The 57,671-nt window shown below is 63.2% G+C and carries 44 protein-coding genes and 1 pseudogene (2 of these 45 cut by a window edge); 19 read left to right on the forward strand and 26 right to left on the reverse strand.

What is annotated here, in order from left to right; translation table 11 throughout:
- Both N536_RS39665 and N536_RS39670 read left to right on the forward strand, forming a co-directional pair.
- Window positions 1–550: the 3' portion of a glycosyltransferase family 2 protein gene (locus tag N536_RS39665; protein WP_051574811.1), read on the forward strand. Its footprint begins 320 nt before the window's first position; the window shows 550 of its 870 coding nt (coding positions 321–870); its start codon lies off the left edge, out of view; the stop codon is at window positions 548–550.
- The gene (locus tag N536_RS39670) at window positions 544–1,083 is read left to right on the forward strand and encodes a DapH/DapD/GlmU-related protein (protein WP_036437805.1); all 540 of its coding nucleotides are present in this window, start codon (window positions 544–546) and stop codon (window positions 1,081–1,083) included. The genes N536_RS39665 and N536_RS39670 overlap by 7 nt, the downstream gene beginning before the upstream one ends.
- 191 nt (window positions 1,084–1,274) lie before the next feature.
- On the opposite strand, the gene N536_RS0127690 is transcribed toward N536_RS39670, so the two are convergent.
- From N536_RS0127690 to N536_RS39675, 4 genes are all read right to left on the reverse strand, one after another.
- A complete protein-coding gene (locus N536_RS0127690) occupies window positions 1,275–2,021 on the reverse strand; it encodes a glycoside hydrolase family 16 protein (protein ID WP_051574812.1) in 747 nt (248 codons plus the stop codon).
- An 11-nt stretch (window positions 2,022–2,032) separates the two neighbouring features.
- Window positions 2,033–3,364 (reverse strand): cytochrome P450, encoded by a 1,332-nt coding sequence (locus tag N536_RS0127695; RefSeq protein ID WP_029116583.1) that lies wholly within the window; start codon window positions 3,362–3,364, stop codon window positions 2,033–2,035.
- Between the two features lie 101 nt (window positions 3,365–3,465).
- Entirely contained in the window at window positions 3,466–4,245 is a 780-nt protein-coding gene (locus N536_RS0127700) for an alpha/beta hydrolase (protein ID WP_029116584.1), read from the reverse strand.
- Between the two features lie 11 nt (window positions 4,246–4,256).
- Complete coding sequence (locus N536_RS39675; RefSeq protein ID WP_051574813.1) at window positions 4,257–5,465, reverse strand: glycosyltransferase family 4 protein; 1,209 nt, start codon at window positions 5,463–5,465, stop codon at window positions 4,257–4,259.
- A 146-nt stretch (window positions 5,466–5,611) separates the two neighbouring features.
- Here N536_RS39675 and N536_RS0127710 point away from each other — a divergent pair, with 146 nt between their 5' ends.
- Window positions 5,612–6,583 carry an endonuclease/exonuclease/phosphatase family protein gene (locus tag N536_RS0127710; RefSeq protein ID WP_231514655.1) on the forward strand — a complete coding sequence of 324 codons (972 nt, stop codon included), beginning with the start codon at window positions 5,612–5,614 and terminating at the stop codon, window positions 6,581–6,583.
- Between the two features lie 197 nt (window positions 6,584–6,780).
- On the opposite strand, the gene N536_RS0127715 is transcribed toward N536_RS0127710, so the two are convergent.
- Genes N536_RS0127715 through N536_RS0127765 form a run of 11 tightly spaced genes read right to left on the reverse strand, consistent with a single transcriptional unit; the run spans window position 6,781 to window position 21,467 of the window.
- The gene (locus tag N536_RS0127715; protein WP_029116586.1) at window positions 6,781–8,163 is read right to left on the reverse strand and encodes a flippase; all 1,383 of its coding nucleotides are present in this window, start codon (window positions 8,161–8,163) and stop codon (window positions 6,781–6,783) included.
- Entirely contained in the window at window positions 8,163–9,248 is a 1,086-nt protein-coding gene (locus tag N536_RS0127720) for a polysaccharide pyruvyl transferase family protein (protein ID WP_155948752.1), read from the reverse strand. The genes N536_RS0127715 and N536_RS0127720 overlap by 1 nt, the downstream gene beginning before the upstream one ends.
- A gap of 2 nt (window positions 9,249–9,250) precedes the next feature.
- Window positions 9,251–10,282, reverse strand: a complete 1,032-nt coding sequence (locus tag N536_RS0127725) for a nitroreductase family protein (RefSeq protein ID WP_051574814.1) — start codon at window positions 10,280–10,282, stop codon at window positions 9,251–9,253.
- Window positions 10,283–10,298: 16 nt separating this feature from the next.
- Window positions 10,299–11,618, reverse strand: a complete 1,320-nt coding sequence (locus N536_RS0127730; protein ID WP_029116589.1) for a UDP-glucose/GDP-mannose dehydrogenase family protein — start codon at window positions 11,616–11,618, stop codon at window positions 10,299–10,301.
- Between the two features lie 37 nt (window positions 11,619–11,655).
- The gene (locus tag N536_RS0127735; RefSeq protein WP_231514656.1) at window positions 11,656–12,462 is read right to left on the reverse strand and encodes an alpha/beta hydrolase; all 807 of its coding nucleotides are present in this window, start codon (window positions 12,460–12,462) and stop codon (window positions 11,656–11,658) included.
- Window positions 12,459–13,727 (reverse strand): hypothetical protein, encoded by a 1,269-nt coding sequence (locus tag N536_RS0127740; RefSeq protein WP_155948753.1) that lies wholly within the window; start codon window positions 13,725–13,727, stop codon window positions 12,459–12,461. Before N536_RS0127740 ends, N536_RS0127735 begins: the two co-directional genes overlap by 4 nt.
- Window positions 13,717–15,441, reverse strand: coding sequence for a hypothetical protein (locus tag N536_RS0127745; protein ID WP_029116592.1), 1,725 nt, complete (start codon window positions 15,439–15,441; stop codon window positions 13,717–13,719). The genes N536_RS0127740 and N536_RS0127745 overlap by 11 nt, the downstream gene beginning before the upstream one ends.
- Window positions 15,438–17,141, reverse strand: a complete 1,704-nt coding sequence (locus N536_RS39680; protein WP_081809414.1) for a glycosyltransferase family 2 protein — start codon at window positions 17,139–17,141, stop codon at window positions 15,438–15,440. The genes N536_RS0127745 and N536_RS39680 overlap by 4 nt, the downstream gene beginning before the upstream one ends.
- 3 nt (window positions 17,142–17,144) lie before the next feature.
- Window positions 17,145–18,440, reverse strand: a complete 1,296-nt coding sequence (locus N536_RS0127755; RefSeq protein ID WP_029116593.1) for a lipopolysaccharide biosynthesis protein — start codon at window positions 18,438–18,440, stop codon at window positions 17,145–17,147.
- Window positions 18,437–20,608: a glycosyltransferase family 2 protein gene (locus tag N536_RS40935; protein ID WP_051574815.1), complete on the reverse strand. Its 2,172-nt coding sequence runs from the start codon at window positions 20,606–20,608 to the stop codon at window positions 18,437–18,439. The genes N536_RS0127755 and N536_RS40935 overlap by 4 nt, the downstream gene beginning before the upstream one ends.
- Before the next feature lie 16 nt (window positions 20,609–20,624).
- Entirely contained in the window at window positions 20,625–21,467 is an 843-nt protein-coding gene (locus tag N536_RS0127765; RefSeq protein WP_036437808.1) for a glycosyltransferase family 2 protein, read from the reverse strand.
- Between the two features lie 778 nt (window positions 21,468–22,245).
- On the opposite strand from N536_RS0127765, the gene N536_RS0127770 reads away from it, so the two are divergent.
- The gene (locus N536_RS0127770; protein ID WP_029116595.1) at window positions 22,246–23,019 is read left to right on the forward strand and encodes a glycoside hydrolase family 16 protein; all 774 of its coding nucleotides are present in this window, start codon (window positions 22,246–22,248) and stop codon (window positions 23,017–23,019) included.
- 1 nt (window position 23,020) lies between these two features.
- Here N536_RS0127770 and N536_RS0127775 read toward each other — a convergent pair whose 3' ends face one another.
- Window positions 23,021–24,268 (reverse strand): DUF1501 domain-containing protein, encoded by a 1,248-nt coding sequence (locus N536_RS0127775; protein ID WP_029116596.1) that lies wholly within the window; start codon window positions 24,266–24,268, stop codon window positions 23,021–23,023.
- A 13-nt stretch (window positions 24,269–24,281) separates the two neighbouring features.
- Window positions 24,282–25,595, reverse strand: coding sequence for a DUF1800 family protein (locus N536_RS0127780; RefSeq protein WP_029116597.1), 1,314 nt, complete (start codon window positions 25,593–25,595; stop codon window positions 24,282–24,284).
- A gap of 954 nt (window positions 25,596–26,549) precedes the next feature.
- On the opposite strand from N536_RS0127780, the gene N536_RS39690 reads away from it, so the two are divergent.
- From N536_RS39690 to N536_RS0127805, 5 genes are all read left to right on the forward strand, one after another.
- Window positions 26,550–29,357 (forward strand): AAA family ATPase, encoded by a 2,808-nt coding sequence (locus N536_RS39690; protein WP_051574816.1) that lies wholly within the window; start codon window positions 26,550–26,552, stop codon window positions 29,355–29,357.
- A gap of 196 nt (window positions 29,358–29,553) precedes the next feature.
- A complete protein-coding gene (locus N536_RS0127790; RefSeq protein WP_029116598.1) occupies window positions 29,554–30,006 on the forward strand; it encodes a hypothetical protein in 453 nt (150 codons plus the stop codon).
- Between the two features lie 104 nt (window positions 30,007–30,110).
- Complete coding sequence (locus N536_RS0127795; protein ID WP_369798478.1) at window positions 30,111–31,973, forward strand: DUF4012 domain-containing protein; 1,863 nt, start codon at window positions 30,111–30,113, stop codon at window positions 31,971–31,973.
- Window positions 31,974–32,139: 166 nt separating this feature from the next.
- Entirely contained in the window at window positions 32,140–33,594 is a 1,455-nt protein-coding gene (locus tag N536_RS39695; RefSeq protein ID WP_081809416.1) for a polysaccharide biosynthesis tyrosine autokinase, read from the forward strand.
- An 11-nt stretch (window positions 33,595–33,605) separates the two neighbouring features.
- A complete protein-coding gene (locus N536_RS0127805; protein WP_155948754.1) occupies window positions 33,606–34,532 on the forward strand; it encodes a hypothetical protein in 927 nt (308 codons plus the stop codon).
- Window positions 34,533–34,546: 14 nt separating this feature from the next.
- Here the strand turns inward: N536_RS0127805 and N536_RS0127810 are convergent, their stop codons facing one another.
- Window positions 34,547–35,386, reverse strand: coding sequence for a class I SAM-dependent methyltransferase (locus tag N536_RS0127810; RefSeq protein ID WP_197040252.1), 840 nt, complete (start codon window positions 35,384–35,386; stop codon window positions 34,547–34,549).
- A gap of 315 nt (window positions 35,387–35,701) precedes the next feature.
- Between N536_RS0127810 and N536_RS43635 the strand changes: the two are divergent.
- The 6 genes and pseudogenes from N536_RS43635 to N536_RS0127840 form a co-directional block, all read left to right on the forward strand.
- Window positions 35,702–35,993: pseudogene (locus N536_RS43635) on the forward strand (sugar phosphate nucleotidyltransferase); the annotation flags it as partial.
- 187 nt (window positions 35,994–36,180) lie between these two features.
- Window positions 36,181–36,936 (forward strand): FkbM family methyltransferase, encoded by a 756-nt coding sequence (locus N536_RS39700; protein ID WP_197040253.1) that lies wholly within the window; start codon window positions 36,181–36,183, stop codon window positions 36,934–36,936.
- Between the two features lie 279 nt (window positions 36,937–37,215).
- The gene (locus N536_RS0127820) at window positions 37,216–38,088 is read left to right on the forward strand and encodes a glycosyltransferase family 2 protein (protein WP_155948755.1); all 873 of its coding nucleotides are present in this window, start codon (window positions 37,216–37,218) and stop codon (window positions 38,086–38,088) included.
- 273 nt (window positions 38,089–38,361) lie between these two features.
- On the forward strand, window positions 38,362–39,582 hold the full coding sequence (locus N536_RS0127825; RefSeq protein WP_155948756.1) for an oligosaccharide flippase family protein: 1,221 nt from the start codon (window positions 38,362–38,364) through the stop codon (window positions 39,580–39,582).
- 202 nt (window positions 39,583–39,784) lie between these two features.
- Window positions 39,785–41,173, forward strand: a complete 1,389-nt coding sequence (locus N536_RS0127835; RefSeq protein WP_029116604.1) for an O-antigen ligase family protein — start codon at window positions 39,785–39,787, stop codon at window positions 41,171–41,173.
- 297 nt (window positions 41,174–41,470) lie between these two features.
- Window positions 41,471–42,310, forward strand: coding sequence for a class I SAM-dependent methyltransferase (locus N536_RS0127840; RefSeq protein WP_231514657.1), 840 nt, complete (start codon window positions 41,471–41,473; stop codon window positions 42,308–42,310).
- A gap of 328 nt (window positions 42,311–42,638) precedes the next feature.
- On the opposite strand, the gene N536_RS40940 is transcribed toward N536_RS0127840, so the two are convergent.
- From N536_RS40940 to N536_RS42370, 8 genes are all read right to left on the reverse strand, one after another.
- Entirely contained in the window at window positions 42,639–43,436 is a 798-nt protein-coding gene (locus tag N536_RS40940; protein ID WP_081809418.1) for a class I SAM-dependent methyltransferase, read from the reverse strand.
- A 47-nt stretch (window positions 43,437–43,483) separates the two neighbouring features.
- The gene (locus tag N536_RS42680; RefSeq protein WP_231514661.1) at window positions 43,484–44,017 is read right to left on the reverse strand and encodes a glycosyltransferase; all 534 of its coding nucleotides are present in this window, start codon (window positions 44,015–44,017) and stop codon (window positions 43,484–43,486) included.
- Between the two features lie 479 nt (window positions 44,018–44,496).
- The gene (locus tag N536_RS43140) at window positions 44,497–45,429 is read right to left on the reverse strand and encodes a glycosyltransferase (RefSeq protein ID WP_369798479.1); all 933 of its coding nucleotides are present in this window, start codon (window positions 45,427–45,429) and stop codon (window positions 44,497–44,499) included.
- 268 nt (window positions 45,430–45,697) lie between these two features.
- Window positions 45,698–46,648: an NAD-dependent epimerase/dehydratase family protein gene (locus N536_RS0127860; RefSeq protein ID WP_029116609.1), complete on the reverse strand. Its 951-nt coding sequence runs from the start codon at window positions 46,646–46,648 to the stop codon at window positions 45,698–45,700.
- On the reverse strand, window positions 46,645–47,409 hold the full coding sequence (locus N536_RS39715) for a bifunctional 2-polyprenyl-6-hydroxyphenol methylase/3-demethylubiquinol 3-O-methyltransferase UbiG (protein WP_155948759.1): 765 nt from the start codon (window positions 47,407–47,409) through the stop codon (window positions 46,645–46,647). Before N536_RS39715 ends, N536_RS0127860 begins: the two co-directional genes overlap by 4 nt.
- Window positions 47,410–47,434: 25 nt before the next feature.
- Window positions 47,435–48,898, reverse strand: a complete 1,464-nt coding sequence (locus N536_RS0127870) for a sugar transferase (RefSeq protein ID WP_231514658.1) — start codon at window positions 48,896–48,898, stop codon at window positions 47,435–47,437.
- Window positions 48,899–49,362: 464 nt separating this feature from the next.
- The gene (locus N536_RS0127875; protein WP_029116611.1) at window positions 49,363–50,694 is read right to left on the reverse strand and encodes a UDP-glucose/GDP-mannose dehydrogenase family protein; all 1,332 of its coding nucleotides are present in this window, start codon (window positions 50,692–50,694) and stop codon (window positions 49,363–49,365) included.
- 169 nt (window positions 50,695–50,863) lie between these two features.
- Entirely contained in the window at window positions 50,864–51,304 is a 441-nt protein-coding gene (locus N536_RS42370; RefSeq protein ID WP_155948760.1) for a hypothetical protein, read from the reverse strand.
- Between the two features lie 315 nt (window positions 51,305–51,619).
- Here N536_RS42370 and N536_RS0127880 point away from each other — a divergent pair, with 315 nt between their 5' ends.
- The 4 genes from N536_RS0127880 to N536_RS39720 all read left to right on the forward strand — a co-directional run.
- Window positions 51,620–54,403, forward strand: a complete 2,784-nt coding sequence (locus N536_RS0127880) for an AAA family ATPase (RefSeq protein ID WP_036437811.1) — start codon at window positions 51,620–51,622, stop codon at window positions 54,401–54,403.
- Window positions 54,404–54,820: 417 nt separating this feature from the next.
- Window positions 54,821–55,219 (forward strand): hypothetical protein, encoded by a 399-nt coding sequence (locus N536_RS0127885; protein ID WP_155948761.1) that lies wholly within the window; start codon window positions 54,821–54,823, stop codon window positions 55,217–55,219.
- 40 nt (window positions 55,220–55,259) lie between these two features.
- Window positions 55,260–57,089 (forward strand): DUF4012 domain-containing protein, encoded by a 1,830-nt coding sequence (locus N536_RS0127890; protein WP_029116614.1) that lies wholly within the window; start codon window positions 55,260–55,262, stop codon window positions 57,087–57,089.
- A 167-nt stretch (window positions 57,090–57,256) separates the two neighbouring features.
- Window positions 57,257–57,671, forward strand: the start of a protein-coding gene (locus N536_RS39720; protein WP_081809419.1) for a polysaccharide biosynthesis tyrosine autokinase. 1,007 nt of this gene lie beyond the right edge of the window; only the first 415 of its 1,422 coding nucleotides appear in the window; it begins with the start codon at window positions 57,257–57,259; its stop codon lies off the right edge, out of view.

Raw genomic sequence — 57,671 nt, forward strand, 5'->3', positions numbered from 1 at the left:
TGTCGTGTTGTCCTGCACCGAGGTAGCCACCCTTTCGGGGCCAACATTGGCTGCGCGCATCGCGCACAAACAGCAACCGTTCAGTCTCGCAGGCAAGGTCGGTGTCGACGGTCGCCTCGACTTCTTCCCGACCGCCAACCTCGGTGTGCGCCGCTCGGCGTTCGCCGAAGTGGGTGGGTTCCGCGAGATGCGCAGCGGCGCCGACGCGGACCTCTGCTGGCGAATCCAAATGGCGGGACTGGGAGCCATGCAGGCCGACCCGACGGTGTCGATGGAGTGGGCGCCCCGCTCGTCGATTCGGGATCTGATCGAGCAGTGGAACCGCTACGGCAAGAGCACCGCCTATCTGGAATGGGTGTATCCCGACCAGTCACCGACGTCCTCCGGCCAGAAGTTGAGCATCAAGGACGATCTCGCCCAACGGCTTCGGCGTGACAAGCACACCGACGTCATGTCACTGCTGCCCTCGCTCGCGTACCAGTTCGGCGTGTATCAGGGTCGCCGTTCACCCAAGAACCCGCCAACCGTCTATGGCGACGTGTCGTGTTGAGGGTATGGCGCGGCCTCAAGGTCGTGTTCTCGCTGCGCGCATGGCGACAGATCGCGGCGGTGATCGCGTTCTTCGGTTACGACACGTTGGAGCAGAACGACATTCGGATGGACCGCACGGTGCGCATGTCGCCCACGGTGTCGGTGCGCAACGGCTCCCGCATCAGCATCGGCCCCGGCTCCGAAATCGGGCAAGGCTGCCAACTATGGGCAGGCAGCACCTCCGGACGCATCGACATCGGTGACCATGCCCTGTTGGCGCCCAACGTATTCGTGACGGCGTCGAACTACGACTTCGACAAGACCGACGGTCCCGTGATGCATGCCGGCGCGAACGAGCGCGACGTATTCATCGGCGACAACACGTGGATCGGCACCGGTGTCGTCGTGGTTGCCGGTGCGCACATCGGCCATGGCGCCATCGTCGCCGCGGGCGCAGTCGTCTCGGGAACCATCCCGGACATGGCCGTCGCTGCCGGCATCCCCGCCCGCGTCGTCAGGATGCGCGGCAGGCAAGAAGCGGCACTGCCGTAGCTCGGACTAGCGGCGGCCGCGGGGCAGCATGGACCGCCACCACGGCGACCGGGGTCCCTTGTATCGCAGGCATTCTCCGGCGGGGCACAGCGCGCACTCGGTCCCGGAGCGATGGTGTTCGTGCGCGGCCCGCTCGTGGCCACACTGACATTTCTGGGCGGGCACGCCTCGACTCTACTCGAGCAGCGGGTCTAGATCGGGTACTCGCGCACCCAATCGACCGACTGCCGGCCGCCCTGGCTGATGTCCCCGCCGAAGTTGTCCAGCTGAATGCACAGATGCATGGGCCCTGGCGGAAGTTGCGCCGGGTCAGCCGATTCGAACCATGGCCTGCCGTCGAAATATCCCACGATGCGCTCCGGCGTCCACTCAACCGCCCAGCTGTGCCACTGGGTGGCGTCGACGTCGACCTTGGTCCGCTCCTGACGGTTCTGCGGCCCGTAGTGCAGGTTGAACTCGACCGTCTGCCGGGTGGGGTCGACGATCTCCATGAAGTCGACCTCGCCGTCGTCGGGCCACACCTCTGAATCGGGCCACAGCAGGAGCACGGGGTGATAGTTGGGCGATCCGACCGGCGTCGCCATGCAGACTTCCCACCGGCCGAGGGTCTGGCCCGGCAGCAAGGACATCCCTGCCGAGTCACCGTTCGGGTCACCCGTGATGGTCAATTGTCCGTCCTCGACGGTCGCTGCGGCCGGAACCCGCCTTCCGTTGCCAGCGTGCCCTGGCCCTCCGTACAACTTCCAGCCCGCCAACGAGTCTGGGTTGTCGAAGTCGTCGACGCGACTCGGGGCACCCCAGTTCAACGTATCGGCGGCGGTCACGGGGCAGTTCCCTGCCGCTGCGGCGCGCGGCATCACTTCGGAGGCGGCAGGCGAGGCGATGACGGCGGCCGACAGGGTCAATGCCGCCGCCGCGTACCGCCATGCCTTGGACATACGTGAGGACGTCAGTTCGGCACTCTCTCGGTCCGCCGCCGATGGACTGCCACGCGGCCGCCGAGAGCCGGTGCGAAGACGACGCCCCGGCTCTTTCGCGCTTCGTCGGGCGCATCGGTTGGCAGCAAGGTGAATTCGCGCAGGATGGTCCGCAGCACCACCGTCATCTCCATGTTGGCGAAGGCCGCGCCCGGGCACCGCCGCGTTCCGCCGCCGAAGGGCAGCCACGAGTACCTGTCCGGGTTCTTCCCAAGGTACCGATCGGGATTGAACCGCGCCGCGTCTTCGTGAACGGTGGCGTTCTGGTGCACCAGCCCGATGTTGACCGTCACGATGTGGCCGCGCGGAATCACCCACGGCCCCAGACTGATCGACGGCGCAACGACCTCGCGCGACACGGCGTCGATGATCGGCCGGGTACGCAGCACCTCGTGCACCGTGGCCTGCAACAGCGCGGATTCTCCCGCGTCGACTTCGGCGGCCAGACGCGTCGATACCTCGGGATGGCGCCGCAGCCGTTCCACCGCCCACGACAACGACGTCGCGGTGGTCTCATGACCCGCGACCAGAAGTGTGAACAACTCATCACCGATATCGCTGTGGGACATCGGCGTTCCGTCGTCGTAGCGCGCCTGCAGCAGCAATGCCAAGATGTCGCTGCGCTGCTCCAGCTGGGGGTCGGACTCGGCTCGCCTGATCAAGCTGGCGAAGATGGCGTCGAGTTCGGTGCGCATGGCCGCCAACCGGCCCCATGGGCTCCATCTGCCCAGATCGCGGTGCAGTGCCGGTACCAGGACCAGCTTCGAGCCCAGTTTGATCATCTTGGGCATCAACGTCCGCAGCCCATCGAACTCGGCCCCCTCCGCGCCGAAGACACCGCGAAGGATGGTGTTGAGGGTGATCCGCATCATCGATTCACGTACCGGAAATTCCTGCCCGTCAGGCCAATCCGATACTTCGTCGAGCGTCTCGGCTTCGATCAGACCTTCGTAGGCGCGCATCCGGTCGCCGTGGAAGGGCGGGAGCAGCAGGCGGCGGTGCCGCAGATGTTTGGCACCCTGAAGTCCGAACGACGAGCCAGGTCCGAGGACGAGGCCGAGGTTGGGTTCCGCAGCGCGCACCGCGTCGGTCGGCTGCTTGAACAGTTCCTTCGCCAAGGCAGGGTCGGTGATCACCACGCCGGGCCCGAAGAAGGGCAACCGCACGGAGAACGCGGTGCCGAACCGCTCGTTGAGGGCCTGCATCAACTGCTGGCCGCGGGTCAGGTAGGCGATGTTCTGGGCGACCTGCGGCCAGCGCGGGGCGGGTGGCAGGCGGGTGTCCGCTGGAGTTGTCTGTGTCATGTGCAGCGCCGCCCCCTACGGCGGATGCTCTTCCGAGATGTCTCGTACAAGTCCTTCGAGCGTAACGACGAACGCGCGTGCGCGCGCGTCGGAGAAGCGGGTCAGCCGCGCGCTGCGATCCACTTCTCGACGTCGTCACCCTGATAGCAAACAGACGCGACGTGGCCACCCTGACACTCGACGATCTCCACTCCCGCAACGGATCCGAAGCGCGCCGCGAAGTCCTTCCCGGTACCGCCGGAGGGGACCACGGTGTCGCCCGTGGGGAGATACAGGCGGAAGGCCCGGTTGGCGAATGCGCTGGGAGGCCAGGTCATCGGGTCGGCCGACGGAGGCACCGTTCCACCCCACGGCCCGGCGATGTACTTGACCTCGCGGGCCTGAGGGGGAAGGCCCATCAGCGGCGACACGGCCACCATCGCCTTGACCTGCCGGTCGGCGTCCTCACTGATCAACGTCAACGCCGCCAACGTGCCCATCGACTCCGTGACGAAGAACAGCGGTCCTGCGCCGTACTTCTGCCGGGCCGCAGCGATGAGCCGACGATATGACCCGACCGACCGCGGGTTGCCGAAGGCGTTGCCTCCGGCGTCGGCAGCAACGACGGCGTAGCCGGCACGCAACATCGGATCGAAGAGATTCCTGTGCTTCTCGTCGTCCCGGATGACGCGTGCCGTCTGATCCAAGCCGTGGAAGTAGACGACCAACCCCTTCACTGGTTGGCCGGACATCGAAAGCCCAACGGTCCCGGGGCCGTTCACAGGCACGTCTTCGACGGAGAAGCCGTAGTCCACGTTGCCTGCGTCGATGCGGTCGTCGGAGCACGACACCAGCGCACAGAGCGCGACCAGTGCGAGCGCGATCCGCGCCACGAATTGCATTGGCGTGTGCACTATCCGTCGCCCTTCGCCACGACGGCACTGGCTGAACTGACGGGTTGTGGGCGACCGCACAGGTTGGCGAGGACGGCTGCGTTGCGCTCTGCTTGGGTCTCGATGCAGTGCTGGGTCAACACGTGAGCCCGTGCCGCCTCCCCGAACGCGGCTCTCAGCGCCGCACTGTCTGCCAGCCGCCGCAAGGAATCCCGAAGCCCGGCCACGTCACAGGGTGGCACCAGGAGGCCCGTGGTGCCGTGCACCACGGCTTCCGCGACGCCCGCGACGTCGTAGGCGACGACGGGCGTTCCGCACGCTTGCGCCTCGATCAGGGTCAACGGCATGCCCTCCACGATGCCAGCGTGAACCACTACGTCGCTGGCCCCGAACAGCGCCGCCATGTCGTCACGATTGCCGCAGAACCGGACTGCCTCCCCCAGTGCCGCGCCCTGCTCGCGCACCCGCCTCTCGTAGTCCGGGTACCCACTGGTCGAACCGGCGATGACGAGCCGGATCCGGCGGTCTTTCAGGCCCGCTACACAAGAGACGAGGTCTTCGATCCGCTTACTCGGATCCAGCCTGGTGGCGGCCAGCACCAACAGTTCGTCTGCGGCAACCCCGAGGTCATCGCGGATCCGGCGTGCGTACGCCTCCGATGTCGGTGACATCGCTTGGGTGTCAATGCCGTTCGGGATGACGTCCACGCGATGGGCAGCGAACGAGGGCAGCCCTACCGCCACCGCCCTACTCACCGCGACCGTCCTGCTCGCGGCCAGCACCGCCGCGGATCGCAGTCCTCGCCCGAGGCCGGGCATCGCCTCCTCGTGCAGGTGCAGGACGACGGGCGTGCGACTCAATCTGCCTGCGACGGCGGTGTCCAGATGCGTCCAATGGCCATTGGCCCACAGCACGTCGTAACCGCCGTCTTGAGCGAGTCGTGCGATGCGGCGTGCCGCCTGCAGTCCGTTTCGGGCCTCGCGGGCGATGCCGGCAACACCGGGTCTGCCGGAGTCGCGGATGCTGCGCTCGATCGGCGCGTCGAGGTGCACCGCGTCGAAGCCGGCGTCCAACCACGCCTGATGCAGTTCGAGCGACCGTGGACCGGCCAGCGTCAGTTCGATGCCGCGCTCGCGAAGGAGCGGAGCAAGGCGGAGCAGATACCGTTGCGCCCCCCACACTCCGCGGGCCTGATCCAGCACCAGGACCTGCACCGGGCGCGTCGTCACGGAGCTACACTCCACTGCGATTGACGCATGGGCAGAGGGTATCCGACCGTCGCGGCCGCGGCCGGGCAAGCGACTACCCGGTCCCGTATAGTTCGGGGTTCGAGAGTTCCCCCGCCAGTGATGGAAATCACTGTGCAATAGCCACTTTGGAGAAGACGATTCGGATCGCCGCCACTATCGGCGCCGTGCTGGCGCTCGTCGTGGCCGTCGTCGGGCTGGCGATCCGTTACGCGCCGATCACCAGTCATGCTGCGCTGATCATCGCCGTCGCTTCGCCATATCTGATGCTGGGTGCTCCCATCGGCGTGCTGGTGTCCCTGCTCGCCAGGCGATGGGTGCTCGCCGGTTTGGCGGTGGTGCTGACGACGGCACTCGTGGCGGTGCAAGGCCCGCTGTTCGTCGGCGAAGGCACCGGCGATGACGGGGTCGCGCTTCGTGTCATGTCCGCCAATCTCTTCTACGGCCAGGCCGACGCCGCGGCGCTGGTGCGGGCCGCAAGTGCAGGAGCGGACGTGCTGGCGGTGCAGGAGCTCACGCACGAAGAGGTCGCGCGACTCAGTGCCGCTGGGCTTGACGAGGTGTTCCCCCATCGCGCTTTGGATGCACGCGATGTGGCCTCGGGCGTCGGACTGTGGAGCCGCTACCCCATCACCAGCTCGACCCGGATCGCTGACTTCGAGCTGCCGATGCTGAGTGCCCGCATCCGCGTCGAGGGAGTGGCGACCGACCCGACGATCGTGGTGGTGCACATGTCCGGGCCGTGGCCGCAACCCATCGATGATTGGGTGCGCGACATGGACGCGATGCCCGAGACCATGCGGCAGATGTCGAATTCGGCGGGCGCCGGTTGCGTGCTGATCGCGGGAGACTTCAACAGCACGTTCGACATGCGCCCGTTCCGCCGGTTGCTGAGCGACGGGTATCGCGACGCGACCGAGCAATCGGGCGCGGGGCTGCAACTGACGTATCAGGCCAATACCAAGGTGCCGCCGTACATGGGAATCGATCACGTGCTGACGAATCGCTGCACGGCGACGTCGGCCGAGACCGTCGCACTGCCCGCATCCGATCACAAGGGTTTCGTTGCGGCAGTGGTTGTTCCGCGATCGACGGGATAGGGGGCCCGAACGTCGCACTGCCCAGCCCGCTGCCGGGAACATCTGGCGTCCCAGGCCGGGACGATGATGTAAGTGCCCACCTCCGAGCGACTTTGGCATTGCACGCATCCTCGGGCCGACCGCACATCCGACGAAGTCGCTCGGAGGCGGGCAGAAGGTAGTGCCTTGCCGTCCGGGGACTCTCGTGGCTGGGGTGATCAAGCGCGCCCGACCCGCCGGAAGCCGTGCCGGGCGACGTCGACCGCTGCCGTGACCGGGCTGGCGAACGCTCGGGTCATGGCGTATCCCTGCCTACGCGACTGCCCACCGAGGAAACACGCGAAGTAGTTGGAAATCGCGTAGGACACCACCGTCGCGAGCGCGGCGCCGTAGAGGCCCAAGTGCGGGATCAGCGTGAAGTTGAGCGTGATGTTGGCGACGGCGCCGACGCCGTGCCGGAGCAGCGATGACCACAGGTATCCCTCCGCGATGATCCACTTCGAGTACACGGCACCCATGAAGACGAACGGTGACGCCCAGATGTGGATCGCGAGGATGCCGAACACCGGCTGCAGCTCCGCACTGACGAAGTGCTTGGCGGGGCTGAGGCAGACCGCGGTGACGACGATCGCGACGCCGAGGCCGAACTGAAATGTCCTGTCGTAGGCCACCTGCAGCATACGGCGGTAGCGCAGATCCGAACCCGTCTGCCGCGAGTCCTCGAGGGCGCGGAGCAGCACCGGCAAGGTGGCGTTCATGACCACGATGGGCAGGAAGTACGCCAGCTCGCTGACGCGCGCGGCCAACGAGTAGACACCGACGGCAACCGAACCCAGCAGCGGCTGGATGATGACGATGGCGGCCCGCTGGTTGATCTGGTCGGCGATCGCCGACAACGCGAGCGGGCTGGAATCGTTCAGCATCGACCGGATTTCAGTGCGGGCCGGGCGGGCCATCGCGGGCGCGTCGGTCTCGAAGCAGAATCGCCACAGGATCCAGAGACTGGCCAGCGCGGTTTCGGCCACGAAGATGCCGATGAACAGCCAGACGTTGGGCAGCACCAGGATGGCAACGATGCGCACCACCACCATGACGCTGACGGTGATGACCCGGATCATGGCGGTGCGCCGGCTGCGCATGTGCGCCATGTACCAGAGCTCCGGCGCGTCGAGCGCGCGGACGAACAGGGAACTGAGCGCCACCAGCGTGGCAATCGTCGTCAGCCGGTCGTGGCTGGTGAAGCTGATGGCGCCGAGTACGAGATAGGTCGCCATGCAGAACAATTCGCGGATGAGCAGTATCGCGGCCACCGACCGGGTGCCGCGCATGCCTTCGGCCACGATGTACTTGATCCCCAGCCCGTTCAACCCCGCAGTGGTGACCGCGAACCCGACGGTGCACAGCGCGAGCGCGTACGAGTAGACGCCGTAGTCACGAAGGGGCAACACCCAGGCCAGCACGATCGCGAATACCGACCCACTCGCCAGGTTCGAGACCTGCTGCAGGGCATTCCAAATGGAATTCTGCCGGATGCTGCGACTGTCGTCCGGGTCGAGCCGGTCCGCTCCGGCCGCAGCGGCGATGGTGGTGTCGGGCGTCATCAGCCGTTCAGCGTGTCAATCGTGCGTTCCCACATCAGGTCGACTTTGTCGACGAGCTCCTGCAGGCGTTCCTTCTGTCGGGTGCCGCCCGCGCTGTCGGACAGGAGGGCGGCGACGGCCGCGTGTGGATCGGTGCTCGGCGTGACCACCCGATCGGCGACGCCGAAGTCGTCGAGCAGTTCGCGGTACTTGTGCGACCATCCGAACGCCAGGGTGGGCACCGATTGCGACAGGCATCCGACCACTGCATGGAAGCGGCTCGCCACCGCCGCCGATGCCTGTCCGAGAGCCGCTTTGAGCACCAGCGGGTCGGCATCGCTGAACAACGGCGCACCGATCCGGTCGGCGAGTTCCCGTGCGACGTCGTAGTCGTTCTCCTCGTGCACGACGACGACCGACGTCAGCCCGTTGGCCTTGGCAGCGGCACTGAAGCCGGCGAGCAGCTCGAGATACCCGACACGGTCCAGGTCCCCGTGCGTGAAGAGCTTGGTGTTCGGGACGAGGGCGATGAACGGCCGCTCCGAGATGGGGTCGATGGACCGCGGCTTGAGGCCGATGGTGAAGTCCGGGCTGAGCACCGTCGGAGTGCCGATGTGCAGTTGCCGCACGTAGCCCTCGCTCACGCGGTCACGAACGAACACCAGACTGGCCTGCTCCAGCGCCTCGCGCGACCAGCGTCGTGTCTCGGCGTTGTCGAAGGGACCGAACGCCTGCGGCAGAAGGACCTTCGGAATGCCTCGGCGGGCCCACGCCCGCCCGACGAGCGCTTCCCGACGCGGCAGCGCGGCGTCGAACTGGTCGGTGTAATGGAACCCGGCGGCGTCGAGCACACCGCCGATCTCCCGGTCGGAGGTAAGACCGTACTCCTTCTTGATCCTCGCGGGCACGGCGTTGCCGAGAAACGAGCTCAGCCGCGGCACGCCCCCCTCGTAAAGCGTCTGCCGCAGACCGAGTTTGGCCCGAACCGAGTAGTCGGTGAACCCGGGCGGCAGCGACAGCTCGAACTGATCCCCTAGCCGCGAACAGATCGCCTGCAGCATCAACTGCGCGCCCTTGTTGCGGGTATTCGTCCCACGAATGTCCACGATCACAGCGTTCTGAACCTCCGAATGTCGTCGACCACCCGCTTGGCCGAGAAGGGCACCAGCGCGTCGGGATCGGCGTAGCCGTAGGCGATCAGCATGACCACGCGTTCGTGGCGTGCGAGGCCGAGCAGTTTGCGCATCTCGGCTTCGCGGTCCGGCAGATCGGGCCAGTTGATGCAACAGCTGTTCACGCCTTGCGCCTCCAGTCCGTAGACCAGGCCCATGGCTGCCAGGCAGCCGTCGATGTAGATGAGGTGCCGGTCGCGCTGGTCGAAGAAGGCCGCCAGGTTGCCGACGATGACGATGAGCCCCGGGATCTGATGCTCGTAGCCGTCGGTGCCCATCGGAATCGCGGCGACCCGTGCGGTGCTGACGGGGTCGTCGAAGATCTCGAACCGATACGGCTGCCGATTGCACGCCGTCGGGGACTCCGCCGCGATCGCCACGGCACGGTCCACCAGGTCGCGTGACACCGACTCCGTGGTGAACCAGCGCACCGAACGGCGCCCTGCCGCTAACGCCTCGAAGTCGTCGATCTTCACGGTGGGCACCAACGGGATCGCATGGTGCGGTCCACTGTCCGCAGATCCGGTGTCGAGATCGGCGATGGCGTCGCGGAAGCCGTTGCGGGAGCGGATGATCGACGGATGAGTCGACGTAGCCGTCACGTCGAAGTAGCGGGCCAGCACCGAGTACATCCAGTTGAACTCGGGTTGTGCGGGTTCAAGCGTGCCCGCGCTCACGCCGCCGTGAAACGCGTCGACCGTCGCGCCGATGTAGTCGGTCGCGAACTGGTTGCGCACCGGACGCATCGTGAGCCCCTTCTCGAGGCGGTGCACGTTGCGCCTCAGCAGGTAGACGTCCGTGCCGGAACCCACCGAGCGCTCGTACGCGTGAATTCCGCGCCGAACGTAGCGGCGTTCACGACCCAGCGCGGTGCCACTCAGCCTGTGTCGCTGACGCCACGCGTAGCGTCGGGCCCTGCCGAGGAAGTCGACGAGCTCGGCGGTCCGGCTAGGCTTCGAAATGGGCATTGAACTAGGGATTGCACTAGGCATTGAAGCCGCCCCTGCCCAGCGCGCACACCCGCCATCCCGCCTCCGCCCAATATTCGTGCTCCAGGGCATTTCTGGTGTCCAGCACCATCGGTTGGCGGACGAGCTTCTTGAAACTGACCGGGTCGATGCTCCGGTATTCGGACCACTCCGTGGCCAGCACGACGAGATCCGCGCGATCACAAGCGTCTGTCAGCGCCTCACAGTAGGTGAGGGTCGGAAAGCGCGCCTTCGCATTGGCGATCGCCTTCGGATCGTGAACGCGGACCGAGGCACCCTTGAGGTGCATCGCCGCTGCCACGTTCAACGCGGGCGAATCTCGGACGTCATCGCTTTCCGGCTTGAAGGCCGCACCGAGGACCGCGACGTTCTTACCGAGGAAGCTGCCACCCAACAGACTGGAGGCCACCGAAACCGCCTTGTCGCGGCGGCGCATGTTGATCTTGTCGATCTCCCGGAGAAACGAAAGGGCGTCGGATGCACCGAGTTCCCCGGCCCTGGCTCCGAAGGCGCGGATGTCCTTGGGCAGGCAGCCACCGCCGAAGCCCAGGCCGGCGTTGAGGAACTTGCGGCCAATCCGGTCGTCGTACCCCAGCGCCTTGCTCAGGGTGACGACGTCCGCGCCCGACACTTCGCATATCTCGGCCATCGCGTTGATGAAGGAGATCTTGGTGGCGAGGAAGGAGTTTGCGGCGACCTTGACCATCTCCGCGGTTGGGAGGTCGGTCACCACGTAGGGTGTGCCGTCCGCGATCACCTTGGAATAGACCTCCAGGAGCGACTTCTCGGCGTATTCCGACGTGATGCCGAAGACGAGCCGGTCGGGATGCAGCGTGTCCTCGATGGCGCGGCCTTCGCGCAGGAACTCTGGGTTCCACGCGATCTCGGTCTTGCTGGCCGAGCCCTGGAGGAGTTCGCGGGACAGCCTGCTCGCGGTGCCCACCGGCACCGTCGACTTTCCGACGATCACACCGTCGCACGTGGCCGACTCGACGATCATGCGGACGGCCGAATCGACGTAGGACATGTCGGCCGCCTCCGACCCCGACGATTGTGGGGTTCCGACGCACACGAAGTGCAGTGTGGCGCCGCTGATTGCCGCTTCCGGCGTCGTCGAGAAGCGCAAGCGACCGGTCTCCAGAGTGTCTCTGAGCAACTCCTCGAATCCGGGTTCGTAGAAGGGCGGCGCTCCGGATGCCAGTGCTTCGACTGTCGACGCCTTGGTGTCGAATCCCACGACCTCGTGTCCGAGATGTGCCATGCACACCGCGTGGACGGCGCCCAGATACCCGGTGCCCATCACACTGATCTTCATCGTCTTCCCTCTCGCGTCGTCGAAGTCGTCGAAGTCGTCACGGTTCCACCCGCCGCTCCAATGAGGAGAACCACTTGAGTACGTCGTCGCCCTGGACGCAGGACGGGTCTCCGTGGCGCCCAGCGCAACCCACCACCGAGACGTCGGCCTCACGGCCAAACCGGCGCTGAAAAGCCCGTGCATTCGCATCCGCGGGCACCACTTCGTCGTCGTCGCTGACGTAGAGCCGGATCCTCATGCCGGCGAGGGCATCCGGTGGCAAGTTCATCGGGTTCGTCGAGTCGAGCGTGGGACGGTCGGCGTAGCTCTTGGCGACCAGTGGTGCGTACGGCGGGCTCGACGTCGCCAGGTCCATCGCGGGATTGATGGCTGCGAGGCCGCGGATGCGTCGCTTGCCGTCCAGCACCATCAAGTTGATGGCGGCTACGGCACCCATGGATTCGGCGAGGAAGAAGACGTTCTCCACTCGATAGCGCAGGATGGCCATGTTCGCCAACTCGCGATAGTTCTGTTGGGACTCCGGGTTTCCGAACGCGTTTCCGCTCGCCTGGCTTGCCACCACGGCGAAGCCCGCGTTGACGAGCTTCTCGGTCATGATGCGGTGCGGCTCGTCGGAGGTGATCGAGAACTCGTCGCCGTCAGCCCCGTGGAAGTAGATGACCACTCCCCTGACCGGCTGATCCTTCGAGCTGATCCCCAGCGTCTGCTGTCCGTCGACGGTCACGCGCAGGTACTCGAGGCCTTCTGGTTTGGCTGTCGCGCAACCGTTTACGCCCATGAGGAGGGCGATCGCGACCACGACGAGGCGGATCCACCCACCGCGGATGGGCGACGGCGCGGTCATCGGACTCGCCCTTGTTCGGATAGCAGGCCGATCGGGTCGGAGCCGACCAGCTTCATCGCCGCGGTGACGAGTTCGGCGTCGATCACGTTGTCGTGAAAGCAAGCGGTGAGCAGCATCCCGCCGCGGCAGTGGCCCTGCAGGAACGTGAGACCGTTGGGCCCACCGGGTTCGACACGGGAAGCGTAAACGGGTTCGTGGCCGGGTAGGTACGGCAGCATGTCGATCTGTGGCGGTGCGCCGACATAGCTGAACGTCACCTGCGCCAACGCGTCGTCCTCCACTTCCGTTCGCAGAGGTATCGCCGATCCGACGCGCAGCGACGTGACGATCTGGTTGGCCAGCGGGCGTCCCGATGTCTTCGTCGCCTTGACGGTCTCTGCGATCTGTCCGGGTGTCATGTCCCAGCGCAGTTGCATGGGCACGCCTGCGAAGAAGTTGCCGTCGATGAATCCGGATCCCAGGTAGCTTCGGAGGTCGACCATGACGCGAATGTCGTCGGACAGCTTCATGCCGGCGCGCCGAAGCCCCGCCATGAGCAGGGCCGTCTGAACGGCGAACCGGCTGGCACCGGGCGCGTGTTCGGCTGCCCACGAATAGACTTCGCCGGATTGATCGGGCGGCAGGTAGGCGTGCACGCTATGACGCGACGGCGCCCATGGGCGGGTCGGGGCCGCCGTGTCGACGCCGATCGATCGTGGCCGGTCACGCAGCGCCGAGCGCACCAGCGCTGGATCGCGGCCGAACGTCCGCAATCCCGCTCGCAGGAGGGGTAATCGGCCCGCGGGCTTGGTGGGCCATGGCAGCACTTCCCCGGTCACCGCGGCCAGCATCACCGCGGCGACCACCGTGACGAACATCAGGCCGTCGCCCAGGCTGTGCGACATCTTCATCGCGAAGTGGTCGGGAAACCGGACGAACGTCAGTGGCGGCTCGAGGGACTCGTCACCTGCGACGCCATCGACGATGCGGCCGTAGTCGAGTCGTTCGTCCCAGTCGCGCTCGACGACGACCGACTCCAAGGATCGCGGGGTGAGCCATCGTCGCTTCGCGTCGTCGAAGCCCCACGCCAGTCGGCTGTGTTCATGGCGGTCGCCCACGGCGGCAACGGCGGCACGGATCGCGTCGACCGACGGCATCGCGAACGGGCCGCAGAGGATCGTCACATAGGTGTCGACCCATGGCCGGTCGCGGCGTTGCATCGCAATCGACTTCGTGGCCGACGCTCCCAGCGCTGCGGGTGAGCTGACCGAACGGCTAGCCGTCATTTGGATGCACCCGGTGCACGAATACGGTGATTCCCTGGCCGTCGAACAGCGGCTCCCAGCGCTCCTTGTCGGCGAAGAGGTGTGCCTTCAGATTGGGAAACGCATCCCACGGCAGGACCCCGAAGTACCAGGAGTACACCCGCATCTGCTCGGTGAATATCAGATACGTGGACGCATCCGACCGCGTCTTGAGCGCGTTCAGGAACGCCTGATAGTCCTCCTCCGTGTCGTAGTGGCGCATCATGAGGTCCTTGGCGTAGGTCATCGGCGAGTCGAAACCGCTCTTGAACCTGGCGAAGTCGACGTACCGCCATGAACTGCGCTCGGGCCACACCGGCGCGACCGACGTGAGGTACGAAGGCAGTTCGGCCTGGGCCAACACGATCCGCGACGTCTCGTATTGTTCCTTCGGCATCACGTTCGCGTACCAGGACCCGGTATATCCCTGCGCCGACAACGCAGTCGCCAGCAATACCCCGATGAATCCCATGGCGTAGGGCGCTCGCCCGGCGCGCAACACTGTCACCACGACGGGCGCCAGCACTATCGAGCAGCCGAGCAGCGAGTACAGGAAGACACGGAAAATGGCTTCGCCGCCGTAACTTTGGCCTCCGAGGATCAGCATCGGGCTGAAGGCGAGCACGCTCAGCGCCCAGAACTCCTTCTTCTTGATCCAGCGGTACAGAATGGTGAGTGCTGCCGCCACCCACATCGACGCCGACAGAACGCGCACGCCCATGCTGGTGAGCTGCTGTCCCAGCGAGCCGGGCACCGGAATGTTCGACTCGGCGTTCTTCACCGGATTCGAGGAGAACAACTGGTAACTCGACGCCGAGTCCCAGTTGTAGATCAGGAAGCCGATGAGCATGGCGGTCAGCGGTATGACTATCCACCACGGCTTCATCCGGCGGGTCGTGCACAGGACGCCGATCGCCAACAGGATCCAGTACGGCGTCAGTTGATGGGTGATCGTGGCGGCACCGAAGAGCACCAGGATGAGCAGAGTGCCGAACGGTCGATCGCGGGAGAGGCCCACCAGGGTGAAGATGGCGACGGCAAGCATGATGACCGTCGCCTGCGGCGAATAATAGTCCTGCTCAACCCAGTTGAGCGTGGCGGCAAGGAACGTCGCCGTGATCGCGGTGATGGGCTCCAGCCGCCACGCGCGCGCCGCCGCATACACCAGACCGGCGAACACCACGTGGAAGCACGGCGTGTACCAATGTGCTATCGCGACTTCGGATATGCCGGTGAGATCCGAGAACCATGCGGTCAGGGCGAACAGACTCGGCCAGCCGTTGTAGATGTCCACGTCGCGGGCAAGCGTGTGGGAGTGCTGGATGTAGTCGGCTACGCCGAGGTGCTTGTAGGTCCAGGCGTACATCGGAAGATCCGTTGCGACGGCCCGTGGTAGCCGCTGGGTGACGATCATCATGGCCGTCGCCGCGGCGGCAGCCCGGAAGCTGCCCTGGCGAATCGCGATGGCGAATCCCACGGCCGACAGGAGAATCGACGCACCGTAGGTGGGCGCCGCCACGGCGATCAACCCCCACTGGGACGCGACGGCGTCGGGAATGGTTCTCGCCCCGTGGATGAAGCAGCCAAGGCTCAGCGCCAGAACGACCCACGGCAGGTGACGCCACCGTGCGGCGGGATGCGCGTCGACGGCCGGGACGGCCACGGTCTGCTCGCCGCGAGCCAACGTGGCCGTCATGACGCGGTGACCGTCTGGCGCTGCGCGAGATACCCGCAGTGTGCGAGGCCGCCGACGACGGTGACGGTGGCCAATCCCAGCAGCACGGCCACCGGGTCGTAGAACCCGAGCATGAGCAAGCCCGACACCGTGATCAGGCAGACGGCGATGCTGACTGCTGGGATGAGCAGTAGCAGCACCGATGTCGGCATTCTGGTGTACCACGACAATGCCAAGCTGCCCGGGCCCGCGAGCATGAAGGCACCCACGGCGACCGCGAGTACGACCGTCGGCAACGCCGAGATGGCGCCAAGGGCACCGATCAATCCGACGGCCACCGCCGCGAGCGAAAGGCGACCCGCCAGCATCGCATTCTCTGGGTCGCCCCAATGGCGGTCGCCGCGAACGTCGAATGCGCGCAGCAGTTTCGACGACCGAACACTCAGCGGCATCGCCTTCCGGCCGGCGACTCGGGCGCTCAGCAAGGCGAAGGGGCCGTGCAGCACACCCTTCAGCTCATGGCCGTACAACGCTTCCAGCTCGGGATCGGCGGGGCCATTGGCTTCCTGCTCGACGACCGTCACGTGGCGCATGTGCTTGACCGCCGGCCGGACCCGCCTCAGCGCCATGCCGAACGTCCGCGGCCGGCTGCCCAGCTTCGCGATCCAGGCACCCAGGCCGAGGCCGTAGTTGTGGACCTGGACTTCGAGGTCGGCGGCGGTCCGTCGGTGCCGGTGCCACACCACGGCGGCCGGTTCCCGGACGAGCAGGTGACCTGCCACCAGGATCCGGACGAAGATGTCGATGTCCTCGCCCCCTCCCGCAGGCGATCCGATACCCAAGCCTTCGTCGAACCCGCCCAGCTCGATCAGGACGTCGCGGCGGACGGCGAAGTTGGCTCCCGTGCCGAACTGCGCTACCCGCATGGGGAAGAGCGGGTCGTCGGGCGGTGGCGCGGCAAGATCGAAGACCGCCGGCTCGCATCCGGAGGCCCATCCGACGCGACGGTCGAAGTAGGACTGGGCCGGGGTGACCAGTTCGGCGCTGGGCACCATGCCACACACGCACGCCACCCGCGGGTCGCGGCTGAATCCGTGTGCGAGGTTCGCCAACCAGGAATCGTCTACGAGGACGTCGTCGTCGGTGAAGGCGACGATGTCGTGCTCGGCGCTCCTGATCGCGACATTGCGTGCGATCGAGAGACCCTGACCCTGCGCTTCGACGATGTGGACCCGAATGTCCGTCGACGCCTTGAAGTCTTCGACGACTGGCGGCGTGAGTCCACTGGTCGGGTTGTTGTCCACGACGAGCAGTTCGAAGTGCGGGTAGTCGAGCTCGGCGAGGCCCTGCAACACGTCCCGCAGTTGATCGGGGCGGTCCCTCGTGCACACTGCCACGGTGACCGGCGGCTTGTTCCAGACCGCCTCGCGCGTGGGCACGGAGGGCAGCTCGGTGATCTGGGCGGTGGCGGACGCGACGTCGACGACGCCGGCGGACACGTCCAAGTCGATGAAACCCCGTGGCTGGCCGCCGCTCCACACCAACAGCCGCGCGCGACTGAAACTTTCGCCACCGGACAGGGTCAATCGACTGACACCGGTGAGGTCGGCTTCGTCGATCTCACCGATCCAGACAGCATTTGGCCAGTGGTCGTCCTCGGCTCCCGCATTCGTGATCGGCCTGATGACGTCGACTCCGTCGGATCCACGGTGACGCGGCATGTCTCAGCCCTCCGCTCGGCGATGGTTGACGAATAGGTGGATGGCGGCAGCAGTGCTGAGCGCGGACTGCGCCAATAGGACGGCGAATGCGCCGCCCAGAGCCCCGTAGGTGGGGCACAACGCGAACAGCAAGGCCGGCACGGCGATCGCGAACACCAGGTTGAACTGCAACGGCACCTTGATGTTTCGCCGCGCCCTCTGCAACCCCGACCACACGGTGTACACGGTGCGGACCACGCAGACCGCACACATGGTCGCGATCACGCCGGTGGCGCCTAGTGCGCCGTAGGCGGGATCGAGGATTCGCAATGCGGTCGGCGCCATGGCAATCAGCAGGGTGGCACCCGTCGCGCTGAGCGCAATCGTCCTCAGCAACACCGAGCGCGCCATGCTCCAGGCTTCGTCGGGCGTACTCGAGGCGTGCACGACCAGCGACACCGCCATCGCAATGGCGATCAGGTCCAAAACCTGCACGAGCGACAACGCCAGGGCGAAGAGCGCACCCTGCTCCGGTCCGGATATGGCGGTGACGAGGAACGGTGACAACATGAGCACGCCGAAGTTCAGGCCCGACGACGCGATCGATTGCGCGAGGAACCCGTTGAACATCCGCATCGCGGCGTCCTCGGACAGCGTTGCGACGGGCAGCTCCGTTCCGGTGTTGATCACACGAACGATCGCGGGCCGCAACACGATGGCCAGCGCGGTGCTCGCAATGACGACCGAGAGTTCCACTGCGTGCCAGTGCAGCGTCGCGGCCAAAAGTGGCAACAAGACGATCTTGCAGACTCCGGTAGCCGTGTTCGCGACCGGCAGCCACCGGGCCCTGGCGAGCGCGACCACCGCGGAACTCTGCACGTTCACCGACGACCACACCACGACGCCGACGGCCACCAACGCGGCTACGCCGAACGATCCACGGACCTCGGCGAGCAGCAGAACGGTACCGACCGCAGCGCCCAACCCACTGACGATGGCGATCAGCCAGAACGTCCGCTGGCCACGTCGATACAACCGGGGGCGGGCCTCCCCCACCGCGGGGAGCAACGCGGTGTACGCGTCACCGATGCCGGACGCCACGATGACACCGGCAGAGCCGATGACCGCCATCACCGCGGTCATCACTCCAAGTTCGTGTGGTGGGAAACGCTTGGCGGCCAACGCCCAGAATGCCACTCCCAGAGCCGCACTCAAGACCGACGACGACGCCATCGATCCGGCGTCCCGATACAGACGCGTGACGCCGAACTCGCGCTTGGGGGTGACGCCTCGCAGAACGGCGCGGTCTTCCGTGGTCACCCGACGGCGCCTTCGCTTCGCGCACGACGCCGGGCACGCACATAGCTGACCGGTCCGAGGAACAGTCCGCGTCGCTTCAACCGGAGCAATCCCGGCGGAAACTCCTTCGGAAGCCCCGTTGTCGCCGCCGAGCCGCGAGCACCGGACATGTCCAGCACGGCCCGAGGCGTCAACCGAATGAGCGGAAGCGCCAAACGCCAATTCCAGCGCAGCAGTGCGGTATAGAACGCAGTAAGACCGACGCCATAGCCGAACATCTGCTTCTCGAGGTCGCCGACGTCACGCCGGTGGAAGTGGCGGGTCAGCGCGGCGGGGTGATACACGACGGTGTGGCCCGCGAGAAGCAGCTGAGAGAACATCAGTGTGTCCTCGCCTCCACGCGTCTCGGTGCCGGCGCCGAGCCCCACGTCGAAGCCACCCATCGCCGATAGCGCGGAGGTGCGGAACGTCATGTTCGCGCCGGCGCCGAATGCGGGCAGTGGGTACAGCGGGTTCTGGACCTCCGGGTCGGTGCCCACGAATACCGCGCCTGTGAAACCCCGGCCCTTGGTGTGACCTCCGTACTGCTCGAACCACCATTGGGCCCACGTCTCCAACTCGGCGGGAACGACCGAACCCGAGACGGCAGCGGCATCGGGAACGGAGCCGAGCGCACGGGTGACCTCGCCGACCCAGTTCTCGTCGGCGACCTCGTCGTCGTCGATCCACGCCACGAACTCCGTGGCGACATGCCGCAGTGCACAGTTGCGTGCCCAGGACAACCCGGGCGTCGGCTCGACGACGTAGTCGAGCAGAAGATCGCCGTCGCGCTTCTCGGCCACGACCGTCGCCGTCACATCACTGGTCGGCGCGTTGTCGACGACAAGGACACGAAAGCCGCTTTGGGACTGCGCCTTCAGGGACTCGATCGCGCGGGCCAGGTCGTCGGGTCGCTCGCGGGTGCAGATCACGACCGTGACGTTTCCCGGGTCGACCACACCGTCCGCCCGCGTGCCGGTGCGATGCACTGCACCGTCCGGCGACGTCTCACTCAAGCCCAACACGAACCGGTTCAGCTGGTCACGGACCTCGCGCTCGTCGGCGCAGGCCTCGACTATCCCGATGGGGCGACCGCCGCGCCGCGCCAGTATCCAGACGTACGTGTACTGGTCCAGACCGTCGAGTCGTCCGACGAAGTGGTCGACCGACTGCGACGTGTCGAAATCGGTGACCAGGGCAGGCTTTCGATCGCCGACGAATGACGCGCCAGTGGAGCCTGCATCGGTGGACGTGACCGTTGCCCGCCCCCGTAGATAGCCTGCTCCAGCGCTGGCCAGGCCCAGCATCATCGTCAGGCCCTGCAACACGGCTACCCAGCGCAGCTGCGTCAGCCTGCGCAACGCCGTCACTGCCGCCGTCTGCACGTAGCCGAACTCCGTGCTCACAGCCGAACTCGAGCCCAGATTCGCTCGCATCGCCGACTTGCCCGCGCCCTCGGAGAAGCAGCGTGTGACGAAGAATCTGAATGATCCACGGCCAGCGGGAACTTCGTGCAGGATGACCGCCGATGGCACGTACATCCAGCGTTTGGCCGTCGCTTCCGACATTCGGATGCAGAGGTCGGTGTCCTCGGGCTGCGAGACGGACCCTTGTTTGCCGAAGTCGGTGCGAAAGCCGCTGACGGCGCGGAACTCGGCCGTTCGCACCGCCATGTTCCCCGACCAGACGTTTCGAATCGGCGCGGTCTCGGTGGGCAACCCAAGATAGGAACCGCCGACGACCCAGGCGAACTCGTCGGGGAACCACCGTGGCTTCGTGGTCTCCCATGCCGGCTCGTACGTTCCTCCCGTTCCCACGACTTGCTCATCGGCAAACGGTCGGGTCAATTCGAGAAGCCAGTCAGGGTCGGCGATCTCGTCGTCGTCGAGGAAGGCGGTCAACGGGGTGTCGACTGCCTCGACGCCGCGGTTGCGGGTCGCCGAAGCGCCACGGCCTCCGTCGTTCTGGACCACCGTGACCCAGTCGAATTCCTCGTCGAGCAGTTCGGCCAACGCCGGATTGTTGTCCACCGCGACCACCACCCGTCGCGGTTCGAGCGTCTGCTTGCGCAGGGACGTCAGTGCCGACCGGATGTTGTCCAGTCGCCGCTCCGTGTAACACGGCAGGACGACCGAGACGTCGAGATCCACCTGTTCGCACCTGATCTCAGGACACCTTCGCCGAAGGTTCGCCGTCGACGGGGTGGCGGCGGTTGGACATCTGCCGCGCCACCGCGTCGCGACGATCGAGGCGTCTGGTGGCGCGTGCCTGGAAGTACTCTCGACGGATGGTTCGCAGCACCCGGGTGCCGTCCCGAACCGCATTGAGATTGCTCACCCCGTGTATCCGGTTCGCCTCGTAGCTACAGACTTCAGCGATCTTCAGCCGGTTCGCGGCGACCCGAACGTTGATGAGTGTCTCGATCTCGAATCCGTCGCCCCACTGCGGCAGTGGATCGCTGGTATCGGGCAATCTCATCACGTCGAGGCAGTGCCGCCAGAAGGCGTTGTATCCGTAGCAGAGGTCGGTGTATCTGGTCGCGAACAACGCATTGACCGTCGCGTTGAGCCCCCAGTTTCCGAGCCGACGGAAGTGCGTGATGTCGGCACTTCCCCCACCCTGGATGAAGCGGGATCCCTTCGCGAAATCAGCGCCCGCCACAAGGGCGCCAACGTAACTCGGAATCTCTTGTGGATCAGTGCTGCCGTCGGCGTCGATCATCACGATGATGTCGCCGGACGCCGCCTCGAACCCGCAGGCGAGCGCATTGCCCTTGCCCTTCCGGGTTTGTGCGACGTGTATCCCGTCGGGCCACAGTTCCCGGGCCACTACGGCAGTGTTGTCCACCGAATTACCGTTGACGAAGACGATCTCGTCAACGTCTTCGGGCATCTTCGCGGCGACGAAGGGTAGGTTCCTCTCCTCGTTCAGTGCGGGAATGATCACCGATACTCGGGGACGTTCCGCCCCATGGGAATTCCCGTCCCAAATGGTCGCTAGTTTGGCCATCTTTCTGGCCCTTCCTTGGCTGCAGGTGCATACGACGAAGCCGACACGTGTCCGGCAAAAGCTGCGCGGCGATACCGCTAGTAATGGACGACAATTCTGCGAATGGCGTTGCGTGCCACCCGTTTTAAACTCAATCGGTCGACGCTACGGCGCGCCAAACCCATGCTTTCCGCGATGACCCCGACTTCACCGCACCGGACCCAACTCCCCGTTGGTGGGTCCATCAGCAGTGCTTACGCTGGCACACGGCCCTGGCCCCTGCAACCTGGGCAAATGGAAACATCAGGTTAAGCAACGTGACATCTAATCGCGTGTTCGGCACCACGCTTTTGCCATCACCACGGCCTCGGTCGAGGATTCCGCAAGCATGTCGCGACCGGCAATCACCGGTCGGATGGCCAGCGATTCGGCGAACGTTCTCTCCGCTTCGTGGTACGCCGTAAAGCACCGTGGGCCAACAGGTCCGACTTCGACTCACGGCGATCACTGCGTGTAGCCACACCATGATCGGGCGACCCCACGCCACGCGACGGGCAGCGTCCCGCCCGGGCGGCCGCTAACCTGCGGGACCATTGCTGCCGACGCCGATTGAGGTCACGGGGCGAGGGGCGAGCGGTCGACAATTCCCAGAATGTGTGGTGGACGCCACAGCATCCTGCCAGCCGGCACGGCTATGCCAGGGGTCACCGACGGCACGAGTCGGGCGGACTGGCGCACCAGCCGCCTATTGTGAGCCCCAACTCGCCATTCGCGTTGGGTACCTGGAAAGGACGCCCCGATGGAATCATCCGCACGCTCGTTCTCCCCGTCGTTGCGTCGCCGTGCCTGGGCCGTGACGATCGTGGTGCTGGCCGCAGCGGCGTCGGGATGTGGCGTGTCGGGGATCGTGAGCGCGACGCCGATCGGCGGCTGCGAGCGGACCGCCGGGCTGGAGAACCACTGGGGAACGCCGAACCGTGAAGACCGATTCGATTCGGCGGCGTCGCTTTCCAACTGGCATCTGTACGACGGGGTTGGGCACGCGGGCAACGGGATACGAACGCCTGCAGCGATCTCGCTGTCCGACGGCATTCTCACCATCACGGGGGACGCCTCGGGCGCCTCGGGCGGCATGGGATGGAACGCGGGTCAACTCCATGGACGCTGGGAGGTGTGCGCGCAATCCCCGCCGTCGGCGCCCGGCTATCACTCAGTGCTTCTGCTGTGGCCTGACGCCGAGGACTGGCCGGTCGGTGGAGAGCTCGACTTCATGGAGGCCGTCGATCCGACTCGCCAGACGGTGGAGGGCTGGCTGCACTACGGTGCCGACGACCGCCGGGTGGGCGACCAGGTGAAGGTCGACGCGGGAGGTTGGCATGCCTGGGCGGTCGAGTGGACGCCGGAGAAGATCACCTACTTCGTCGACGGCAAGCCGTGGTGGTCCACCACGGACACCTCGACCTTCCCGGCGCGACCGCTGCACCTCTGCCTGCAGGTCGACAACTTCGGCGGTGACATCGCCACCGGTGGGCGGCAACTCGTCGACTGGGTGCGCCAGTACTCGTTACCGTGAGTCAGAGAAAACCGATGTCGCTTCGACCGGCGCCGACCGCGGGCTCCGGGTCGGTGCCCACGGTCTTCGTCAACAGTTCGTGGTAGACGTCGCGAAAGTCGACGCTGCCCTTGAGGTCACCGTCGTCGAGGTCGGTGAGGCTGGGTTCCTCGCCGTAGAAGCCACCCTTCACCGGTGCACCCGCAATGAACACCGGGCCTGCGGTGCCGTGATCGGTGCCGTGCGAGGCGTTGGCGGCCACGCGTCGGCCGAACTCCGAATACACCATGACGACGACGTTCTTGCCGTAGCGGTCGGTGCTCATGTCCCGAAGGAACGGCGTCAGGCCGCGATCGAGCACCTGCAGCAGGCTCTCCTGGGTGGGACGTTCGTCGGCGTGGGTGTCGAAACCGCCAAGCGCCACCATGTACACCCTGGTCGGAAGGCCCGCCTTGACGCACTTGCTGACGACGTCGAGCTTGTCGTTCAACGGGTTCGGCCCCGTGGTCGAGGCACCGGAAAAGGTGAGGCCGCCGGCCAGGGGGTCGATCGCCACGGTCGGGCTGCCCGTGCCCAGCACGGGGCTGATCTTGGCGCCGAAAGCGGTCGTCGACCGGTAGGCCGTGCATACCGCCGACATCGCCGGCGTGTCACCGGCGTCGTCGGCGCCCAGTGCGGTGAGGGCATCGCTCACCTCGTTGGACACCGGGCTCGAGTCGCCGGCGAGGGCGGACGCCGCCTGCTTCTCGCCGACGGCCATGAGGGGTAGCACCGCTCCAATGTTGATGGCACGCATCGGATCATCGCCGGTGGCGTCGAGCCACCGACCGATCCAGCCCGAACTCACCGGCTCGGCGGGCGACGCGGTCTGCCAGATGTCCATCGAGCGGAAGTGACTGCGGTCGGGCTTCGGATAGCTCACGCCACGGACGATGGCCAGCTTGTGTTCCGACCACAACTGCGACAGTCCCGTCATGCCCCGGTTGAGGCCCAGTTGCCCGTCGAGCGGCAGCACTTCGGACGGCTGGTAGGCCAGGTCTGGCCGAGCATCGTGATACGCGTTGTCCGCGTATGGAATGACGGTACTCAGCCCGTCGTTGCCGCCGTACAGGGTGAGGATCACCAGGATGCCCTCGCCGTCGCTCAAGGTGCGTTCCTCGGACGGGAACGGCAGATCGGACAATCCGCAGCCCGTTACGGCGGTGAGCAATCCCGCGGCACCGACGCCCGCCGTGGTGAACAGAAATCGCCGGCGATTCACTTCGATCATCTTCGAGACCCATTCATGCGGTGAGATATTCGGGCGTATTCACCGCGGCGGTGAACAGTTGCGGTGGGCTCTTCACGAATCGTCCAAGCGCGGTTGCCGATCGGTCCGACCACGCACCGACGCCGATCATGTAGCCGGCGGCGTCGACGCGGTCGCCCTGCGCGGCGTCCTCGATCATCGATATGTTGCCGCGTTTCGCGAGTTCGCTTGCGGCCCAGACCTGTCCCGCGGTACTCGCCGTCGAGAACCAGACCCGACCGTGCGGCCAGCCGGCCACGTCCGGTGGATAGAACGGCTTCTGTCCGAGGCCGGTCAGTGCCCCGTCGATGGCGTAGGCGATCTCGGGCGAGTCGGCAGGCACCGACAGCGTGCGCATGACGCCGACCAGCCACTCGGCGGGCATGGTGATCGAACTGCCCGAGCCGAAGGCCGGGTCGGTCAGGATCGCCTTGGTCAGCGCCTTGAGGTCGCGGCCCGGTCCGTAGGCCGCGACGAGGCGCGCGAGCGTCTCTTCGTCGGGTGATGCGTCGGACGCGAGCTGACGCCACAACCGACTCGCGACGTAGCGGGCCGAGTCGGGCTGCTTGAGCACGGCGTCGCAGAAGCCGGCGGCATCGAGGTTCCCGGTGACGCCGAGGACCGTCTTGACACCGCCGTCGTGCTTCGCGTCCCGCAACCGGGTGGCTCCGCGCAAGTCATTGGTCCAGCCGGTCAAGGCGCGGGCGCCTTCGCGAACGTCGCCTTCCGTGTAGCCGTTGCCATGCCCGAGCGCGAAGAGTTCCATGAACTCGCGCGACAGATTCTCGTTGGGCGACCCGGCGACGTTGTCGCTCCCGTCCAACCAGGACAGCATCGCCGCGTCGGTGAGCATCGCGTAGCCCAAGGTGCGGAAATCGCCCAGCTTCAGGCTGCGCAGTGTCCGATTCTGCGCGCTCATGTAGCACGCGTACCGAGTCTTTAGCGCCGAGGTGGCGAAGTGGTTGTGCCACAACAAAGTCAGCTTCTCGTGAATCGGCTCCTGCACCGCCACCATGCGTCGCAGCCACCACCGGGTCAGCTCGGCCATTTCGCCGTCGATGTGCTGATTCCAGGCGTCCTTGGCGGCGGCGTCCGCCTTCTCGCCCGGGTACCTCGGCACGTCCGGGTAGTTCGGCATCGGCGTTGCCCGTGCGCCCGGATCGCCTTCCGGGTCGGCGTCGAGCACCCGGTCGAGGTACGTGCCCACGTCTTGGCCTACCAGCGCGTCCACCGCGGGGCCCGACGTGCCGAAGCCCGTCCTGCGCAGCAGACGTGCGGTGGCGATCCACCCCGCTGACTGTGTCGACATCCCGCCCCCGACGGCTAAATGTTTGCCATCAGCGCACTACAGCGCGCAATGTGCGGGATAGCCATAATACTTGCAAATGCGCATTACATTGCCAACTTTCACTGCGGATACACGGGCGTCAATAACGCCAAACGTGGCTGGTAGACCGAGGATTCATGGCACGCACCAATGGGTGCTCACACCGATGAACAGTAAGTCATCAACGCTCAGCGCGCCCTTCGAAGAGTGACATTTCCCTTTGCGGAGGCGCGATATCGCGCCCCGTGTCGGTTGCCGGCACGTTTCGGCACCCCGCGCGCAGCAATTACAGTTGGTCAGCGGGGTGACACCCCTGATCAGCGCGTCTGCAGATTGCAGCGGATCCAGCGAAACATACGCGCCACCAAGTGCTTTCGCTGGAATGCCGGGAGGGAGGTCAAGATCGGCTCAAACGGAAGTCCCAATTGGGCGCGGTACGTCGGGCCCTCGACACCGACGTCCAACGGCCCGCCAGAGAGCGGGACGACCGAGGGCGATCGGGGCACCACTGCACGGCAAAGAGGTAGCCCGACGGCCATGCCGAGGCGTCAATGTGGCAATACAACGAGGCAGTTTGGAAGTGCATGTGACGACTTGAATTCAGTCGTTTAAGTACGTTGCGGGGCGTCGTATCTCATATCGCTCGATCGTTGCCGTATTTACGATGTTCGGCGTGATTTACGACGTAGTGCACGTCGGGTAACGTGCGCTAAAGCGTGTTGAACTGCCGCTTTACGACTTGGCGGGATCGGTGATCACTACCATCTAATCTGCTCTTCGGTCGTTTAATGACATTGCTGGTGTACGATATTTTGGCTTGCAAAGATTTGCGATAGTCCCCTGCCGACGGCAAATAATACCATTGATCGAATATTCTCTAGCCTCCCTAAGTAACTGAATGCTGCATTCGCCGCGCGATGCGTTGTAGTTGATGCAATGATCCGCAAGGTGTCTCAAGAGGTGATTTGCCGCACGGGGGAATTGGGCGCGATAGCCGACTTCTTGACTTCAGCCTGCGTTGAACCATCCGGCCTGACCATCAAGGGTGATGCGGGCATCGGCAAGACGACCCTTTGGTCGGCGGCGGTGGAGCAGGCGCGCGAGCGCGGGTTTCGCGTGCTGTCAGCACAAGCGGGACAGGCGGAGTCGGCAATGGGCTACGCGGCGGTAGCCGATCTCTTGAACGACGTCGAGTCATCTCACTTCGTCCAGTTGTCGACCTTGCAGCGGGTCGCCCTCGACAGGGTGCTGTTGCGGGGCAGTGCCGATGGTCCCGAGACCGACCAACGAACGGTGGCCGCCGCCTTCCTGGCCATCATCGAGATTCTCGCGGCGGAAGCACCAGTGCTGTTGGCCATCGACGACGTCCAGTGGCTCGACGCTTCCAGCAGAACCGTCGTTACATTTGCAGCCCGCCGGTTCAAGGGGCGCGTGGGCGTGCTAATCACCGAGCGCCTTGAACCAGGCTGTCCTACTGCAACCACCTGGCTGCGCGTAGGCGTTGAGAATGTCATCGGCCGGATTCGGTTGGGCCCATTGAACTTGCAGGGGCTGCATGCGCTCGTTGCGGGCCGATTGGGTACATCACCTCCGCGGCCGACGATGGAGCGCATCGCCGAACTCTCCGAGGGCAATCCGTTCTATGCGCTGGAGTTGGCGCGCTCGGTAGGCGATAGGTCTTCGACGGCCGACCAGGAGCTGCCCCGCACACTGGCAGACCTGGTTCGTTCTCGGGTCGGCGACATCGACGACGACGTCCGCGACGTGTTGCTCGCGGCTGCAAGTGTCACCGATCCGACCGTGGACCTGCTAGCCCACGCGAAGGGTCTCACCGCCACGGAGACGGCCGCACTACTCGAAACGGCCGAGAGCAGAGGCATTGTCGGCATCGAAGGAAATCACGTGCGGTTCGCGCACCCTCTCCTTGCCCGAGGCATCTACATCGATTCCCTTCCCTCGCGGCGCCGGAAGATGCATCGGGCACTGGCCGAAGTCGAAGCACTGCCCGAGGTCAAAGCCCGCCATCTCGCACTGGCGACGACCAGCCAGGACCCAGAAACCCTTGAAGCCCTGGATGCTGCCTCGGAAGCCGCGCGAGCGCGGGGTGCTTCTGCTGCGGCCGCCGAATTGGTGGACCTTGCGATCGGGCTCGGCGGTGACACACCACTTCGCCGGATCGAATCGTCCCGATACCACTTTCATGCCGGCAATCAGGGACATGCTCGTGCGCTTCTCGAGCCCCTCATCCGGTCGCTGCGGCCCGGTCCGCTGAGGGCTACCGCCATGGGCCTGCTCGCCGAAATGGGCATGTACCACAACAGCTTCGCGCAAGCCGCCGAGATGCTCGACGGGGCGCTGAAGGACGCCGAGAGTGACCCCGCACTGCTCGTCCAAACCTTGATCCTGTTGTCGTTTGCCCGCATCAACACCGCCGAGTACGACAAGTCGATGGAAAACGCGAGCCAAGCGGTGGCGCTGACCGACGAGCTGGACCTGCCCGCCCTATGCAGCCCGGCGTGCGCGATGTGGGTGATGGTCAACTTCCTGTGTGGGCACGGTGTCGACGAGCCGAGACTGAAGCGTGCGCTTGAACTAGAGGATCTCGATGCCGACGTCCCAGACCCCTTCAACGCCAGCACCGTAAGCGCCCTTACGCTCGCCTGGACGGGGCGACTCAATGAAGCCCGCGACGAAGTGTCCGTTGTGCGGGACCGCTGCATCGAACGCGGCCAGGACGGCCATGTAATGTTCGTCGATCTCCACAGCGCATTGATTGACGTTTGGCGAGGGGACTTCAACGAAGCTGCCCAAACCGCCAAGGACGCGATGGAGCGGGCCGAACAACTCGGCAGTGATCACGCGTTCGTCATCGCCGATTCGATCGGCGCGATCGTCGGTGCATACGCGGGCCGCGAAGAGGACGTGCGCACACACGCTCGCACTGCGATCGAAAAGGCTAGCCACTGTGGCTCACCGCGGCTGGCAGACCAAGCGATCATGAGCTTGGCGTTTCTCGAGCTGTCACTGGGTAACCATGCCGACGCCCTGGCGACTCTGCAGCCACTGTTGGCACGCTTCAGCGCACTGCCTGGCACGGAGATCGTCACCGCAGGGTTCCTGCCGGATGCGATCGAGGCCATGATCGCGCTCGGTCGCCTCGAGGATGCTGAATCGATGATCGAGGCGTTGGAGCGACACGGCAGACGGCTTGACCGAGCGTGGATGGTCGCCGTCGGTGCCCGGTGCAGAAGCATGATGTTGGCCGTCGAGGGCGACGTGGCGACGGCAACTCGCATGGCGCAGCGAGCGATGGTCGCCCATCAGTCACTGCCCATGCCGTTCGAACGCGCTCGCACTCAGCTACTACTCGGTCAGCTCCAGCGCCGTCAGCGCCAAAGAGAGGCCGCCACAGCCACGTTGACTGAAGCGCTGGCCGCGTTCGAAGAGATGAACACCCCGTTGTGGATCGACCGGGCCCGCAACGAGCTGGCACGCACACCAGTGAGCGCCGCCCGCACCACATTGCTTACTCCTTCGGAGGAACGCGTTGCCGAATTGGCGGCTTCCGGCCTGACCAACCGCGACATCGGTGCGGCGGTGTTCATCAGCCCCAAGACTGTTGAAGCGAAGTTGGCTCGCATCTACCGCAAGCTCGACATCCACACCCGAGCCGAACTCGGCCGAGTGATCGGCCAGCAGAAGCGGCGAAATCACACCGTCGTCTCCGGTGGGATCGACGCGTGACACGTGTCATCGATCGCGGCTCGCCCTGCTCCCCTCCATAGGGGTGCGAGGGTGCAAACCATAGGGAATCACCCGATTACGGCAACGCCGCACGTCGATAGGCTTTCTCCATAGAAACTGCCGGAGAACCGACAGGTGAGGCCAGCAGCCTGCGAGCGCAGCGGGCAGTTCTGGTGATGACGGGCTGGGGGAAACCATGACCGCTTTTCGCAAGAGAATTCAGACCGGTACAGCCGCGTGCGCGATCGCAGCTGCTGCCGTTCTGACACCGTCGGTGGTCGCCAACGCGGAGCCCGCCGCGCCAATCCCGATGGCTGGCCTCGGCTCGTCCGTCTGTGTTGACCCGACCGATCCGGCTGTCTGCACCACTGCCGTCTCACCATTCGCGAGTAGCGCGGCAAGCCTGGTTCTGGGCCCGCCCCCCAACATCTTGCAGAACGGCTTGTGGTGGTTTGGAACGCCCAACCCGACACCGCCCACGCAGACCACCGTGTTCACGTTCTATCCGCTCGCCCTGGTTCCGGGTTTCCTGCAGCCGTTCTTCGGTTGGTTCAAGGCCATCAACTTCGAACTTTGCATAGGTGGCCTGACTTTGCAGATCGGCCCGTACGGCACCGTGTCGGGTTCGTATAGCCGAGGCTGCGCGTAGTTTCGCCCAACGCGACTCGACAGCTAGTGCGCCGTCCTGAGCCACCCTTGCCGTGGCTGCACCTTCACAACGCAGGCTTGAGCCGAGGACGGGAAACCTTCTGAGTGCGTAACTTCTCGCGAAACCCGTTCAGACGAGAGCCGGACGGTGAAGTCGGCCGTTCTCCACTGGAGGATGACGGCGAACGCGAGCTGAGGTCGCAACCGACCAGGTGGTCACGCCGTCACGTCATATCGACTGGGTTAGTACTCCTGGCCGCAGCCGTCGCGTTTGTGTGCTGGCTTGGTTATGAAGCCGTTCAAGCGAAGTCGAGCCTCGAGCAGGCGCGCCACAGCGCATCGCAGGCGAAGGATGCACTGTCTCAGGGGGCTGCCGAGGACGCTGCGAAATGGGTGAATCAAGCACATTCACATGCCCAAGCGGCTCGCGACGCCGCTCACTCCGTCCCATGGAACATCGCCACGTTCGTGCCCTGGCTCGGAAGTCCGTTCGAGACGGGTCAACAGATATCCGACGTCGTACTCGGACTGGTAGACGACGTCCTGCGGCCGTCCGAACAAGTCGGAGCAGCGATTTCGCCAGACCGGCTGCTCGAAGGCGATCGCTTGAACGTCCAACTTCTCCGCGACGCTGCTCCCAAGCTGAGCGAGATATCCGCCGCCACCACTCGCCTCGACGCCGACGCCCAAGCGATCTCGGATCCCGAATATCTCTCAGCCATTCGCGACGCTCGCACCCAACTTCAGGGACAAATCGCCGACATATCGAAGTTGATTCAGAATACGGCGCTCGCCGCTCAGCTCGCGCCGTCAATGATGGGCGCCGATGGCCCCCGGACATATTTCATGGGATTCCAGACCAATGCCGAAGCCCGCGGCACCGGAGGTCTGCTCGGGGCGTTTGGGATTCTCCTATTCGACAATGGCGAATCGACAGTCGAAACTCTCGAGGCCAACGACGAGATCAACGGTCCATTCGCACCGATCGATCTCGGCACGGAATATGCCACACAATACGGCTACACCAATCCCACAACTGATTCTCGAAATAGCAATCAGAGCTCCCACTTTCCCTACGCAGCCCAAATTTGGAAGTCGATGTGGGCGCAAGAATCGGGAATGAGCGTGGATGGAGTCATAGCCATCGATCCGATAGCCTTGAGTTACATCCTCAGTGCGGTCGGACCCATAACAATGGCAGACGGTGAAGTCGTCACAAAGGACAATGTGGTCGAACTGACCGAATCGACAGCCTATAGTCGTTTTCCCACAGACCAACCTGCGCGCCAGAAATACCTCCAAGACATTGCCAACGCGGTCGTCAAGCGGATGACCGGGCGAATCGAATCACCGCGTGAATTGCTCGACGCTCTGGGCAAGGCGGTAAGTGAACGTCGAATTGCGGTATGGAGTGCGTCACCTGCCGAACAGGCGCTTCTTGAGGAGACCCCGCTTGCACATATCGTTCCTGACGACCCGGCGCCTTACGCCGAAGTCGTCATCAACAACCTCGGCGGCGACAAGCTCGACTACTATCTAAGAAGACAAATCGAATACGCAGCTGACGGCTGTGATGGCAACACGAGAACATCGACCATTACGGTTGGATTGACCAACGCGGTGGCCAACGAGCCTCTGCCAGATTACGTGGCAAATTCGGCAGGCCTCCCCCCGAAGATGCCGATTTCGGTGCCGCGCGGCACGATGTTCACATCAGTCCGCGTTCTGGCGACGAAGGACGCAAAATTGGTGAGCGTGATATCCAACGGCCAGCGAGTGCCCGCATTCACCCACATGGAACGTGGCCACCCCAGCTTCGAAGTACAGGTCGCCATACCACCGGGCCAATCCGGCGAACTTAGCTTCCATCTTTCCGAACCGACGTCGCCTGGCGCAGCGCGTGTACCGATTCAGCCGTTACTCGACACCATTACCCCTGTGATATCGGTGCCTGAGTGTTCCGAATGAGCTGTTTGTGCATCGCATCGCGCGGTCACACGTGCCATCCGAAAGATTTTTTGCTGGGACTTCCGATTTGGCAGCTACTCCAAAAATATCGACGGTATAATTCGCCAGATCGCAGCGCCGCCAAGCGGGGTGCGCGAGGGGGGAAATCAGCGATTAGGGGCCAACTGTGACCATTCGGGACTACGTGAAAGTGCTGCGAACGCGGTGGATCACCATCTGCGTTACCATCGCCGTCACCGTATTGGGCGCCATTTCGGTCAGTTTGCTGACCACTCCCCTGTACGAGGCGTCAACGCGGCTGTTCGTATCGACCATGTCCGGGGCATCTGGCACTGAGCTGTATCAGGGCAATCGTTTCTCCCAAGAACGCGTCATCTCGTATACCGAGCTACTCATGGGCAAGACCCTCGCTCAGCGCACGATCGACAAGCTCGGACTCGACATGAGCGCAAAGACGCTGCAGGAACACGTCAAGGCCAGCGCAAAACCCGATACCGTCCTGATAGACGTAGCGGTGCGTGACGGGTCCCCTGTGCGAGCACGTGACATCGCCAACGTTTTGGCCGACGAATTCGTCGCCATGGTACGCAAATTGGAGACCCCGGAGAGTGGGAGCAGCCCTGATGCTCGCGTGGTCGTCGAGGAGCGCGCGTCGATTCCCGACCATCCCGTCGTCCCGAAGACGGCTCGCAACATCTCCATCGGACTCGCACTTGGCTTGGCGCTGGGTGTCTGTCTGGCGGTTGTCCGCGATTTGATGGACAACACCGTCAAGGACCGCGAGACGATTGAGGAGATCACTGGCGTCGGCCTTGTCGGCAGTATTCCGCTCGACAAGGATCGCCGAAAGGAACCGGCAATATCGTTCGTGAGCGACGACTCGGCAATTGCCGAGTCCTTCCGGAAGCTTCGAACTAATTTGCAGTTCCTCGCGGTCGACGACCCACCACGCGTGATCGTCGTAGCGAGTTCGATGCAGAGCGAGGGAAAGTCCACCACGGCAATAAACATTGCCCTCGCGTTGGCCGAGGCCGAGCATGACGTGGTACTGGTCGACGGCGATCTGCGGCGCCCTTCGTTGGACAAGTACCTCCACTTGGTTGGCACGGTCGGATTCAGCACCGTGCTTGCTGATCGCGCATCCCTCGATGAGGCGTTGCAAGAGACGCGGTTTCCACGGCTCCGCGTGCTCACCTCCGGTGCTGTCCCGCCGAACCCGAGCGAGCTCCTCGGGTCCTTGGCGGCAAAGAAGGTACTGAACGAGTTGCGGGGCCGCTTCGACTTCGTGGTGATCGATTCGTCTCCGCTACTGGCGGTTACGGATGCCGCTATCCTCGCAGCCGGCGCCGACGGCGTGCTGATCATCGCGCGATCCGGACAGACAAAGCGTGAGCAACTGACACACGCCGTTGGCAACATCGAAGACGTCGGCGCCCGACTGCTCGGAGCGGTGTTCACAATGACGCCGATGCGCGGAGACTCTTCGTACAACTACAGCTACAGTTACTACGGCAACGGCAACGGCCGAACGTCGCCAATAGCTGTTGAAACCGTCACCAGCAGTGAGCTTTCGAAGACTCCACTGCAAGACGCGCCGGCCGATCGCCGCCACACCGCATAGTGACTGCTCCCGTGTACGGCACCATGCATTCCGTGTTCCGTAGGTTGCCGCCTTCGTGGCGGACGAATATCAAAGGTGTACTGGGAAGTCAGGGACATGCTCAGAGCAGTTTCGATTGGCTCACCGCTCGAAAGGATGCGACCGGAAAGAAGCGGCTGGATCGTGCGCTCGAAGGGCTGACCGCGACGCTGGGTCCGGAGACTGCGCGACAGATCGAAGGCAAGGTCTGCGTCGACTTTGGTGCGGGGTATGTGCCAACGGACGGGGTTGGCCTGTGGTTGCTTGGCGCGACTGAAGTTCACGGTGTCGACTACAACGACATCGCCAAGCCGCGTGAGATTGCCAGGGCAATCAGGAGTGCGGACCTTGGCCGCATCGCGACTCTGATGGAGAAACTGCGGATTGACGACCGGTGGTCGGCCCGACTCGATCAGATGACGCACTGGGCAAGTAAAGGCGGGCAAGGATTTCCACCCGGTTATTCATACGTCGCGCCGGTCGACGTCATCGCGTCCCCACTACAACTTCCGAAGTTCGATGTCCTGGTGTCTACGAGTGTGCTCGAACACATTCCCCCTTCGCTCATGATCGCTTTGCTCGGCGCGCTCAGGTCTCGGGAGAACGATGATGCAACGCAGATTCACCGTGTGGACTTGCGTGATCATCGTGACTTTGACAACGACCCCTACGGTTTCCTCGATCCGACAAGGCAGTTCGACGCCGAGGTGGACGCCGACTCTCGGGGAAACGGCATGACGCTCTCAGACTGGGACGCGTTACTCGCCGACCACTCCGAATGGGGCCTGGCAGTAGGTAGCTACGAATCCGGACGCCCACACCTCATGCCTTCTACGACAACGCTTCCGGCGGGTCACGTCGTCGCCGATTGTCTAATCCTTCGAAGCGTCACAGCGGCGTCGGCGAGATCCAACGTGTAGGCGTGTAGGACCTGTCACGATGAACTGCTGACTCTCTGAATGTAGAACGAGCCGGGCTCCCGGTCCTCCGTCAGAAACGGACATTTTGCCTTCAACTCCTCGTAATGATTATGTCGCAGAAAGTTGAGAGCGCCAATTATCTCCCAGTCGCCATTCAGCGTCAGAAATGCCTCGAGCAGATACTGCTCATTCCAAAATCTCACCTTGTCGACAATCCATTCTGCAGGATAGTCTTTCGGTGAAAAGATGTCATGAACGTGAACAATGACTCCCACGTTCAACGTAGGGAGGATCTCCAAGTACTCGAACAGGACGTCACCGCGCGGCCGAATGATATGCGACGAGTCGATGAATAGTATGTCATTCTCTCGTAGACTCGCGAACAATCGCATGTCGGAGTTCTCGACCTTTTCGCGAAAAACGGTAATTCCGAGCTCTTCGAGCCAACCATGTTCGTAAGGCTCGATGAGAATGTGCTCACATGCGTACTGCGGGTCTTCGCGCTCATTTGCTTCCAACGCGAGTCGTGCCATCCTCGTGGAGAAGCCGCTGCCGATTTCTATGATTCGCTTGGGGCGCTTGTGACGGATCAGGTTGTACCAATATTCGGCATCTCCGGATCCAAACGCCCCGTTGTCCAGATAAAATTCGTGGTCACCACGCTGAAGTCTGGGCACGATGTCCAACTCGCTATTGTATGAGAAACACTCAAGTAGTTTGAGTTGCCCTTCGATGTTCCAGCCGATTCCGGGCAGATCTCGTTCCATGGACAACTGCTCGCGGATCGGTTCATTGCGGAACGCCGGTTCGTAGTAATGATCTCGCAGCGGAAAGCAGCCGGCGCGCAGGAGCATTGCCTTAGACGCTGGCAGACGGTCGACTCCAATCCTCCTGACGAGCCGGAGGAGCAGTGCACAGCAATATACGAACGGTGAAAGAGCTACGTCGATTGCCGGCATCAGTCTTTCCATAGCCCGTTTCATCGGAGCGCGCAAGTGGACCACCGTTTCCTCGCTTGGTATGAAGCCGCCTCCTATTAGGTGCCGCCTGGCTCAACTATCTCAAACCGAGCAACCCGACCGTGCGCATTTCGCGAGAACTGACCAACACCTACGACTCGTAAGCGATGTCTTTCGGAGGACGCCTTATGAAGCTTGCGGCGAGTGACAGTCGGCATCGCGCGGGAACTCCCGCCGAGCGCGCGCGGGGAGTATGAGATCACCGACATCAACCGAACATACCTGCGGCAAGGTCGATTACAGGTACTGGTGTTGCCGCGGGACGGCATGGCTGGACACGGGTACGTGCGACCACATGACGGACTTCGCTGACTACGTGCGCACGATGGAGCGTCGTACAGAGTCCACAGGCTGGATGCCTGGCGATGCCGACCAAATGCTTGAACATTACGTGCGGCGAGAAGGCACAACCACGGGTCGCCGGGACCGCACTTTCGAATGATGAGAATCTCTCAGAGGATTCAGACTTCTGTCACCGGTAAACACCTCGGTACGGACATCCTGACAATAGAAAGGAGCCGTCTTCCGACTGGCTTCGGCAACCACTGAACGCGAAGTACCAAGAGTGATAATCTATTTCCGCTCGCTAGACGCCAATGCATGTCGATCGGCCGGTGAGGACAATGGAGATGAACGCGAAGGACCTGGCGTGGAAACTGGTGCCGTTACCGGTCATGACGCGCGTCGCCTATTGGCGGAAGTACTGGCTCTTTGGCGAATGGGAGTTGCGCGAGTTACCCAGCATTTTGTCCAGGCGAGGGCTCGCCATCGACGTGGGTGCCAATCGCGGGTATTACTCGTACGCGCTGCAAAGGCTCGGCCAAAGAGTGATCTCCTTCGAACCCGATCCTGCCTATCAGAAGCGATTACGGACTCTGCTTGGAAGCGAGGCCCGCATCGAGACAGTCGCGCTGTCGAGCAACCCGGGCAACGGCGTGATGCGGGTACCTCAGGTAGGCGGCGAGTATGGAGGCTCCCTTGGGAGCCTGAGCGATCTGGCGGTTCCGGACGAAATCGTTTCGACGCGCTATGCGGTGGAACTGCGCACGCTCGATAGCTACGGATTCGACGACGTGTCGTTCATCAAGATCGACGTCGAAGGACACGAGGAAGCCGTTCTTGCAGGCGCTGGCGACACCTTGACCCGAACGAAGCCCGCCTTGCTAGTCGAGATAGAGGAACGCCATAATCCCGGCGGGCTCGCTCGCATATCAGAGAGCCTCTCATCACTGGGATACTCCGGCTTCTTCTTCTATGAACGCAAGCGATACGACCTCTCGGAGTTCGTGCCCGAAATTCATCAAGTCACGGACGAAGTCACCGTTGGCGAAGCGAATCGCCGGGCTCTCAGATACGTAAACAACTTCGTTTTCAAAGCGAGGTGACGATTACGACACCCCAACGACGCACCGGAGATCTTTCCTCATCCGGCCAAGCGTTACCACGCCCCATCTGCTTATTTGGGCGTGGCCCGCATGCGACTGAGCTAGCTTGGTATTCGCCGAATCTTGCTGCTGCACGGTCCGCGCCTTGGAGGGAAATGCCGATCGACGGTCGTTCTGCCGTGGCATTGGCCGACGCAAACCGGGCCGTCACCAGACATGCCTCTCGGCGTGGTGATGTGCATTCGTATGTAGCGGTGCCAGGAGGGTCCAAGAAGTCGAATGAGTAGAGTCCGCGTCGTCATTCCATCGTTGGTGGGAGACGTGTCCCAACTTGCCGCCATGTGCGACACCGCAACTCGGGCCGGTGCATCGCCGGTTGTCATCGCCAACAGCGCGACTCTCCACCACAAGCTCAGCGAAACGGCCATCCCCAACATCACGTCACGGCGCAACGACGGCTTCGCTGCGAGCATACTCCTTGGCGCTGAAGGCGATTGGGACTGGCTGGTGATTCTCAACGATGATCTCGCATTCGATTCCGGTGACCTGGCATCGTGCCTCTCTGCGGAGCGACTCGACGCGTTCGATCCTGCGACCATCGTGCACTTCGACGATGGGTCAGCACGCCATATCCCGACGCGGCTCAGCGTCTTGTTGAGCGTCTCGCTGCTCTCCAACATCGTCCGAAGGGTGTTCCCGGGCCGGCATGCGGCTCGGCTAGAGGGAAAGGAAACCTTCAGGGCGTTCGCAGCGGTCGCGATAGGTCGAGATGCATGGGACCGGGTAGGTGGTCTCGACATGAGATATCCATTCAGCTACGAGGACGCCGACTTCGTCCGCAGAGCACGGGCGCTTGGCATCGAGGTTGGCGACATGCCCACGGGCGTGGTTCACCTCCACTCACAGACGAGTGGGCGATTCGTAACCGCTGTGCTCCCAGTGGCTACATGGTCGGCGCTCGAGTATCTGACCAAATGGTTCGGCAATCGCACACTCCACCGTGGTCTGCTCGTACTTGCGCTCGGTGTGCGTGCTCCCATCGCCGCGGTTACCTTGCCGCGGCCGCGCCGACAGATTCGTGCTGTGGTGAACGCGGCGAAAGCGCTACTAGTCGACGAGCGGCCTTCATTGCCCGCGTGGGACACCGTGTAGTGCGAACTGGCTGTAGTCGCGCCAGTCGCGCACGGGAACTGACCGCCTCATGAAAAGCGTCGGACACCGGAGCTTCGCACGTGATGGGCAGGCGTGCATCAGGAAAGGCGCTCCGACTGGACCGACGGGCGCTGCTCCTGTGGAAAGCAAAGGACATTGAGACGCGCCTCGGTCATGCGGTCGGCGTCATGCCGCCGACGGCCTCAGATGATTGTTCAGCACCCGCTTTGGTCCCTCGTCAGCCACCTCTCTGGCGGCGCTGTCGGACCTCTCTTGAGTTTCGTCGCCTTGTTCGCGCTTCCATTGTTGGGCGCAGTCGTGCTCGACGATCGAAACTTTGCGTTCTGGGCATTGCTCTCGACGATCGCCACAGTCGCACTCTCACTTGACTTCGGCGGTGTCGCGCTCGTAACCGCGCGATTCTTCGCGGAGCCGAAGGCCAAGCTCATCATGAAGTCCTCGGCTCTTTCGGCCTCCGGCGCATTTACCATCGGCGCTTTCGCCTGCATCGTTTGGATCCCCTACCGTCACACCGAATTCGGTCAATCGATCCCGGTGGCAGAGGCGATTGCGGCCATTGTCGCCATGTCATCGGCATCCGCCATTCGCAGTGTGTTGATGGTGGTGGCGCAAGCCGCATTGATTGCGGACAAGCTCGCCTTGAGAAACGTTGCCACCGGGGGCCACGCGTTCGCCGCCTCCGCCGGTACATCGGCGCTCTTGTTCACTACCCATTCGTTCTGGGCTCTCCCGCTCGGGTGGCTGGGGTCGGGAGTCCTGGTGACAGGCCTAGTCCTCCCGTGGGGGTGGCGAGCACGCACCTCAGAGACATCCAAAGCTACAGTCACACAAGTCTTCAAGTGGCGACAGTATGCAGGTTTGCGCACACTGAGCACGATCACCTCCTCGATTCTGCTCAACTCCGATCGCTGGATCGTCGGGGCGCTTGGAGGCCCAGTGCTTCTCGCGGCATACGAGGTCGCGTGGCGCTTCGCTGCGCTCCCGCGGTTCCTAATGGCGACTCTCATGCTTCGTGTCGCTGCCGATGCGGCCAGCCTGGGCCGTTCAGATGAACAGCGCCTACGCGCATTGCTCCGCGGGGCAACCCTTATCGCTGTCGCTGCGGGCGGGTTGTCGTGCGCACCGGTCGCATTGGCGTATTGGGCCTTCGTTAGCTTCACTGGCGCCGCGGAGCACTGGCCCATGTTCCTCGCGATGCTCTTGGCGTTCACCCTATCCGGTATCACCGCTCCGCTCTCGATGTCGGGAGCAGCCGTTGGCAACGCTTGGATCGATTTTCCGTATGCACTGTGCGGCTTGGTTATCAGCGGCTTGGCCGCTGTTGTCGCCGCGCTTTCCAACCGGCCCGAGATATTCATCATCGGCTATCTCACAGGCACAGTGATTTCCGTCTGTTGCTACTTCCTCTATGCCCCCGCGTTGGTTCGCAGAGGGCTTGAGACCCGTGAGACGACCACGCCGACAGCGACATGATGCAAATTCTGGCGAGTATTAACTTCGTTGCGGCGCTTAGCGTCGCGACAGCGCTCATACTGGCGAGTGCGAATCGGCAAGGGGAGGTCGAAGGGGGCGTAGAAGGTGATGTCGAGTTGCATTAGGTGGAAAACAGCCACCGCGCACTGCCAACGTCCACCGAGACTCTCTGAATACGCGGCGAGAGCGGTGGGACATTCTGGTGATTGACATTGCCTCCTCAGCGAAGAGTAGGGCGGCGGCGCGCTCGATACCGATTACTGCCCGGCAGAAGACGTTCGCCCCTCAATGGTCGCTAACGGCAGCGCTCGCCGGCTTACCCCTGGCGCTAATCGCCGTGGGACCGGCGATCGTGGCGGACGTCGGTGGTCGAAAACTGCCGATCTACGCAAGCCAGCTCGCCATCGCCGTGCTGGTCATCCACATCGGGTTCAGCGTGCTTGCTCGACGCAATTACGGTGACGTACCCGTTACGGCGCGGTGGCTTCTCGTGGCTATGGCGCTTCTTGCCGTTCCACTCATTTGGTCAACAGACCCGGCCGCCGGCACCCTCGCCTACCTGAACTTCGCGTCCGGGACTGTGGGCGGAATAGCGATCGCCCAGATTTGGAAGACCATCCCACGCGACTATTCCTGGATCGACGTTGGATACACGGTCTTCCTGATCGCTGGCGTCGGGCAGTTGCTCGTTCGCTATTCGGGAGCCAGCTCGGTGAATTCCCTGCACCAGTCGTCACCTATGCCTTGGGGTGTTTCCAGCGTGGTTGCTGGAGCTCTCGTTGTGGGAGCTCTGACAGTCATGGCTCGGTCCACCAGCATGGGCCGCCATCGCAAGTACGCCGTCTTGATCGGATTGGCCACCATTGGTGTAGCACTGCTCACGCTGACTCGTGGAGCGATCATTGCTGCCGCCGTCGGGGCGATCTTCTTTCTCTGGACGAAATCGGGACAACACCGGTCGCGAGCACGTCGGATGACGCTAGGCACGCTGAAGCAAGCCAACACAAACGTTCTCATCCGATTGATCGCCCGCATGCTGGCTGTCCTCATCCCTATTGCTGCATTCATCGCCATCGAACGGGCGACCGAACTTCGAGCGGAACTCAACGGCCAGGTTTACACGAACATCGACACGCGATTCGAGATGTATCGACTCGCTTGGGAGGAATTTGTCAAAAGCCCGTTGACGGGCACCGGCTGGGCATCGTTCCGCGAGGCGTCGCTGATGGCGGGCGAAAGCCAAACTTTCCCTCACAATCTGGTGCTCTCCATGCTTCAGATCGGCGGTCTTCTATCGCTCCCATACCTGGTGGCCCTGTCACTCCTTGCGTACCGGGCGCTGAAGCATGGCGGTCCTTACACGGCAGCCGTCGCCGCCTCGATTGCAATCAGCATGACCCAGCCATTCTTCGAATCGACCGTTTGCAATCTGATCGTTCTACCAGTCGCCTTCCTCGCCGGGCTCTCTGCAGCGGAGGTGGGTGGGGATCAGAGCACTCGGATCGTGGCGCCGACGAGATCGACTGGGATCCGGCTACGGTCCGCTAGGAGCGTGCAGCCCGAACTGGCGTCTTTACAGTCACGGAATTGACTGGACGCGAATTAATTTCCCCGCTCCGGCACAACGTGTCGGCAGTTGAGACTCGCGAGAATATTCGGCCGACCAGTGCCGCTCGACTAGCTGCCGGCGATGCGATTTGCGCTGGCGCCATCGCGTTGTGTCTTGGCGTCACCGTTTGGACAAACCGACCCGTATTGGCCACCGGCTGACTATGCTTGGCGACATTCCGGGTGGGGAGAATGACATTGCGAAGTTCAATCTGAGCATTGGATTGTTCGGCACCTCACACCAACAGCATTGACAGTGTCGAAGGATGAGGAATTTGCGATGAAACAGCGGGTCCGCGATCTCCTCGACAAGGCAAATCTCGCTCCATCCAGAAAGGCGCCGTTTCTGAGCCGCCGCTACCCCTACACCGGTGCTGGACGGATGCAAAGGGCCCTTGGTCCGGAATTAGGCGCATCGCAAACTTGGGTCGCGGAGGACTCTCCACCTGCTGGCGAGCTAGGCGCGATCTTCATCAAAACTCGTGGAGTTCATAAATGGATGCACTACCTGCCCGTGTACGAGTCCGTCATAGATCGATCTCGACCAATCCGAATGCTGGAAATAGGCGTACTCAACGGTGGGTCCCTTCAGATGTGGCGAGAATATCTGCATCCTCGCTCAGTCGTCGTCGGCATCGACATCGATCCGAACTGTAAAGAGTTCGAGGACCCAGAGAACAACATCCACGTCCGCATCGGAGGGCAGCAGGACGCGACGTTCCTGCAGGAGGTCAACTCCGAGTTTGGGCCATTCGATCTGATTCTGGACGATGGCAGCCACATGACGTCGCACATGGTTGCGTCATTCAGGTGCCTCTTCGCGTCGGCTCTGGGCGATCCAGGCACGTACGTCGTAGAGGATGTACACACCAACTACTGGAAGTCCTACCGAGATAGTTCGATGTCCTTTGTTGACTTCATCGCCGTGTTAGTGGACGCAATGCACGCGCACTACCCGGGTGCCGAGAGCGAGCTGAAATTCCGGACGGGCCATCCCAGTTCACTCCGCGACGTGTCGGTGCCGCGGATTACGCCGACGCTGAACAGCATTGAGATTAATGACTCCATCGTCGTGGTGCGGAAGGGATCGAGGGCTCTTCCCCGCAGCGTCTACCAGTGACTCGTCCTGATTACCAAGCAGTAGTTTCCGCCCGCGGACAAGCACATCGTGGATTGCTACGGGAAGAGATCAAGCGCCCCGGGTGATTGCATCAGCCGAGTCACCAATCAATGGCGTTCGATGGCCGCGACTGAGCGGCGCCTCGCCGAATCCGTTGGCGGGATTTGAGTGGACTCACGTACGTGGTCTTGCAGCGCAGACGGATTATGTCCCAGTTTCGTAGGCTCGACACCGACCAAGCACGATTGGGTGCACACGACTCGGACCTACGAGGACTTGACCTATCCCGTCATCGGTGAGTCCCTAAGGGCTGCTGGCGTTTTCTGATCTAGTGCATTTTCCAGTCCGAGCGGTAGTCCTGCTGTTTCTCCACGACGAGCGTGACCGATACAAGCGATCGAACGAGCGGGAACCAGAACATCTCGACGAATGGGTGTGACGCTCGAACCTTGCGATCACTGCGCATCGCGTTGAGAATCAATAGTTTCAATAGCCGCGACGAGTGCCGGTATGAGACTCGAAGGTGGTGCCGGTGAATCTCGCTGACGAGCTCGCGCCACGACCGGTAGGTCGTGTAGGTACGCGAATAGTCAGCGTGAGCTGCCGCGGCAGCGCGATCAGTGAGTTCCCGGTTGGAACCCATCCCGAGCCGCGTCAGCAGCCGAATGGCGGCCGCTCTGACGTCATGACTCCGGATCCGGTGGACCAAGGGCAAGAGCATGTGCAACTCAATGATGGTGTGACGGGTTGGGAACACGTGTATCGCGAAACCGCCTGGCCGCAAAACGCGTTCATTTTCGGCGCAGAACTGAGTGAAATCAAACACGTGCTCAATGACCTGATGAGATACGACGACGTCAACCGACTTATCTTCGAAGGGCCAAGACCCGTCCGGCAGGGTGTGGCGTATGTCGGCACGCGCCACCTGGCTACCGATGAAATCGGCGGTCTGAAGGCCATATTCGGCGGAGTCGAAGCCACAGAGCTGGGCGTCGGTCGACCGGCCGATTGTGTCGAGCAGCCTTCCGTCGCCGCATCCAGCGTCGAGGATTACCGGCTCGATGAGATCCCTGGCAGCGAGTTCATCGATCAGCACGTCGCGTATGTGCCGATGTCCGACGCCCATATCTCTAGCGTAGAGGTTGCGGCGGCTTCTCAGTGCAGCATTGATCGTCAGCGAGGTCTCGAGACATCAGGCAATGTGACGGACGTGGGCCGGGACGGTGACCCATCCGCGATCCGGATCAATTCCGCCTCGCACGCCTTACCGAATGCTTTCCAGGAGAAGCGTTTCACATGGTTGGTTCGCACCTCAGGGGGAACCGAGGGCGCGTACGCCAACTGCTCGGCGATCTCTTCCCTTACGCCGGGGGGCACCAAGAATCCCGCGGCACCGACCACCTCTCGGCCCAGCGGATGGTCCGTTGCAATCACCTGGCATCCTGCCGCGAGCGCCTCGACGAACGGCAATCCGAAGCCCTCGTCGGTCCCCAGCATCAGGAAGAACTCCGCGCGCTGGTAGAGCGTGACCATGTCAGCGTCAGTGGCGCTTTGAAACCATTCGCACGGAAAGACTTTCGACAGCGACTCCTGCACTTGCTCGCTGACCCCGACCCCGATGACTCCTCGGACCCACGACGGACGTTCGTATGCGAGTGCCGCGGCAGCGTGCTCGTTGCGCTTGTGCGCTGCACTGCCCACCAGCATCACCAGTCCAGTGTCGTTCTGTCGGAAGGACCCTTCGGGAATCTGGCCGGCCCCCAGCAGCTGCACAATTGCCTTACCCGAAGCCGTTCGGTCGAACTCGATCAGGTCATGACGGGTGTTCTCACTGACGCATAGGAGCGCAGCGCTGTGCCGCACCGTTCGGTGTAGATCCCAGCCCCGGTAGGTCGCGGCGACCTTCGACCGAGTACGCAACCAGCGAAGGTCGTGAACGATCGCGAGTAACGGTGCCCGTGTTCCGTACGGGAGGGGCGGCACGGTAGACAAGTACGCATCCAGATGTCCGCGGACAGGGCGGAAGCCTCTTGCGAGGCCCAGCATCCTGGACGGGAGAGACGCACCGACATCACGCGGCTCGCTGAATACCAGCTCATGTCCCGCCTCGGCCAAGTGGGCGTAGAGGTTCCGCTGTAGTACACCGATGCCGGACCGTTGATTGACCAGACCGCTGCAACCGATCCTCACAAGCGAACCCCTCCGACTGCCTTCCACTCCAGCAGCCGGGTGAGCACGGCGTTCAACGAGAACGTTCTCGAGATGTGCTGGGAGGCGGCTATACCCATGGCCCGAGACGTGTAAGGGTCAGATGCCATCGCATCGACGGCGTTCACGATCTCAGCGACTGATGGTTCGATGCCGAGCACGATGCCCGTGACGCCGTGCTCGATGACCGCCGCGCAACCCGGATGCCCAGAAACGACCGCCGGAATTCCGGATGCGCCAGCTTCGATGAGGACCTTTGGCGTACCTTCTGGGTGCCGGGTCGGGAAGACGAAGAGGGTTGCCTCAGAAAATACTTGGGCCATGTCCTTGCGGTGGCCAAGGAGTTCCACGACACCATGGTCTCGCCACCTGTCGAGTTCCCCAGTGGTCACTGCGCTGTCAACACCCGAGTCCTGATCACCAGCAACCTGGAAGCGCCAGCCCCTGCCGCGTAGCTTCTCGGCGACTTCAACGAACTCGTGGATTCCCTTCTCGCGATATAGCCGCGAGGCGAACAAGATGACTGGGCGCTCGAAGTTCCGGACGCCGTCGATGCGCCAAGCGTCGAGCTCGATGCCCGTGCCGGGGATCACTAATGACCGTGCAGGATCAGGAAGTAACCCGAGTCGTTCGAAGGTCTGTCGATCGTGCTCGGTCTGGAACAGCGTGAAGACGTTTCCCAACCGCCCCGCTAGGCGACCCGATAGCTGCACGACCCTGCTCACCCGGGTCTTGAGCATCGACGGGTCGAGCGCACGACCCACCCCGCCGGCCACGCGGATGAACGTGGTGCGGCGGAGCACGATTGCCGCGGGCCATCCGAGCGTGTAGGCGACTTGTGCGCTCAGAAACACGACCGCGGGCCGGATCCTCCATAGCGTGAGCATGATCAGCGTGGCTGACTTGGCCATTGCGAGGATGCCGGATGCTTCCCGGCCAACATCTACCGCGATGAAGTCAAAGCCGAGACGCCGAACGGTGGCCGCCTCGCCGGTATCCTCGGCGATCACCGTCACTGCAGTTCCCCCGCCCCGCAGAGCGGCCGCCCAAGTCGCCCGGTGGCTCAGAAACGATCTGTCGTTGTTGACTACGAACACAACGCTGTTGGGCCCACGAAAGCCTCGACCTATCCGCGCGGCAAGCTCGACCTCGGAAGCGGAGGTGTGCGCTTTCAACACCTCAGCCACGCCGCGCCGCCAACCAGTCGTATTCGAGTGCCAGGCCCTCTTCGATTCCCAGCCGGGGTTCCCAGCCAAGAAGTGCCTTCGCTCTCTCGGTGCTGCCGCCGGTGCGGAACACGTCACCGAGTGCGACATCGCCGCGGTCTATCTGCAGCGTCTCTCCATGGATCTTTTCCAACAGGCCGAGTACATCGTTTACGGACGTAGCGGTTCCGCCGGAAAGGTTGACGACGGTGCCCGGATCGACGGAAGCATGGCCAGCGAGCACATTCGCCTCAACGATGTCGTCCACGTAGGTGAACTCACGGATTTGGTTGCCGTCGCCGTGCACCGGCAATGGTCGGCCACGCAGCGCCAGCGAGATGAACCGATTGAACGCCATGTCGGGCCGTTGCCGTGGCCCATACACGGTGAAATACCGCAGGCTGGTGGACGGAATCCCGAAATTTGCGGCATACAGGGTGACGAGGTGCTCCCCTGCCAGCTTCGTCACGCCGTAGGGGCTGCGCGGCTGTGGTCGGTCATACTCCTGGGTCGGGTAACGCTCCGCATTACCGTAAACGGACGAGGACGAGGCGTAGACGAAGCGCTTGAGTCCGGGCGCCCACTGGCGAACCGCCTCGAGAAGCCGCTGCGTAGCCGAAATATTCGCATCGACGTAGTTGGTGAAATCTGCGCCCCAGGACTTGCGTACGCCTGGCTGGCCCGCCTGGTGGTAGACGATCTCGACGCCGTTGAGAACCGTCTGGAGGTCGGCTTCGTTGAGATCGCCCTCCACCAGTGTGAATTCGTCGGCGGCAACCAGTCGTGACAGATTCGACTCCTTGATCTCGCGACCGTAAAAGGCGCTGAAATTGTCGATCCCGACGACCTCATGACCATCACGTACGAGTCGCTCTGCAAGGGTGCTGCCGATGAAGCCAGCGACGCCGGTGACCAGAACAGTCATTGCGCCGCCGGGTTCCGCTTTCTTGCGATGAACATGAAATACGATGCCAGGCGGGGCTTTCCGAGCAGGTATCGCACGTAGTCGAACCCGAGACCGACGAAGAACATGGGCAGGAAGAAGCTGTAGTACGAAGCTGAGAAGTAACTTGCGTACTCTTCTTCGATTTCAAATCCAGCATCGGTGAGAGCTTGCTTGAATTCGCAGAACCCTGCGCGGTCGTAGAAGGCATCGAATCCGAGCACGCCGGAGGAGCCTGGCACGAGGTGAAACAATAGCCAGCTCGATACGCGCTGAGGGAGTATGCGGTTCAAGATGGCGAACGGCGCGTACCTGCTCGCAAACGTTACGATGAGGTGGCCATCTTCGCGGAGGGCCCGGTTTGCGCTCGTGAGGAACGACGCGGTGTCATGCAGGTGCTCGATGACGGCACGTCCCATGATCAGGTCTACGGATTGGTCCGGAACTCCGAGGCTCTTGCACGCGTCTCCGCAGATCTTTTGGTCGAGAAGAGCGTTCTCCTCCATCTCAGCATCGTCGATGTCGAAGCCGATGAGGTTCATGCCCCGACCCTTGAGCGAAGGGCTGAAATGCCATTGCTTGCCAGCGCCGACGTCGAGGACGGTCTTCGGTTCTCGCTGAAGAAGCGCCGTACCTGCCTCGTCATATCTCGTATACGCGTGCGTCGTCTTCACGACCGCCGGTGAGATCCGGCCGCTCAACGAAGCGTTCGCGTGCGCGAAGGTTCGCAAGACGTCGCTCATCAACTTGTACTCCACTCAGACACGCTTACGGGGTTCGCCTTTCGCGGTAGAACAGGACCTCACGAAATGTCCGCAGGATGATCTTGATATCGAGCCAAAGCGACCAGTTCTCGATGTAGAAGTTGTCGTAGCGGGCGCGATCGGCGATGGATGTATCCCCCCTCAGCCCACTGACCTGGGCGAAGCCGGTGAGTCCTACCTGAACGCGGTGACGGTGAGAGTACCGGTCGAACTGTGTGGAGAACTGCTCAACGAAGTGCGGCCGTTCCGGTCTGGGCCCAACCACGGTCATGTCGCCCCGCAGGATGTTCCACAACTGTGGCAACTCATCGATTGAGGTACAGCGCAGGAACCGTCCGACCGGACCGACCCGATTGTCCGCGGCCACACACCACTTGGTCTGCGCCTCAGCTTCATTGGACGGCCGCATCGACCTGAACTTCAAGAGTTCGAAGTGCTTGCCATCTCGCCCGACCCTGACTTGGCGGAAGATGACGCCGGGTCCACCCTCTATCCGCACTGCCAACGCAGCCGCAGCCAACACCGGCGACAGAATGACCAGTGATGTTGTGGCTACTGCAATGTCGAATCCGCGCTTGATCAGCCACGAGGGTCCGTGGAGATTCGGATTGCGGATTCGCATGATCGGGATGGAGCCGATGTGGTCCGCCATACCCGTCTGGGTGTGGAAGTGATGCATCCGCGGAACAACGAGCAGCTCCGCGTTTTGACATGCCTCGCTGCGCACCGCAGCGATCAACGCGCCTTCCTCGAAACTTCCATCGGCGACCAGCAAGGTGTCTGCGCCAGTGGTCAACACCGCCATGTCCAGATCCGCAAGGCGGCCCAGCCGCGGCAGGTATGCCTCAGCTGGAGAAAGCTCACCGTCGTCGACGAAGCTATCCAGGCTGAGGCCGTACTCCCGGTGCTCCGCAAGAATCCGAGCCAGTTCGGTGGCTATCGGACCACCGCCGATCATGACAGTGTGACGTTTCGCAATGCCGCTTCGGCGGCCCACTGCGATGAGCCGCGTCGTGACGACCCGGCCAACGATGACCAATATGACTGCTTGGCAAGCGGTTTCGAAGAAGACCAGTACCGCTGACCTCTGGTGCAAGTAGAGGATGACTGCGGACACCGCGGCCATGGCGGTCAACAGCCGAGTGACGATCGTCGGCAGTTCATCCAAGACACTGAGATGCAGAGGGGCGAGGCATCGCCCTCCTCCGGCCAGCAGGAGCGTCGCAAGAACGGCCATGCCCACAACGGCGTATGGCTGAGGGGGCCGCCATGCAAGAGGTGCCACCAACAGTGCGAAGTCGACGACAGGGACGACCATCCAGGCCCGGATACGGCTGAGGATCCGCACGTCGGTCGGCGCACGATCGGCGGATCGTAGAACGCCATGGTTGGCGCGGTTGAGCATGCGATCAGCGGCAATCGATCTCCACGGAGTGGCCGCCGTGGTCGAATCGACGACTTCTGTCATATCCGACTGCCCAGTGCTGGGACGAAAGGTCCAATTGTGTGAGCGGGAAGTCCGATCGATGAAACTTCAAGCAAGACGGACGTGTGCGGGCTCCCAATCCAACCCACGTCGCCGGTGCGCGTACACGCACGTTGCACATCCGACATCACGTACCCCCTGTAGCCGCCATTGACGACTCTGCTGCCCATGAAACCCGTGGTCTCACCGGCGACTTCGTGAGCTGCCGTGGCCTCCGCTTCCACGGAGCGACGACACTCGTACCCGAGTTCTTCGACCTGTGACCAGCCTATTCACAGGGGGTTGTCAGCGGAATGGGGTGTTTCCCTATGTTTTGACCCTCATACCCCAGGTAACGCGGCACATGCCCTGCCGGAGGTGAATTGCGGCGCAGCGCAGCGAACGATCAGTGTCGTTGGCGCGACGAGCGGGGTCTCAGTATTTCTGGCGTTGTTGCTGTGATGACGTCATCGCCGGACGCTTTGGCCGTTCAACACACCTCGCCCCAGCGCGTACACGCGCCAGCCGGCTTCCGACCAGAAGTCATAATCGATGGCATTTCTGGCGTCGAGTAGCCGGGGCTCGCGAACGACAGACAGGAACGGGCGAGGATCGATGTTGCGGTATTCATCCCATTCCGTGGCGAGCACGATCAAATCCGCATTGCGGCACGCGTCTTCGACGTTCGAGCAGTACGTCAAGGTAGGGAACTGTTTGCGGGCGTTCGGAATAGCCCTCGGGTCGTGCACCCGCACGGCAGCGCCCTTCAAATGCATTGCAGCAGCGACGTTCAAAGCCGGCGAGTCCCGCACGTCATCGCTGTTGGGTTTGAACGCCGCTCCCAGCACGGCGACGTTCTTGCTAAGGAAGTCACCTCCGAGCATGGAACCGGCAACAGCGACGACCTTGTCACGCCTTCTCATGTTGATCTTGTCGATCTCACGCAGGAACGTCAGCGCGTCGGACGCTCCCAGCTCACCCGCCCGGGCGCTGAAGGCTCGGATGTCCTTGTGCAGGCATCCACCGCCAAACCCTAGGCCGGCGTTGAGGAAACGCCGGCCGATCCGCTCGTCATAGCCAAGCGCCTGGCTGAGCGTGACCACGTCTGCCTTCGCCACCTCGCAGACCTCGGCCATCGCATTGATGAATGAGATCTTCGTGGCTAGAAAGGAGTTGGCGGCCACCTTCACCATCTCTGCCGTCGCCAAATCCGTCGTGATGTACGGCGAGCCGTCATCGATGATCTTTCCGTAGACCTCCAGCAAGGACTTTTCGGCGTGCTCCGACGTCACCCCGAACACCAGCCGATCGGGATGCATGGTGTCGCGCACTGCCATCCCTTCGCGCAAAAATTCTGGATTCCAAGCTAATTCGAGCCGAGGACCATCGCCGCTCAACCTGTCGGATAGCCGCTGGGCTGTCCCGACGGGCACCGTCGACTTCCCGACGATGAGCCCGGCGCAATCCGCTACGTCGACGACTGTCTGCACCGCGGCATCGACAAAACGTAGATCGGCCGCATCAGACCCCATCTGCTGTGGCGTCCCAACGCAGATGAAATGTACTTGCGAGCCCCGAACGGCTTCCTCGGCGCTGCCGGTGAATCGCAGTCGCCCCGTCGCGAGCATCGACTGCAACAGATCGTCGAACTCCGGCTCGAAGAACGGCGAGACGCCGCGCGACAATGCTTCGACCTTCGACGAATCGGTATCGAATCCGACGACCTCGTGCCCCAGACTCGACATGCAGGCAGCGTGCACCGCACCGAGATATCCGGTTCCGATCACACTGATTCGCATGATGCGCCTCGAATTTGACTAGGTGAACGAGCCAGCGACGTCGTCGAACCGGTGTTGCGCGTGACGAGTCCGCGTGCCGGTACGAATGCCCCCATTGCTCCGCGGCGGCAGTCGCGCTCGGACTGAACGAGCACCGGTTACCTCGCTGCTGACAATGGACATGGTCGGGTCAAATTTCGCACAGCCCTGTGCGATTACAGACTCCCTGGCACCACTTCAGGCGCGAATCGCTCGTCTCGCACCAGGCGGGGTTCTTGTCGATGCTTGCCGCCTGTTTTTGTTCTTCTTTTGCCTTGACGCCTGCCGGACTCATCGCCGAGTTGCCCGGTTGCCCTGGCGAAGCGAGAGGGTTATAGCAGTTCAGGTTGAGCACGTAATCGTTTCCCCGAGTGTTGTCACCGCTGGAGTCGAGGAACATCGATTTATGCCAACTGACAACGATGCAGTTGCCCTTCTCGACTTGGTCGCCGCTCACGGTGCCCACTACGGGGGTGCCACTATGGGAAGAAATCCAAGCAGCCGCTTCGCTGTACGACGAGCCCGTCAACCCGTCGGCAGCGGACGCGACACTGGATCCGAGCACCGCCACCGAGAGCAGCGCGGCGCCCACTGCACCACAGATGCCCGCAACAAATCTCCCCATCAAGGAACCCTCCCCTAGCGGCTAGCGCCTCATGCCGCTCTCGGCGTCGGCACCCAGCGCGATTTGAATCTAACTGCGCACCGGTAGGCCAGTAATCGGGTGTTTCCCTAGAGTTGCCGCTTGGCCAACCCTATGCCGGCAGAGCATCCGAACAGCACACACTGCCCGTCCAGAAGAGTTCGACGCCGAGGCAGGGTTTCCTTGCAATTTCGCAGCCAATGGATTTGCCGGATGCGACAATTGCCCTTGTCTGGGGGAACATCAGGCCTGGGGGGACATGTCATGGTTGGGGGGCGAATCGTCGGCCGTGCAGCCGAGTTCCGAACTCTTGACGACTTTCTGACATCGCTGGCGGAGCGCTCGTCGGCGCTGGTGATCGACGGCGAGGCCGGCATTGGCAAGACCACGCTGTGGTCGGCAGCAGTGCAGCAGGCGCGCGAGCGTGGATTCCGCGTGTTCTCGGCTCGAGCGAGTCAAGCCCGCTCGGCGCTGCCCTACGGGATGGTTGCGCAGCTCATCGGCGACGTCGACTGCAAGCACCTGAACGGGCTGCCCCAGGTTCAGCGGGCCGCACTGGATCGTGTGCTGCTGCCGGCCAATGCCGAGTATCCCCCAAGCGACCACAGGCTCATCGCGACGACGATCCTGTCGATCGTCGAGCGTCTGTCGGCGAAGGCACCGGTGTTGGTCGCCATCGATGACGCGCAGTGGATGGACGAGCCGAGCAGAAGCGTCGTAGCGTTCGTCGCGCGTCGTCTCGAACGACGGTTTGGCGTGCTCGTCGCCGAGGCTGGCCCCGACGACAGCGTTGCGACGGCAAGCTGGCTGCGTCTGGGAAGCCAGAATGCCATCGAACGAATATGGCTGGGACCGTTTCGACTTGGCGCACTGCACACGTTGATCACCGACCGATTGGGCCATTCACTTCCTCGCCGGACGATGGTTCGCATTGCCGAGATCTCTCACGGCAATCCGTCCTACGCCCTGGAGCTGGCGCAAGGGACGAACGTCGAGTCGCCAACTGCCGAACCGACATTGCCGTCCCCGTTGGCAGAATTGATGCGAAGCCGGATAGGTCAACTGGCAGCCGACGTCCAAGAAGTGTTGCTTGCCGCCGCGTGCGTTCCCGATGCGACCGTCGATCTGCTCGCGCAGGCGACGGGGACCACCACGGCGCGCACCGTCGAGATGCTCGAGCCAGTCGAAGACAAGGGCATCATCGGCATTCACGGCAACAAGGTGCGGTTCAGCCACCCGCTGCTGGCCCACGGTGTCTACGCGGATGCCAGTCCAGCGCGCCGACGCAGAATGCATCGGGTGCTGGCGAACGTCGAGTCGCTACCCGAAGTGAAGGCCCGACATCTCGCGTTGGCGACACTCGCCGCAGACCCGCTGTCGCTGCAGGCCTTGGATACCGCCGCAGAGGCAGCGCGCACTCGCGGTGCTCCGGCCGCCGCCGCCGAGCTCGTCGACCTGGCGATTCAGCTCGGTGGTGATACGCCCGAACGGCGGATCCGTGCCGCTGCGCATCACCTCCACGCGGGAAACGCCGAACCTGCCCGCTCAGCACTCGCACCTATGCTCAGCCAGCTGCCGCCAGGCCCGCTTCGGGCCACCGCGGTCAACCTGCTTGCGGAAATGTGCATGTACGACAATAGCTTTGCGCGAGCTGCCGACCTTCTACGCGGCGCAGGAGTCGACGCTGCGACCGACCCGACGGTGGTAGTGCAGCGCCTCCTCTTGCTGTCGTTTGCTCAACTCAACAACGGGGAGCACGAGGACGCACTCGACTGCGCGTCACGAGCGGCGACGCTGGCCCAAGCAGTGGACCTACCGGCCTTGTCCAGCCAAGCGCGCGCGCTTTCGGCGACGCTCCGCCTGATGTGCGGGCAAGACGTCGACGACTCAAGTCTGCGGGCCTCGCTGGAGAAGGCAGACCCCGACATCGACGATTCGCTCCCGTTCAGCGCCGGCACCGTGAACGCGCTGGCACTGGCCTGGACGGGACGTCTGGACGAGGCGAGCGCTCAGATGCACGCCGTGAGGAACCACTACATCCAGCGCGGCGCCAACAGCCACGTCATGTTCGTCAATCTCCACAGCACGCTGATCGACGTCTGGCGGGCCGACTTCCCCGCGGCCGCACGCACGGCCGAGGATGCGATCGAACTGGCCGAGCAGCTCGGTGATGACCACATGGCGTCCATCGCCTACGCCGCCCGCGCCGTCGTCGCCGCCTACACCGGGCGTGAACGCGACGCACGTGCCGACGCGCGCGCCGCGACCGAGGCCGCGAACCGCTGCGGTTCAACGCGACTCGCTGATCAGCCGGTCACGACGCACGGATTTCTTGCCGTCTCGCTTGGCGACTATGCCGAGGCTCTGACAGTCCTGCAGCCGCTGATCACACGGCTCAGTTCGTTGCCTAGCACCGAGATCGTCGTCGCCGAATTCCTCCCTGATGCCGTCGAGTCGATGATCGCAATGGGACACATCTCGGAAGCCGGACCACTGATCGATGCACTGGAAGGCAACGGCCACCGACTCGACCGACCGTGGGCGCTGGCGGTCGGCGCACGCTGCCGCAGCATGTGGTTGGCCGCCCAGGGCGAAGTCGAAGCCGCTGTAAGCATGGCGCAGCAGGCGATGGTCGCGCACGACCGGCTTCCCATGCCGTTCGAGCGCGCCCGCACGCAGTTACTGCTCGGCCGGCTTCAACGGAGTCAGGGCCTCAAGGAAGACGCAGTAGATACCTTGGTCGAAGCCTTGCGGGCATTCGAGCACATGGGAACGCCGTTGTGGGCCACCCGAGCCCGCGACGAACTGGCCGCGACGAAGAGCATCCCGACGGAGCACGTAAGGCTGACCTCGTCCGAGCAAGACGTCGCCGAACTCGCCGCCTCCGGCATGACCAATCGCGACGTGGCTACCATGCTGTCCATCAGCCTCAAGACTGTCGAAGCAAACCTGACCCGCATCTACCGGAAACTGGGCATCAATTCACGCGTCGAGCTGGCCGAGCGGATGAGCCAATTGACGGCTGGTGCCCAGCCGGCGGGGACGTAGTCGATCCACTCGCGAACTCGGAGCCATGCGCGTTTACTTGGCGCAAATTTGCTGCGCGGTGGCGACGAGGCGGGGACGTCGCGGCGCAGTAGCGGCGCTCAACTCTTAACGGATCTGTTTGCATTCGTATGAATCACGCCTGCGGCTGACACACGACGAACCTTCCTCTTTCAACGAATCCGACGGCCGCGCAACCTGCGTCGTGGCCGGTCGGGGCTCGATGACACCAACGACAATAAATTAGCTGACGCAGACGACTATTCCCTTGTGTCAGCCCGCGACTAACAGTTGCTGAAATTGCGTGATGACATCGAAAGATAATGGTTGACAGCGTGTAATGGGTGGTGCGATGCTAGCCAAAGCTTATCCGCTAGTAGGTCTGGGGGGATCATGAATAGCATTGCTACAACTGTCCGGATGGGAGCAGCGGCGTGCGCGATCGCAGCCGCTGCAACGGTGGTATCGGCGCCAGCCGCTCAGGCGACGCCCCTCGTGCCAGCGCCGAGTGCAACGGGCATCGGGTCAGCGCTCGGGTCGGCCACCTGTTTTGTTCCGGTTTTCAACTCCACTGAGTGCGCAGTTGGGGCCGCTACGATTCCTGGGGCCTTCTACCTCGGCCCCAACGACCCGACGCCGCCGGTCCGCACCGACATCATCAAGGTGAATCCGATTCCGGTGTTTCTTCTGATTCCGGTTCTCGGTGTGCCATTGGCGGGTTGGTGGGCGTCGTTGGATCTCGAGGTTTGCGTCGGCGGCATCAGCGCGCGAGTCGGGGGCTACGGCACTCTCACGGCGTCGCTCGGCTCCGGCTGCTAAGCCTCGAGCCATCCCGTAAACGCTGTTCGATACGCCTTAAGTGCGAATCTTCTCGCGGAGTCCGTTTGGACGTCGGCCGGACGACGATGACGACGACGACGACGGTTCCGCGCGACGTCGGTTCCGGCGTGTCGCTCAGGCGGCCGGTCTCCTCCTACTGGTCGTAATTGCGTTCGGATGCTGGCTCGGGTACGAAGCGGTTCACGCAAGATCCAACCTCGAAGAGGCACGCAGCAGCGCTCAGCAGGCCAAGGAAGCGCTACTGAAGGGCACGTCGGAAGACGCCGCCCGATGGGCGAATGACGCGCATAGCCATGCCCAGACAGCGCGCAACTCGACTCATTCACTGCCTTGGAACGCCGTGTCGGCCGTGCCGTGGCTGGGAGGGCCGTTCGAGTCGGCCCAACAGCTCGCCGATGTCGTACTAGGCCTGACAAGCGAGGTGTTGCAACCCTCGGCTGAAGTGGCCGCAGCGATATCACCGGACCGGTTGCTCAAAGGTGACCGTGTAGACGTGCAAATGCTCCGCGACTCCGCCCCGAAGCTGGACGAGATATCAGCGGCTGCTGCACGACTCGATGCTGACGCAAGTGCGATCCCCGATCCCTCGTATCTTTCCGCGATCCGCGACGCCCGCGTGGAACTTCAGGCGCAGACATCCGAGATTACGAAGTTGCTGGAGAATACGGCCCTGGCAGGGCGTCTAGTGCCCGCGATGATGGGTGCAGACGGTCCCCGGAGCTATTTCATGGGATTCCAGACCAATGCTGAAGCCCGCGGCACAGGTGGCCTACTCGGCGGGTTCGGCATTCTGCGGTTCGACGACGGCACCCCGAGCGTGGATACCCTCGGGGCGAACAGCGAACTCAACAAACCCTTTGCTCCGATAGACCTTGGACCGGAATACAACGCGCAGTATGGGTTTCAGAATCCCACGACCGATTTCCGCAACAGCAATCTGAGTTCACACTTCCCGTATACGGCCCAGATCTGGAAGTCGTTGTGGCTTCAGCAGTCCGGCAGTGACGTAGACGGAGTCATCGCGATCGACCCGGTGGCGTTGAGTTACGTTCTCGGCGCGGTCGGCTCCGTAACCATGCCAGACGGTGAAACGATCACCAAGGAAAACGTCGTCGAGTTGACGGAGTCGACCGTCTACAGCCGTTTTCCCACTGACCAACCCGCGCGGAAGCAATATCTCCAGGATGTCGCCAGCGAAGTCGTAAAGAAGATGACGGGACACGTCGACTCGCCGCGCGAACTGCTCGACGCCCTCGGCAAAGCGGTCAGCGAAGGGCGCATCGCGGTGTGGAGCTCATCGCCCGACGACCAGCGGCTCCTCGACCAGACTGCTCTGGCACATGTCGTCCCCGATGATCCCGCACCCTATTCGGGTGTCGTGATCAACAACCTCGCCGGAAACAAACTCGATTACTACCTGAAAAGACAGATCGAGTACACGGCCGACGCGTGTGAAGGCGGAACGAGGAAATCGACCGTCACCATTCGGCTGACGAATACGGCGCCCAAAGAGCCTTTGCCGGACTACGTGGCCGGTACTTCGTGGCTACCTACTGCACTGCCCATGAAGGTTCCAAGTAGCACCAATGTGTCCTCGGTCCTTCTTCTCGCGACCACGAATGCGACACTGCAGAGTGCGATCGTCGACGGCAGGCGAAGGCCGGTGTTCACCAGCATGGAACGCGGTCACCCGATCTTCGAAGTGCAAGTGGCCATTCCTCCCGGGGTCACAGCGGAACTGAGGTTCCTGCTGACTGAGCCGACGGCGCCGGGAGCTCCGCGGGTGCCGATCCAACCGTTGCGGGACAGCGTCACCCCAAAGGTATCGGTGCCCGAGTGCTCGAGATGACCTTCTTCGGTCATGTGACGGCTACATCAGACTACGCGTCCGTTAGTTTGCTGTGACTCACGCCATTTTGGCGACGTGAGGAAATCACGGCTGTATAGTTCGGCGAAAGCGCGACGTCGCTTGGCGGCGCGTACGGGGGTGGATTAACCAGCGATGAGGGGCGGGCTGTGAATATTCAGGACTTCGTGCGACTTTTGCGATCTCGCTGGTTGATCATATGTAGCGCTATTGCCGCCGGCCTGATGGGAGCCATCGCCCTCACGTTGATCACGACACCGCTCTACCAGGCATCGACGAGGCTCTTCGTGTCGACGCAGGGAGCCGAATCCGCAAGCGACATATATTCGGGCACTTTGTCCTCCCAACAGCGCGTCCTCTCGTATACCAAGCTAATTACTGGCGAGACGTTGGCCCAGCGGACGGTTGACAAACTCCACCTGGATATGAGCTCGGACGCCTTGCGTAGTCAAGTCAAGGCATCCGTGCCCCCCAATACGGTCTTGATTGACGTATCGGTGCTCGACCCATCCCCCGTGCGGGCCCGCGACATTGCTGACGCCTTGTCCGATGAATTCGTCGTTC

The sequence above is a fragment of the Mycobacterium sp. URHB0044 genome, from assembly GCF_000620625.1.
In the GTDB taxonomy this organism is placed as follows: domain Bacteria; phylum Actinomycetota; class Actinomycetes; order Mycobacteriales; family Mycobacteriaceae; genus Mycobacterium.

What these genes read in the sequence shown, in the direction of transcription:
- N536_RS0127690 (WP_051574812.1), bottom strand. Translation starts at nt 2,021, where the DNA reads ATGTCCAAGGCATGGCGGTACGCGGCGGCGGCATTGACCCTGTCGGCC.
- N536_RS0127695 (WP_029116583.1), bottom strand. Translation starts at nt 3,364, where the DNA reads ATGACACAGACAACTCCAGCGGACACCCGCCTGCCACCCGCCCCGCGC.
- N536_RS0127700 (WP_029116584.1), bottom strand. Translation starts at nt 4,245, where the DNA reads ATGCAATTCGTGGCGCGGATCGCGCTCGCACTGGTCGCGCTCTGTGCG.
- N536_RS0127715 (WP_029116586.1), bottom strand. Translation starts at nt 8,163, where the DNA reads ATGACGCCCGACACCACCATCGCCGCTGCGGCCGGAGCGGACCGGCTC.
- N536_RS0127725 (WP_051574814.1), bottom strand. Translation starts at nt 10,282, where the DNA reads ATGCCCATTTCGAAGCCTAGCCGGACCGCCGAGCTCGTCGACTTCCTC.
- N536_RS0127730 (WP_029116589.1), bottom strand. Translation starts at nt 11,618, where the DNA reads ATGAAGATCAGTGTGATGGGCACCGGGTATCTGGGCGCCGTCCACGCG.
- N536_RS0127735 (WP_231514656.1), bottom strand. Translation starts at nt 12,462, where the DNA reads ATGACCGCGCCGTCGCCCATCCGCGGTGGGTGGATCCGCCTCGTCGTG.
- N536_RS0127740 (WP_155948753.1), bottom strand. Translation starts at nt 13,727, where the DNA reads ATGACGGCTAGCCGTTCGGTCAGCTCACCCGCAGCGCTGGGAGCGTCG.
- N536_RS0127745 (WP_029116592.1), bottom strand. Translation starts at nt 15,441, where the DNA reads ATGACGGCCACGTTGGCTCGCGGCGAGCAGACCGTGGCCGTCCCGGCC.
- N536_RS39680 (WP_081809414.1), bottom strand. Translation starts at nt 17,141, where the DNA reads ATGCCGCGTCACCGTGGATCCGACGGAGTCGACGTCATCAGGCCGATC.
- N536_RS0127765 (WP_036437808.1), bottom strand. Translation starts at nt 21,467, where the DNA reads ATGGCCAAACTAGCGACCATTTGGGACGGGAATTCCCATGGGGCGGAA.
- N536_RS0127770 (WP_029116595.1), top strand. Translation starts at nt 22,246, where the DNA reads ATGGAATCATCCGCACGCTCGTTCTCCCCGTCGTTGCGTCGCCGTGCC.
- N536_RS0127775 (WP_029116596.1), bottom strand. Translation starts at nt 24,268, where the DNA reads ATGATCGAAGTGAATCGCCGGCGATTTCTGTTCACCACGGCGGGCGTC.
- N536_RS0127780 (WP_029116597.1), bottom strand. Translation starts at nt 25,595, where the DNA reads ATGTCGACACAGTCAGCGGGGTGGATCGCCACCGCACGTCTGCTGCGC.
- N536_RS39690 (WP_051574816.1), top strand. Translation starts at nt 26,550, where the DNA reads ATGATCCGCAAGGTGTCTCAAGAGGTGATTTGCCGCACGGGGGAATTG.
- N536_RS0127790 (WP_029116598.1), top strand. Translation starts at nt 29,554, where the DNA reads ATGACCGCTTTTCGCAAGAGAATTCAGACCGGTACAGCCGCGTGCGCG.
- N536_RS0127810 (WP_197040252.1), bottom strand. Translation starts at nt 35,386, where the DNA reads ATGCTCCTGCGCGCCGGCTGCTTTCCGCTGCGAGATCATTACTACGAA.
- N536_RS39700 (WP_197040253.1), top strand. Translation starts at nt 36,181, where the DNA reads ATGAACGCGAAGGACCTGGCGTGGAAACTGGTGCCGTTACCGGTCATG.
- N536_RS0127820 (WP_155948755.1), top strand. Translation starts at nt 37,216, where the DNA reads ATGAGTAGAGTCCGCGTCGTCATTCCATCGTTGGTGGGAGACGTGTCC.
- N536_RS0127840 (WP_231514657.1), top strand. Translation starts at nt 41,471, where the DNA reads ATGAAACAGCGGGTCCGCGATCTCCTCGACAAGGCAAATCTCGCTCCA.
- N536_RS40940 (WP_081809418.1), bottom strand. Translation starts at nt 43,436, where the DNA reads ATGGGCGTCGGACATCGGCACATACGCGACGTGCTGATCGATGAACTC.
- N536_RS42680 (WP_231514661.1), bottom strand. Translation starts at nt 44,017, where the DNA reads ATGCTGGTGGGCAGTGCAGCGCACAAGCGCAACGAGCACGCTGCCGCG.
- N536_RS43140 (WP_369798479.1), bottom strand. Translation starts at nt 45,429, where the DNA reads ATGGCCAAGTCAGCCACGCTGATCATGCTCACGCTATGGAGGATCCGG.
- N536_RS0127860 (WP_029116609.1), bottom strand. Translation starts at nt 46,648, where the DNA reads ATGACTGTTCTGGTCACCGGCGTCGCTGGCTTCATCGGCAGCACCCTT.
- N536_RS39715 (WP_155948759.1), bottom strand. Translation starts at nt 47,409, where the DNA reads ATGAGCGACGTCTTGCGAACCTTCGCGCACGCGAACGCTTCGTTGAGC.
- N536_RS0127870 (WP_231514658.1), bottom strand. Translation starts at nt 48,898, where the DNA reads ATGACAGAAGTCGTCGATTCGACCACGGCGGCCACTCCGTGGAGATCG.
- N536_RS0127875 (WP_029116611.1), bottom strand. Translation starts at nt 50,694, where the DNA reads ATGCGAATCAGTGTGATCGGAACCGGATATCTCGGTGCGGTGCACGCT.
- N536_RS0127880 (WP_036437811.1), top strand. Translation starts at nt 51,620, where the DNA reads ATGGTTGGGGGGCGAATCGTCGGCCGTGCAGCCGAGTTCCGAACTCTT.
- N536_RS0127885 (WP_155948761.1), top strand. Translation starts at nt 54,821, where the DNA reads ATGGGAGCAGCGGCGTGCGCGATCGCAGCCGCTGCAACGGTGGTATCG.